This window comes from Brevundimonas sp. (genome assembly GCF_035627055.1).
Lineage (GTDB): Bacteria > Pseudomonadota > Alphaproteobacteria > Caulobacterales > Caulobacteraceae > Brevundimonas.
In genome coordinates this window covers 1-40,963 of the sequence record NZ_DASPMM010000016.1, presented here as the reverse complement: position 1 = coordinate 40,963, position 40,963 = coordinate 1, and the positions used below count along the sequence as shown (strand labels likewise).

The 40,963-nt window shown below is 69.9% G+C and carries 38 protein-coding genes and 1 pseudogene; 19 read left to right on the top strand and 20 right to left on the bottom strand.

The features are described from left to right. Window positions 1–292: 292 nt before the first annotated feature. From def to VEA98_RS07875, 3 genes are read right to left on the bottom strand one after another with little or no spacing between them, the layout of a single operon-like run. On the bottom strand, window positions 293–877 hold the full coding sequence (gene def, locus VEA98_RS07885) for a peptide deformylase (RefSeq protein WP_324812663.1): 585 nt from the start codon (window positions 875–877) through the stop codon (window positions 293–295). A gap of 57 nt (window positions 878–934) precedes the next feature. Beyond that, window positions 935–1,336 carry an acyl-CoA thioesterase gene (locus VEA98_RS07880; RefSeq protein ID WP_324812660.1) on the bottom strand — a complete coding sequence of 134 codons (402 nt, stop codon included), beginning with the start codon at window positions 1,334–1,336 and terminating at the stop codon, window positions 935–937. Continuing rightward, window positions 1,336–2,526 carry an acyl-CoA dehydrogenase gene (locus VEA98_RS07875; RefSeq protein ID WP_324812657.1) on the bottom strand — a complete coding sequence of 397 codons (1,191 nt, stop codon included), beginning with the start codon at window positions 2,524–2,526 and terminating at the stop codon, window positions 1,336–1,338. The genes VEA98_RS07880 and VEA98_RS07875 overlap by 1 nt, the downstream gene beginning before the upstream one ends. A gap of 95 nt (window positions 2,527–2,621) precedes the next feature. Between VEA98_RS07875 and VEA98_RS07870 the strand changes: the two genes are divergently transcribed. Both VEA98_RS07870 and VEA98_RS07865 read left to right on the top strand, forming a co-directional pair. After that, the gene (locus VEA98_RS07870) at window positions 2,622–2,888 is read left to right on the top strand and encodes a DUF6356 family protein (protein WP_324812655.1); all 267 of its coding nucleotides are present in this window, start codon (window positions 2,622–2,624) and stop codon (window positions 2,886–2,888) included. Window positions 2,889–3,064: 176 nt separating this feature from the next. Further along, the gene (locus tag VEA98_RS07865) at window positions 3,065–4,255 is read left to right on the top strand and encodes a CoA transferase (protein WP_324812653.1); all 1,191 of its coding nucleotides are present in this window, start codon (window positions 3,065–3,067) and stop codon (window positions 4,253–4,255) included. Window positions 4,256–4,263: 8 nt separating this feature from the next. Here the strand turns inward: VEA98_RS07865 and VEA98_RS07860 are convergent, their stop codons facing one another. The 10 genes and pseudogenes from VEA98_RS07860 to VEA98_RS07815 all read right to left on the bottom strand — a co-directional run bounded on the left by VEA98_RS07860 (window position 4,264) and on the right by VEA98_RS07815 (window position 16,525). Beyond that, a complete protein-coding gene (locus VEA98_RS07860; protein ID WP_324812650.1) occupies window positions 4,264–4,581 on the bottom strand; it encodes a putative signal transducing protein in 318 nt (105 codons plus the stop codon). Window positions 4,582–4,594: 13 nt separating this feature from the next. Then, complete coding sequence (gene odhB / locus VEA98_RS07855) at window positions 4,595–5,773, bottom strand: 2-oxoglutarate dehydrogenase complex dihydrolipoyllysine-residue succinyltransferase (protein WP_324812667.1); 1,179 nt, start codon at window positions 5,771–5,773, stop codon at window positions 4,595–4,597. 15 nt (window positions 5,774–5,788) lie between these two features. After that, window positions 5,789–6,145, bottom strand: a pseudogene (locus tag VEA98_RS07850) (biotin/lipoyl-containing protein); the annotation flags it as partial. A gap of 39 nt (window positions 6,146–6,184) precedes the next feature. Then, on the bottom strand, window positions 6,185–9,169 hold the full coding sequence (locus tag VEA98_RS07845; RefSeq protein WP_324812647.1) for a 2-oxoglutarate dehydrogenase E1 component: 2,985 nt from the start codon (window positions 9,167–9,169) through the stop codon (window positions 6,185–6,187). A gap of 168 nt (window positions 9,170–9,337) precedes the next feature. Next, window positions 9,338–10,240: a succinate--CoA ligase subunit alpha gene (gene sucD / locus VEA98_RS07840; protein ID WP_324812645.1), complete on the bottom strand. Its 903-nt coding sequence runs from the start codon at window positions 10,238–10,240 to the stop codon at window positions 9,338–9,340. Between the two features lies 1 nt (window position 10,241). Then, window positions 10,242–10,778, bottom strand: coding sequence for a hypothetical protein (locus tag VEA98_RS07835; RefSeq protein ID WP_324812643.1), 537 nt, complete (start codon window positions 10,776–10,778; stop codon window positions 10,242–10,244). After that, window positions 10,778–11,968 carry an ADP-forming succinate--CoA ligase subunit beta gene (sucC, locus tag VEA98_RS07830; RefSeq protein WP_324812641.1) on the bottom strand — a complete coding sequence of 397 codons (1,191 nt, stop codon included), beginning with the start codon at window positions 11,966–11,968 and terminating at the stop codon, window positions 10,778–10,780. Before sucC ends, VEA98_RS07835 begins: the two co-directional genes overlap by 1 nt. Window positions 11,969–12,106: 138 nt before the next feature. Continuing rightward, window positions 12,107–12,562 carry a hypothetical protein gene (locus VEA98_RS07825; RefSeq protein ID WP_324812638.1) on the bottom strand — a complete coding sequence of 152 codons (456 nt, stop codon included), beginning with the start codon at window positions 12,560–12,562 and terminating at the stop codon, window positions 12,107–12,109. Window positions 12,563–12,667: 105 nt separating this feature from the next. Beyond that, window positions 12,668–14,185, bottom strand: a complete 1,518-nt coding sequence (locus tag VEA98_RS07820) for an MFS transporter (protein ID WP_324812635.1) — start codon at window positions 14,183–14,185, stop codon at window positions 12,668–12,670. A gap of 129 nt (window positions 14,186–14,314) precedes the next feature. Next, window positions 14,315–16,525: a TonB-dependent receptor gene (locus VEA98_RS07815; RefSeq protein WP_324812632.1), complete on the bottom strand. Its 2,211-nt coding sequence runs from the start codon at window positions 16,523–16,525 to the stop codon at window positions 14,315–14,317. A gap of 177 nt (window positions 16,526–16,702) precedes the next feature. On the opposite strand from VEA98_RS07815, the gene VEA98_RS07810 reads away from it, so the two are divergent. Then, a complete protein-coding gene (locus VEA98_RS07810; RefSeq protein WP_324812629.1) occupies window positions 16,703–17,440 on the top strand; it encodes a TetR/AcrR family transcriptional regulator in 738 nt (245 codons plus the stop codon). Here the strand turns inward: VEA98_RS07810 and VEA98_RS07805 are convergent. Then, a complete protein-coding gene (locus VEA98_RS07805) occupies window positions 17,424–17,954 on the bottom strand; it encodes a DUF2306 domain-containing protein (protein ID WP_414642159.1) in 531 nt (176 codons plus the stop codon). The genes VEA98_RS07810 and VEA98_RS07805 overlap by 17 nt on opposite strands. A gap of 171 nt (window positions 17,955–18,125) precedes the next feature. On the opposite strand from VEA98_RS07805, the gene VEA98_RS07800 reads away from it, so the two are divergent. Continuing rightward, a complete protein-coding gene (locus tag VEA98_RS07800) occupies window positions 18,126–18,884 on the top strand; it encodes a LytTR family DNA-binding domain-containing protein (protein WP_324812626.1) in 759 nt (252 codons plus the stop codon). Here the strand turns inward: VEA98_RS07800 and VEA98_RS07795 are convergent. Both VEA98_RS07795 and VEA98_RS07790 read right to left on the bottom strand, forming a co-directional pair. Next, window positions 18,881–19,942 (bottom strand): DUF2167 domain-containing protein, encoded by a 1,062-nt coding sequence (locus VEA98_RS07795; protein WP_324812624.1) that lies wholly within the window; start codon window positions 19,940–19,942, stop codon window positions 18,881–18,883. The two genes, VEA98_RS07800 and VEA98_RS07795, sit on opposite strands and share 4 nt — an antisense overlap. A gap of 57 nt (window positions 19,943–19,999) precedes the next feature. After that, window positions 20,000–21,256: a YihY/virulence factor BrkB family protein gene (locus tag VEA98_RS07790; RefSeq protein ID WP_324812622.1), complete on the bottom strand. Its 1,257-nt coding sequence runs from the start codon at window positions 21,254–21,256 to the stop codon at window positions 20,000–20,002. Between the two features lie 60 nt (window positions 21,257–21,316). Between VEA98_RS07790 and VEA98_RS07785 the strand changes: the two genes are divergently transcribed. The 8 genes from VEA98_RS07785 to VEA98_RS07750 all read left to right on the top strand — a co-directional run bounded on the left by VEA98_RS07785 (window position 21,317) and on the right by VEA98_RS07750 (window position 28,529). Then, window positions 21,317–22,219, top strand: coding sequence for a hypothetical protein (locus VEA98_RS07785; protein ID WP_324812620.1), 903 nt, complete (start codon window positions 21,317–21,319; stop codon window positions 22,217–22,219). Window positions 22,220–22,312: 93 nt separating this feature from the next. Then, window positions 22,313–23,206, top strand: coding sequence for a peptide chain release factor N(5)-glutamine methyltransferase (gene prmC, locus VEA98_RS07780; protein WP_324812618.1), 894 nt, complete (start codon window positions 22,313–22,315; stop codon window positions 23,204–23,206). 319 nt (window positions 23,207–23,525) lie between these two features. Then, a complete protein-coding gene (locus VEA98_RS07775; protein ID WP_324812616.1) occupies window positions 23,526–24,467 on the top strand; it encodes a DUF4167 domain-containing protein in 942 nt (313 codons plus the stop codon). Between the two features lie 126 nt (window positions 24,468–24,593). After that, window positions 24,594–25,247 carry a DUF4893 domain-containing protein gene (locus tag VEA98_RS07770; protein ID WP_324812613.1) on the top strand — a complete coding sequence of 218 codons (654 nt, stop codon included), beginning with the start codon at window positions 24,594–24,596 and terminating at the stop codon, window positions 25,245–25,247. Next, window positions 25,196–26,437, top strand: a complete 1,242-nt coding sequence (locus VEA98_RS07765) for an NAD(P)/FAD-dependent oxidoreductase (RefSeq protein ID WP_324812610.1) — start codon at window positions 25,196–25,198, stop codon at window positions 26,435–26,437. Before VEA98_RS07770 ends, VEA98_RS07765 begins: the two co-directional genes overlap by 52 nt. Before the next feature lie 51 nt (window positions 26,438–26,488). Further along, window positions 26,489–27,196 carry a DUF4893 domain-containing protein gene (locus VEA98_RS07760; RefSeq protein ID WP_324812608.1) on the top strand — a complete coding sequence of 236 codons (708 nt, stop codon included), beginning with the start codon at window positions 26,489–26,491 and terminating at the stop codon, window positions 27,194–27,196. 79 nt (window positions 27,197–27,275) lie between these two features. Continuing rightward, complete coding sequence (locus tag VEA98_RS07755; protein WP_324812605.1) at window positions 27,276–27,677, top strand: hypothetical protein; 402 nt, start codon at window positions 27,276–27,278, stop codon at window positions 27,675–27,677. Window positions 27,678–27,839: 162 nt separating this feature from the next. Next, on the top strand, window positions 27,840–28,529 hold the full coding sequence (locus tag VEA98_RS07750; protein ID WP_324812602.1) for an alternative oxidase: 690 nt from the start codon (window positions 27,840–27,842) through the stop codon (window positions 28,527–28,529). Window positions 28,530–28,636: 107 nt separating this feature from the next. Here the strand turns inward: VEA98_RS07750 and VEA98_RS07745 are convergent, their stop codons facing one another. After that, window positions 28,637–29,485, bottom strand: a complete 849-nt coding sequence (locus VEA98_RS07745) for a hypothetical protein (protein ID WP_324812599.1) — start codon at window positions 29,483–29,485, stop codon at window positions 28,637–28,639. Window positions 29,486–29,489: 4 nt separating this feature from the next. Beyond that, the gene (locus VEA98_RS07740) at window positions 29,490–31,133 is read right to left on the bottom strand and encodes a serine hydrolase (RefSeq protein WP_324812597.1); all 1,644 of its coding nucleotides are present in this window, start codon (window positions 31,131–31,133) and stop codon (window positions 29,490–29,492) included. Between the two features lie 178 nt (window positions 31,134–31,311). Between VEA98_RS07740 and clpB the strand changes: the two genes are divergently transcribed. Together clpB and VEA98_RS07730 are read left to right on the top strand one after the other, a co-directional pair. Further along, window positions 31,312–33,900 carry an ATP-dependent chaperone ClpB gene (gene clpB / locus VEA98_RS07735; RefSeq protein WP_324812594.1) on the top strand — a complete coding sequence of 863 codons (2,589 nt, stop codon included), beginning with the start codon at window positions 31,312–31,314 and terminating at the stop codon, window positions 33,898–33,900. A 318-nt stretch (window positions 33,901–34,218) separates the two neighbouring features. Continuing rightward, complete coding sequence (locus tag VEA98_RS07730) at window positions 34,219–34,722, top strand: hypothetical protein (RefSeq protein ID WP_324812591.1); 504 nt, start codon at window positions 34,219–34,221, stop codon at window positions 34,720–34,722. 1,568 nt (window positions 34,723–36,290) lie between these two features. Here the strand turns inward: VEA98_RS07730 and VEA98_RS07725 are convergent. Further along, the gene (locus tag VEA98_RS07725) at window positions 36,291–36,671 is read right to left on the bottom strand and encodes a DUF2442 domain-containing protein (RefSeq protein WP_324812589.1); all 381 of its coding nucleotides are present in this window, start codon (window positions 36,669–36,671) and stop codon (window positions 36,291–36,293) included. Between the two features lie 50 nt (window positions 36,672–36,721). Then, entirely contained in the window at window positions 36,722–37,078 is a 357-nt protein-coding gene (locus VEA98_RS07720; RefSeq protein WP_324812586.1) for a hypothetical protein, read from the bottom strand. A gap of 127 nt (window positions 37,079–37,205) precedes the next feature. Here VEA98_RS07720 and VEA98_RS07715 point away from each other — a divergent pair, with 127 nt between their 5' ends. The 5 genes from VEA98_RS07715 to VEA98_RS07695 all read left to right on the top strand — a co-directional run. After that, entirely contained in the window at window positions 37,206–37,910 is a 705-nt protein-coding gene (locus VEA98_RS07715; RefSeq protein WP_324812583.1) for a rhomboid family intramembrane serine protease, read from the top strand. Between the two features lie 459 nt (window positions 37,911–38,369). Further along, window positions 38,370–38,996: a hypothetical protein gene (locus tag VEA98_RS07710; RefSeq protein ID WP_324812581.1), complete on the top strand. Its 627-nt coding sequence runs from the start codon at window positions 38,370–38,372 to the stop codon at window positions 38,994–38,996. Window positions 38,997–38,998: 2 nt separating this feature from the next. After that, complete coding sequence (locus VEA98_RS07705) at window positions 38,999–39,325, top strand: transcriptional regulator (protein WP_324812579.1); 327 nt, start codon at window positions 38,999–39,001, stop codon at window positions 39,323–39,325. 44 nt (window positions 39,326–39,369) lie between these two features. Next, on the top strand, window positions 39,370–40,665 hold the full coding sequence (pabB, locus tag VEA98_RS07700) for an aminodeoxychorismate synthase component I (protein ID WP_324812577.1): 1,296 nt from the start codon (window positions 39,370–39,372) through the stop codon (window positions 40,663–40,665). Then, window positions 40,662–40,963, top strand: a 302-nt coding sequence (locus tag VEA98_RS07695) for an aminotransferase class IV (protein ID WP_324812574.1), incomplete at its 3' end; no start/stop codon positions are given. The genes pabB and VEA98_RS07695, both read left to right, overlap by 4 nt.

Here is a 40,963-nt window from a genome sequence, read left to right as displayed (position 1 = left end):
GAGTGCGAAGGTCGGGAAATACACCGTCTCGGCCCGCTATGCCGATTACGATGCGGACCTGTTCGCGACGGATACGCGGAAGTTCTGGCTGACGGTCGATTGGGTGTTCTGAACCCCGCCACATCCGTCATGCTGAACTCGTTTCAGCATCCATCGTGCCGCACGCCCGGACGTGCTGGCCAACGCCACCGTGCGGTTGGGCTGGTGCCTGAACCGAGCGCTCGGCGAAGGCGGTGAAATGGACCCTGAAACAAGTTCAGGGTGACGAATGGAGGGTTGTGAGGGCGGCGGCCTAAGCCGCCTTCCTCAGCTTCTCGAGCTTCTTGAGCGCCATGGTCCGCTTGAGGCGGCTCAGGTGGTCGATGAACAGCACGCCCTCGAGGTGGTCCATCTCATGCTGGATGCAGACCGCGTAGAGACCGTCGCACTCTTCCTCGACGGTCTGGCCGGCGTAGTCCATGTAGCGGATGCGGACGCGGGCCGGGCGCTCGACGGCGTCATAGACGTCCGGCACCGACAGGCAGCCTTCCTCGTACTGGAACAGCTCGTCCGAGGCCCACAGGATCTCGGGATTGACGAAATAGCGGGGGTTGCGGCGGGCCTGCTCGTCGGCGGCGCGCGCCTCGTCCGTGGCGTCTTCCGGGAGATCGCCGCCGGCGACCTCGCGATCAGCCAGGTCCATGACGATGACCCGGCGCACATCACCGATCTGCACGGCGGCCAGGCCGATGCCGGGGGCGGCGTACATGGTCTCCAGCATGTCGTCCATCAGGGCGCGCAGCTCGTCCGTCACCGGGCCTTCGACCGGGCGGGAAACCTGTTTCAGCACCGCCAGGTCGGCGGGGTTGTCGATGGTGAGGATGCGACGGACGGTCATGGCCGGGAGGTAGGGGGAGACAGGCCGCAGGTCAAGATTTCCCAGTGCGGGAGTAGGTTATGCCGCGGCCCCGGGCAGCACGCCGGGCAGCACTCTGGGCTTCTTGTCGTCGCCGATGGCGACATAGGTGAAGACGCCCTCGGTGACGCGCACCGCTTCGGCGTGGGCGGCGTTGCGCGAACGCTTCCAGGCCTCGACGTGGACGCGGATCGAGGTGCGGCCCGACTTGACCACGGTGGCGTAGAGCGAGACCTCGTCGCCGACCGACACCGGCTGGTGGAAGACCATGGCGTCGACGGCGATGGTCACGCAGCGGCCCTGGGCCATCTCGAAGGCCGGGGTGGCGCCGGCGAGGTCCATATGGGCCAGCAGCCAGCCGCCGAAGATGTCGCCCTCGGGATTGGTGTCGGCCGGCATGGCGATGACCCGGCCGACGAGGCGGCCTTCCGGCTCGCTCATCAGAAGGCGCTTTCGCCCGTGATCGCCCGGCCGAGGATCAGGGCGTGGACGTCGTGGGCGCCCTCGTAGGTGTTGACCGTCTCAAGGTTCATGGCGTGGCGCATGACGTGCATTTCGCCGGTGATGCCGGCCCCGCCGTGCATGTCGCGGGCCTCGCGGGCGATGGCCAGCGCCTTGCCGCAGTTGTTGCGCTTCATCATCGAGATGGCCTCGGGGACCCAGGCCCCCTGATCGAGCAGCCGGCCGAGCGCCAGCGCGCCCTCGAAGCCGAGGAAGATCTCGGTCTGCATGTCGGCCAGCTTCTTCTGCACCAGCTGGCGCGACGACAGCGGGCGGCCGAACAGCATGCGCTCGCCGACGTAGTCGCGGGTCAGGTGGAAACAGGCCTCGGCCGCGCCCATGGCGCCCCAGGCGATGCCGTAGCGCGCCTTGTTGAGGCAGGAGAACGGACCGCGCAGGCCCTTCACGCCCGGCAGCAGGTTCTCTTCCGGCACGAAGACGTCGTTGAGGCCGATGTCGCCGGTGATGGAGGCGCGCAGGGAAAGCTTGTCGCCGATCTTGTCGGTCGTGAAGCCTTCGGAGCCGCGCTCGACGATGAAGCCGCGGATCGTGTCGTCCAGCTTGGCCCAGACCACGGCGAGGTCGCTGATCGGGCTGTTGGTGATCCAGTATTTGGCGCCGTTCAGGCGGTAGCCGCCCTCGACGGCGACAGCCTTGGTCTTCATCGAGGCCGGGTCGGAGCCGCCGTCGGCCTCGGTCAGGCCGAAGCAGCCGATCAGTTCGCCAGCGGCCATGCGCGGCAGGAAACGCATCTTCTGCTCTTCCGAGCCGAAGGCGTAGATGGGGTACATGGCCAGCGACGACTGCACCGACATGGCCGAGCGGTAGCCGCTGTCGACCGCCTCGATCTCGCGCGCGATCAGCCCGTAGGCGACATGGCTGACCGAGGAGCCGCCGTACTGCTCCGGCAGCATGGCGCCGAGGAAGCCCATTTCGCCCAACTCGGTCATGATCGACTTGTCGAACACCTCGTCGCGGAAGGCGGCGATGACACGCGGCAGCAGCTTTTCGCGAGCGTAGGACCGGGCCGCGTCCTGGATCATCCGCTCGTCGTCGGTCAGCCGCCCCGACAGGTCCAGCGGGTCGTCCCAGCGGAAGGTCTTGTGCGGAGCGGAGGCGCCGTCGGCCATGGAGGGTCTTTCGTGAGCGTGGCAGAGGCGCGCGGTTTAGGCCAAAATGCGCAGGTCGGGTAGAGGCACGGCCCGACGCAGGCTAGGCTGTCACCATGATCCGCACCTGGAATCGCCTGTTCGTCGAGCACCCGCGCGAGGTGGAGGAGAGCTATCTCCATCACATGGCGGCGTCGTCGCGCTTCGGCTTCCGCCTGCTGAAGCTGGCCGGATGCGCCTTCATGCACGCGCTGGTGCCGGGGGTGCACAAGGCGACGGTGTCGAAGGCGGTCTGCTGCATGGCCGAGGAGCTGGACGGCCGGGCGAAGGAAGCGCGCGAGTGCCGCATGCGCGACGCCGGCGTGTGGGACCCGGGGCTCTGATCATCCCTCTCCCCTTGCGGGAGAGGGTGGCAGCCGAAGGCTGACGGGTGAGGGGTCGCGCCAGCCCGTGAGATTCGTCGCCGCGCCCTGATGCTTCGGCGACCTGTGCGACCCCTCATCCGACCCGCTGCGCGGGCCACCTTCTCCCGCAAGGGGAGAAGGGCTAGTTACGCTTCATGACCCAGGGCCCCCTCTCCGACGTTCGCGTCCTCGACCTGTCCCGGGTCCTCGCCGGGCCGTGGGCGACGCAGACGCTGGCCGATCTCGGGGCCGAGGTGATCAAGATCGAGCGGCCGGGCGCCGGCGACGACACCCGCCACTGGGGGCCGCCCTTCACGACCAAGGCGGACGGCTCGAAGGGCGACGCGGCCTATTTCCTGTGCGCCAACCGCGGCAAGAAGTCGGTCGAGCTGGACATCGCCACGTCCGAGGGGGCGGCCGTCGTGCGAGAACTGGCGAAGACCTGCGACGTCGTGGTCGAAAATTTCAAGACGGGCGGGCTGAAGAAGTACGGCCTGGATTTCGCCTCCCTGGCGGCGGTCAATCCGAAGCTGGTCTACTGCTCGATCACCGGCTTCGGCCAGGACGGGCCGGACGCGCACCGGGCCGGCTACGACTACATGATCCAGGCCATGGGCGGGCTGATGTCGATCACCGGCCAGCCGGACGGCGCGCCCGGGGCCGAGCCGATGAAGGTCGGCGTGGCCGTGGTCGACCTGTTCACCGGCCTGTACGCCTCCAACGCCATCCTCGCCGCCCTGCTGCACGCGCGGGCGACAAGGCAGGGCCAGCATATCGACATCGCCCTGTTCGACGTGCAGGCGGCCATGCTGGCCAATCAGGCGACCAACTACTTCGTCAGCGGCAAGGCGCCGACGCGGATGGGCAACGCCCACCCCAACCTGGCGCCGTATCAGCCCTTCCCCTGCACCGACGGCATGGTGGTCATCGCGGTCGGAAACGACGGCCAGTTCGGGGCGCTGGCGCAGGCGCTGAGCGCCCCGGGCCTCGGCGCCGATCCCCGCTTCGCCAGCAACGCCCTGCGCATCGAGCACCGCGCCGTCCTGACCGCCGAGCTCTCGGCCCTGACCGCCGGCCAGAGCATGAAGGCGCTGATGAAGACGCTGGAGGCGGCGGGCGTGCCGTGTGGCCCGGTCAACACCATCGATCAGGTGTTCGAGGAGCCGCAGGCGAAGCACCGCGGGCTGGAGGTGTCCCAGGCCCGCCCCGACCTGTCCGCCCCGGTCCGCACCGTGGGCTCGCCGATCCGGATGTCGGCCACGCCCGTGGCCTATGACCTGCCGCCACCCGCGCTGGGCGAGCATACGGACGAGGTGCTGGGAGCGCTGGTCCGCGATCGCGGATAGGGAAGGCCTCAGCGGCCGACGAGAAAGCCCAGCCCGATGATCGTCAGGAGGGCCACAAATCCAGCCTTTCGGGCGGGTTTCGTAACCACAGGATCAGCGTCCTCGATCCGCTCGGCGCCGTCCCGAAGCGCCTCGAGCAGGGAGCGGGCGGCGTCCGCCTGATTGTCCGGCACTGACAGGTTGACGCCGCCGAGCGCCTGCAGGACGAGGAAATTGACCTTGGCGTGTTCGGCCCCGCCCAGCACGGCGACATAGCCCGCGGCTCTCAGCCTGGACGCTACGATCTCGGCCTCGTAGACGTCGGCGAAGCGGGCGATCTCGATCATCGCCCGCGCGCCCCTACAGGTCCAGCAGCGCCCGCGCCGGGTCCTCGAGCAGTTCCTTGACGCGAACGAGGAAGGTCACGGCTTCCTTGCCGTCGACGATGCGGTGGTCGTAGCTCAGCGCCAGGTACATCATCGGGCGGATCTTCACCTCGCCGTTCACCGCCATCGGGCGCTGGACGATGTTGTGCATGCCCAGGATGCCCGACTGCGGCGCGTTCAGGATCGGCGTCGACATCAGCGAGCCGTAGGTGCCGCCGTTGGTGATGGTGAAGGTGCCGCCCTGCAGGTTCTCCAGCGTCAGGTCACCGTCGCGGGCGGCCTTGCCCAGGGCGGCGATGCCCTTCTCGATGCCCGCCAGCGTCAGCTGGTCGGCGTCGCGCAGCACCGGCACGACAAGGCCTTTCTCGGTGCCGACGGCGATGCCGATGTCGTAGTGGTTCTTGTAGATGATGTCCGTACCGTCGATCTCGGCGTTGACCGCCGGGATCTCGTGCAGGGCCTGGACCACGGCGCGGGTGAAGAAGCTCATGAAGCCCAGCTTGACGCCGTGACGCTTCTCGAAGGCTTCCTTGTACTGGCTGCGCAGGGCCATGACGTTGGTCATGTCCACCTCGTTGAAGGTGGTCAGCTGGGCGGCGGTGTTCTGCGATTCCTTCAGCCGGCGGGCGATGGTCTGGCGCAGCCGGGTCATCTTGACCCGCTCCTCGCGCGGCTGGTCGGCGCGCGGCGCGGCGGGGGCGGCGGCGGCCGGCGCGGCGGCGGCCTTGGGCGCGGCGTTGATGGCGTTCAGGGCGTCGCCCTTGGTGATGTTGCCCTTGGGTCCGGTCGGTTCGATGGCCTTCGGGTCGAGGTTGTTTTCGCTGACCACGCGCTGCACGGCGGGCGACAGGTGCGGGGCGTCCGCCTTGACCTGGGCCGAGCCGGCGTTGGCGGGCGCGGCCGGCGTCGGAGCGGCCGGAGCCGCGGCGGCGCCCGAGGCGGCGATGCTGCCGATCTGCTGTCCGGGCGTGACGGTCGAGCCGGCCTCGGCGTCGATGGTCAGCACGCCGGCGGCGGGGGCCGACACCTCGACGGCCACCTTGTCGGTCTCGATCTCGACCAGCAGCTCGTCCTTGGCGACCGTGTCGCCGGACTTCTTCAGCCAGGTCCCCATCGAACCCTCGGCGACGCTCTCGCCCATGGTCGGGGTCATGATCGCGACCGATCCGGCGGAAGCGGCAGGGGCAGGGGCAGGGGCGGCGGCCGGAGCGGGCTCGGCGGCCGCGGTCGGAGCGGCGGGCGCGGCTTTCGCTTCGGCCTTGGGAGCCTCGGCGGCCGGCGCGGCGCTCGCCCCTTCGCTGACCACGCCCAGCACGGCGCCCGGGGCCACGGTCTCGCCGTCGGCGGCCTTGATCTCGGACAGCACCCCGTCGGCGGGCGACACCACCTCCAGCGACACCTTGTCGGTCTCCAGCTCGACCAGGACCTCGTCCTTCTTCACCGGGTCGCCGGCCTTCTTCGTCCACTTGCCGATAGTGGCTTCGGTGACGGATTCGCCGAGGGCGGGGGTCAGGATGTCGGCCATGGTCGGGTCCAGGTCTCGTTCAGGTCAGGATATCGCTTATCAGGCGAAGGCGTCGGTCAGGAAGGCGTCGAGTTCTTTCAGGTGCCGGCTCATCAGGCCCGCGGCGGTCGAGGCCGAGGCCGGGCGGCCGACGTAGCGGGCCCGCTTCGACTTCACCGAAAGCTTCTCCAGCGTCAGTTCGATCCATGGATCGACGAAGGTCCAGCCGCCCATGTTCTTCGGCTCCTCCTGACACCAGACCAGTTCGGCGTCGGGGAAGCGGGCCAGTTCGGTCATCAGCGACTTCATCGGCCACGGATAGAACTGCTCCAGCCGCATCAGATAGACGTCGTCGACTCCGTCCTTCTCGCGGCGGTCCAGCAGGTCGTAATAGACCTTGCCCGAGCACAGCACGACGCGGCGGATGTCCTTGTCGGCCCGGATCTTGATGCCCGCCACGTCCGGCCGCGTCTGGGCGTCGTCGTGCAGCACCCGGTGGAACGAGCTGCCCTCGGCCATGTCGGCGATCGTCGACACCGCCTTCTTGTGCCGCAGCAGCGACTTGGGCGTCATGATGATCAGCGGCTTGCGGAACGGCCGGTGCATCTGGCGGCGCAGGATGTGGAAATAGTTGGCCGGGGTGGTGCAGTTGGCGACCTGGATATTGTCCTCGGCGCACTGCTGCAGGAAGCGCTCCAGACGGGCCGAGGAGTGTTCCGGCCCCTGCCCCTCGTAGCCGTGCGGCAGCAGCATGGTCAGGCCGCACATGCGCAGCCATTTGCGCTCGCCCGAGGTGATGAACTGGTCGATGACCACCTGGGCCCCGTTCACGAAGTCGCCGAACTGGGCTTCCCACATGACCAGCGTATTGGGGTCGGTCAGGGCGTAGCCGTATTCGAAGCCGAGCACCGCCTCTTCCGACAGGGCCGAGTCGATCACCTCGAACTCGGCCTGGCCCTCGCGCAGGTTGTTGAGCGGGACGTAGCGGGCCTCGGTGGTCTGGTCGACGATGCCCGAGTGGCGCTGGCTGAAGGTGCCGCGCACCGAGTCCTGGCCGGACAGGCGGACCGGGAAGCCCTCGTCCAGCAGCGAGGCGAAGGCCAGGCTCTCGGCCGTGGCCCAGTCGATGTTCTCGCCGGTCGTGATCATCTCGCGCCGGCCGTCCATGACGCGCTTCAGCGTCTTGTGCATGTCGACGTCGTTCGGAATGGTCGTCAGCCGATGGCCGAGGTCGGTCAGCTTCGCCGCCGGCACGGAGGTCTCGCCGCGGCGCTCCTCGCCGTCGGGCTGGCCGATGCCCTGCCACTGGCCGTCCATCCAGTCGGCCTTCCTGGCGACGAAGCTCTTGCCGGCCTCGAACTCGGCGTCGAGGAAGGCCTCGAAGCGCGCCACCTCGGCGTCGACCGCGGCCTGGTCGATGACGCCCTCGGCGATCAGCCGCTCGGTGTAGATCTCGCGCGTCGAGGGCAGGGCGCGGATCTTCGAATACATCACCGGCTGGGTGAAGGTCGGATCGTCGCCCTCGTTGTGGCCGAAGCGGCGGTAGCAGAACATGTCCACCACCACGTCCTTGTGGAATTTCTGGCGGAACTCGGTGGCCACCTTGGCGGCGAAGACCACCGCCTCCGGATCGTCGCCGTTGACGTGGAAGATCGGCGCCTGGACCATCAGGGCGACGTCCGACGGATAGGGGCTGGACCGGCTGTTGCGCGGGCTGGTCGTGAAGCCGATCTGGTTGTTGACGACGAAATGGATGGTGCCGCCGGTGCGGTAGCCCTTCAGCCCCATCAGGGCGAAGCATTCGGCGACCACGCCCTGACCGGCGAAGGCGGCGTCGCCGTGGATCAGCAGCGGCACGACCTTGGAGCGGTCCAGGGCCCACTGCTCTTCCGGCTGGCCGGCATTGGCCTCGCGGATGTCGAAGGCCTGCTTCGCCCGCGCCTTGCCCAGCACCACCGGATTGACGATCTCGAGGTGCGACGGGTTGGCGGTCAGCGACAGGTGGACCCTGTTGCCGTCGAACTCGCGGTCCGAGCTGGCGCCCATGTGGTATTTGACGTCGCCCGATCCCTCGATGTCCGAGGGGACGGTCGAGCCCCCCTGGAACTCATGGAAGATGGCGCGGTAGGGCTTGCCCATCACCGCCGCCAGGGTGTTCAGCCGCCCGCGGTGGGCCATGCCCAGCACGATCTCGTCGACGCCCAGGGCGCCGCCGCGCTTGATGATCTGCTCCAGCGCCGGGACCATGGCCTCGCCGCCGTCCAGGCCGAACCGCTTGGTGCCGGGGAAGCGCTTGTGCAGGAAGCGCTCGAAGCCCTCGGCCTCGATCAGCTTGTTGAGGATGGCCAGCTTGCCTTCGCGGGTGAAGGCGTTGGTTTCGAACTTGTCCGGCCCCTCGAAGCGCGCCTGCAGCCAGTTCTTCTCGTCCGGTTCCGCGATGTGCATGAACTGGATGCCGATGTGGCCGCAGTAGGTGCGCTTGAGGATGGCCAGCACCTCGCGGATGGTGCCGGTCTGCAGGCCCAGCACGCCGTCGAGGAAGATCGGCCGGTCGAGGTCGGCCTCGCTGAAGCCGTAGAATTCGGGGGTCAGCTCGGGGTTCTCGGTCGGCTGCTCAATGCCCAGCGGGTCCAGCGTCGCCTGCAGGTGACCGCGCACGCGGTAGCTGCGGATCAGCATCAGGGCGCGGATCGAATCGTGCGCGGCGGCGCGGATGGCCTCGGCGGAGACGCCGGCCTCCTTCGCGGGCGCGGCCCAGGCCTTCTTCGGGTCGGGCTTCGGGGTCGGCCAGCGGCCGTCGAACACGGCGGCCTCCTCGGTCGGTTCCGATGCCGGCGAGCGGCCCCAGCCGGCCGCGGCGCCGGCGGCCTTCACCGTTTCGGCGTTGTCCCTCAGCTGGTCGAAGAAGGCGCGCCATTCGCCCGAGACGGACGCCGGATCGGCGGCCCATTTCTCGTGCAGGTCCTCGATGAACGAGGCGTTGGAGCCATACAGGAAGCTGGTCTCGGCAAAGACCTGATTCAGCCGACCGGCATCGTCCGCCATTGTTCTCGTCGCATCCCTTCGGCGGTGCGCGCACGCCTGCGCGAACCGGCGCCGTTGATATAGGCGCTGTTTCCTGATCGGTCATGACCGAATGGAGGCGCCGCGGGTGAATTTGTCCCTAATTTCGGGAATTTCGACCCTCGGCTGCCCCACTACCGGGACAAGGCGTCAGCCCTTGAGGACCTCGACCAGGGTCGAGCCCAGCCGCGCCGGCGACGGGGAAACCCGGATACCGGCGGCCTCCATGGCGGCGATCTTGGACTCCGCGTCGCCCTTGCCGCCCGAGACGACAGCGCCGGCGTGGCCCATGGTGCGGCCCTTGGGCGCGGTGCGGCCGGCGATGAAGCCGACCATCGGCTTCTTGCGGCCCTTCTTGGCCTCGTCGATCAGGAACTGGGCCGCGTCCTCCTCGGCCCCGCCGCCGATCTCGCCGATCATGACGATGGATTTCGTTTCCTCGTCGGCGAGGAACAGCTCCAGCACGTCGATGAATTCGGTGCCCTTGACCGGGTCGCCGCCGATGCCGACGGCCGTGGTCTGGCCGAGGCCCTCGTTGGTGGTCTGGAACACCGCCTCATAGGTCAGGGTGCCGGAACGCGAGACGATGCCGACATTGCCCTTCTTGAAGATGGAGCCCGGCATGATGCCGATCTTGCACTCTTCCGGGGTCAGGATGCCGGGGCAGTTCGGGCCCAGCAGGCGGGACTTCGACCGGTCCAGCCGCGCCTTGACCCGCACCATGTCCAGCACCGGGATGCCCTCGGTGATGCAGGTGATGAACGGCACCTCGGCCTCGATGGCCTCGATGATGGCGTCTGCGGCGCCCGCCGGCGGGACATAGATCACCGACGCGTCGGCGCCGGTGGCCTCTTTGGCCTCGGCCACGGTCGCATAGATCGGCAGGGTCTCGCCCTCCGACCCGTGCCACAGTTCGCCGCCCTTCTTCGGGTGTACGCCGCCGACCATCTTCGTGCCGTAGTAGCGAAGCGCCTGTTCGGTGTGGAAGGTGCCGGTCTTGCCGGTCAGGCCCTGGACGATGACCTTGGTGTTCTTGTCGACGAGGATGGACATTCTAGTTTCCCGGGGGAGAGGCAGGCAGGGTCGAGACGACCTGGCGCGAGAGTGAGACGACCGCGCGCCCGTCGGGGGCGGCGGCGTAGGTCAAGGTCTTGTCGCCGAAGCGGGACCAGATGCGCATGGGGGCCGCGCCGGGGGGCTGGTCGACGAAAGGCGACTCGTCGCCAAGCCCGAGGCTGGCGGCGAGAGACGCCATCTCGTCCGCCAGACCCGGCGCTGCGCGGTCGACCGAGACCGAACAGACTGACCCAACCGAAAGGTCGCTTGCACCGGATCTCGGATCGTAACTGAGCATCACGAGACCGCCATCAATCCGGAAGGCGAGAGTCCAGCTTTCCGGCGCGCTGCTATCTGACGTGAGACGAGCCTGCCGCCAGCGGCGCTCGCGCCCCAGCGTCTCAAAGGCGTTCCGGCGCATACCGGTCTCTACACACGCCTGCCGGACAAGCTCACCCACATCCGCGCTCTGCGGAGCGACGTGAGCCGGGCTCGCCGAGCCGAAGGAGATCGCGATGGCGAGCGTCGAGAGCATCAGCCGACCGCCGCGACGATCTTCTGGGCGGCGTCGTCGAGGTCGTCGGCGGCGGTGATGGCCAAACCCGACTCGTTCAGGATGCGCTTGCCCTCGGCGACATTGGTGCCTTCCAGACGAACGACCAGCGGCACCTTCAGCCCGACTTCCTTGACCGCCGCGACCACGCCCTCGGCGATGACGTCGCAGCGCATGATGCCGCCGAAGATGTTGACCAGGATGCCCTGCACGGCCGGGTCGGCGGTGATGATCTTGAAGGCCGCCGCGACCTTTTCCTTCGAGGCGCCGCCGCCGACGTCGCAGAAGTTGGCGGGTTCCTTGCCGTACAGCTTGATGATGTCCATCGTCGCCATCGCCAGGCCGGCGCCGTTGACCATGCAGCCGATGTTGCCGTCCAGGGCGACGTAGGCGAGGTCCCATTCCGAGGCCTCGATCTCCTTGGCGTCTTCCTCGGTCTCGTCGCGCAGCGCCTTCATGTCCTCGTGGCGGAACAGGGCGTTGCCGTCGAAGCTGACCTTGGCGTCCAGCACACGCAGGCGGCCGTTCTCCATGACGATGAGGGGATTGACCTCCAGCATCGACATGTCCTTCTCGACGAAGGCCCGGTACAGCGTCGGGAACAGGGTCTCGCCGTCCTGGGCGGCCGCGCCGGTCAGGCCGTAGGCGGTGTTGATCTCGGCCACATTGGCGGGGGTGACGCCGGCTTCCGGGTCGATGTCGATGGTGACGATCTTCTCGGGCGTGTCGTGGGCGACCGCCTCGATGTCCATGCCGCCCTCGGTCGAGACGACGAAGGAGACGCGGCCGGTCGAACGGTCGACCAGCAGTGAGCAGTACAGCTCGCGGGCGATGTCGGCGCCGTCCTCGATGTAGAGGCGGTTGACCTGTTTGCCGGCCGGGCCGGTCTGGGCGGTCACCAGGGTGTTGCCGAGCATCTCTTTGGCGTTCTTGACCACGTCCTCGATCGAGAAGGCGAGGCGCACGCCGCCCTTGGCGTCGGCCGGCAGTTCCTTGAACTTGCCCTTGCCGCGCCCGCCGGCATGGATCTGCGACTTCACGACGTACAGGGGTCCCGGCAGCTGCTTCGCCGCCGCTTCGGCCTGATCGGCCGAGGTGATGGCCACGCCGGCCGCGACCGGAGCGCCGAAGCCCTTCAGGACCTGTTTGGCCTGGTACTCGTGAATGTTCATGGATGCCGCCTTGGGGGAGAAGTCGGCGTGCTTATAGGACCCGCGCCTTCGCGGGTGCAACCGCCGGGGACGCCTCAAACAGCGAAACGCCCTCCGCCGCGGGGCGAAGGGCGCAAGGCGTGCCGGTGGGAGCCCGGCTTAGCGGATCGGCCGGATGGCGGTCAGGCTGGTGCTGTCCGCCTCGGAGGTGACCTGGACGAAGGTCACGTCGCCGGCGCGGTAGGTGTCCTGGTCCGGCGCATAGGCGTAGAGGCCGGCGTTGGCGTCGACGGGCATCGACACGCCGCCGAGCACGCCGGTGATCCCGGCGACCAGGTCCGGCTGGGCGGGCTGGCTGGTCAGCATGCAGGCCTGGCGCTTGCCGTCGGGGGCGGACTGCTCGCCGACCACCAGGTTGCGCGACACGCCTTCGCCGTTGTGGGTCCAGACGGTCATGCCGTCCTGCTGCGTCGGGGCGGACCAGGAGCCCTGGGCGGCGACGGCGGCGGTCACGGCGGCGACATCGCCCTTGGTGGCGACGCACAGAGCCTTGAAGTCGTCGGCCGGAGCCGGGGCGGCGGTCACGGCGGCGGCGAACAGAAGCGTGGCGATCATGTAGGCGAACTCTCGATGAAGGGGGAGGACCGGGCCTCGGGCCCGGCTTCCGCTCAGTGTGCGGTGAAAAACAGCGTCAATATGGCGTGCGGCGCAAGCCCCGCGTCAGTCGACCCAGTCCCGCTTCAGCGTGCGCGAGGCGGCGATCAGCAGGGCCGAGGCCAGCAGGTAGAACCCCATGCCGGTGTAGATGGCCCAGCGCAGGCTTTCGTCGCCGAACTGCGGCCTCAGCAGGTCGCTCATCCAGCCGAAATAATAGAAGCCCACGGCCAGGCCGAACAGATTGTTGATCAGCAGGAACAGGGCCGAGGCGGTGGAGCGCATGGCCGCCGGAACCAGATGCTGCACCGCCGCCGTGATCGGCCCCAGCCAGGCCAGGTTCAGGCCGGTCGGGATCAGGAAGATCAGGAAGGCGAGGATCAGCTGCTGGGCGTTGGTGCCGCCGCCCGGCAGCACCAGGCCGATCAGCCACGGCGAGTTCATGGCGAGGATGAAGCACGGCGCCGAGATCAGGAAGGCGATGGCCGGGGTCAGCGGATAGGCGCCCTTGCCGCGCTTCGACAGCCGGTCGGCGATGGCGCCGCCCATCCAGATGCCGAGGGTGCCGCCGACCAGGGCGATGCCCGCATAGTACCAGGCGGTCTGCTGCAGGGTCAGGCCGAAGCTGCGCATGAAGAACAGCGGCAGCCAGCCGGCCACGCCATAGCCGCAGATCGAGGACGAGGCGGCGCCGAGCGACAGCAGCCAGAAGCTCGGCTTGGGGATCACCACCGAGGCGGTGCTGCGGGCGATCCGCAGCGACACGCCGATGACCAGCGCCAGCAGGCCGCCGAAGCCCCAGGTCAGGCCCGTGTCCCGCTGGTCCATCGACAGATAGATCACCGCCCCGACGGCCAGGGCGATCGCTCCGACCCCCAGCATTATCACCGAGGCGAGGCTTCCGACCCGGCTCGGGAGCGCCGCGATCGGCGCGGGTTGCGGGGCCGGGGTCGGGGTCGGGGCCGTGCGCGCCGCCGCGTCCGAGTCGCCCCGCTTCAGGTCGCGCACCGTCAGGCGCAGCAGCGGGGCGAGCAGCAGGCCCAGCAGGCCGACCACGATGAACGCCGTCTGCCAGCCCCAGCGCGCCGCCAGCAGGCCGCCGACCAGGGTGCCGGCCGCCGTGCCGATCGGGATGCCGAAGGCGAACACCGCCAGCGCCCTGGCCCGCTGCGACGGCGGGAAATAGTCCGAGATCAGCGAATAGGCCGGGGCCACGCCGCCGGCCTCGCCGACGCCCACGCCCATCCGGCACAGAAACAGCTGGGTGAACGACCCCGCCATGCCGCACAGGGCGGTGAAGCCGCTCCACACCGCCAGCGCCCCGGTCATGATCCACACCCGGCTGAACCGGTCGGCCAGCCAGGCCAGCGGGATGGCCAGGGTCGAATAGACGCTGGCGAAGGCGATGCCGCCCAGCAGACCGAACTGGGAGTCGGTCAGCTCGAAATGCGCCTTCAGCGGCGCGGCGAGGATGCCGATGATCTGCCGGTCAAGGAAGTTCAGCGCATAGATCAGGACCAGCACCGCCAGCACATAGTGGCGGTAGCCCGTGCGGACGGGCGCGGCGGCGGCCGTGTCGGTCATGGCGTGTCCCCTCGACGTGGTCTTCGTGAACGGTAGCGGGGCCGCGGCGCCGCGTAAAAGAAAAAGGGCGGCGGCTCAGGTGAACCGCCGCCCGTGATCAGATGCGATCAGGCTTCAGGAGTCCGTGGATCAGAACTTGACCTGCAGCGACGCGGTGACCGTCTGCGGCGGGCCGTAGTAGCCGATCATCGAGTCGTTGAAGAGCGCGCCGGCGAAGGCGTAGGCGCCCACGCGGTACTCTTCGTCGGTCAGGTTCTTGCCGTACAGGCCGACGGTGTAGCGGTCGCTCGGGTCCGTCCAGACGATCGACAGGTCGACCAGGGCATAGGCCTCCTGGTCGAGGACCGGGTTCGGGAACTCGAACTGGCTGTAGTCGTCGCGGTACGACACCGACGGGGTGACGGCGATCTCGCCGCCCGCCAGCTCGCCGCGCCAGGTCAGGCCGAGGTAGCCCGTCCACGTCGGCGCGTTCTGCAGGACCACCAGGTCGGAGATGTCCTCGTAGACGCCCAGCGCCAGATTGTAGCGCAGGAACTCGTCGAACTCGGACTTGAGGTAACCGACGGCGAAGTTGGCCGTCAGGTTGTCGGTCATGAACAGGGCGCCTTCGAACTCGGCCCCGTAGAGGGTCGACTGCCCGACGTTGTCGACGAAGCTGGCCACGTTGGCGCCCGCCGGCACCTGGGTCGTGACCTGCTGGTCCTCGTAGGTGTTGTGGAACAGGGCCGAGCTGAACGACAGCCGGTTGTCGAACACCGAGCCCTTGAGGCCCAGTTCCCACGACTCCACCGTTTCCGGGTCATAGCCGTTGACCGTGTCGGGGGTCAGGCTGGCGTCGCCGCGCATGTCGAAGCCGCCCGACTTGAAGCCGTTCGACCACGACACATAGCCGGTCAGCTCGTCCGAGAGGTCATAGGACAGGGCCGCCCGCGGCGAGAAGTCGGTGAAGTCCTTCTCGTTGGTATAGAGGGTGTTCTGCACCAGCGGGACAGCGGCCGGGCCGCCGGTCAGCGGCGTGCGGCCCGCTCCGAGGAAGGTGGCGCGGTTGACGTGGCCGGTCTTGGTGTCCTGCGTGAAGCGCGCGCCCAGGCCCAGGTGCAGACGCTCCGTCAGGTCCAGGTTGACGTCGCCGAAGGCCGCGAAGCTGGTGGTGTCGACATAGCCGCCGGTGCCGATGGTGATGCCCGCCGCGCCCAGCACGGTGTCGAACGCGCCCTCGGCGTGGCCGTCCAGGAAGTAGGCCCCGATGACGCCCTGCATGCGGTCGTAGTCGAACAGGAATTGGAACTCCTGCGTCAGCTGGTCGTCGGCGTAGTAGGCCGGGATGTCCAGCGTCGCCGCCGGGGTGTTGTCGAAGTCGATGACCGTGTCGGTGTCGCCTTCGCGCCAGGCGGTGATCGACTTGAAGGTCCAGTGCTCGTTCAGGTCCAGCTGGACCGTGGCCGAGAAGCCCTGGTTCATCACCGAGTTCTCGTCGCCGACGCCCGCGTAGGTGTCATAGACGCTGTCCGGCACCCCGGCGCCCGGTCCGACGCCCGCGATCTCGCGGTGGCCGTGGCGGGGGTTCGAGTCGTCCTCGACCCGGTCGTAGGCCAGGCGGATCGACATGTCCTCGCGCGGTTCCCATTCGGCGCTGATGCGGCCGGCCAGGACGTCCTTGTTGTAGTGCTCGGCGCCGGTGTTCAGGTTGGAGCCGTAGCCGTCGCGCTGATAGCTGGCGATGGCGCCGCCGAGGCGGAAATTGTCGGCCAGCGGCATGCTGCCCGAGGCCAGCAGATCGACCTGGTTGTAGCTGCCGTAGGCCCCGCGCAGGGTCAGTTCGGGATCCTGCGACAGGCGCGAGGTGACGTATTTGATCGCGCCGCCGACCGTGTTGCGGCCGTACAGCGAGCCCTGCGGCCCGCGCAGCACCTCGATGCGCTCCACGTCATAGATGTCCAGCACCGCGCCTTGCGGACGGGCCACATAGACGTCGTCGACATACAGGCCCACGCCGGGCTCGAAGCCCCACAGCGGATCCTGCTGGCCGACGCCGCGGATGAAGGAGATCAGGGTCGAGTTCGAGCCGCGGGCCACCTGCACCGTGGCGTTCGGCGTCTGCTGCTGCAGGGCGGTGATGTCGCTCGCGCCGGTTTCCTCCAGCCGTTCCGCGCCAAGGGCGGAGACCGAGATCGGCACGTCCTTCAGCGCCTCGTCGCGGCGGCGGGCGGTGACGATGACGTCGCCGACGCTGGTCGCGGCCTCGCCCTGCTGCGGCGCGGCGTCCTGCGCCAGCACGGCGGTCGACAGCGCGCTCCAGGCGGCCCCCGCGAGCAAGGCGGTCTTTACGTAGCGGTTCATGTGAAGCCCCATTCCTGTGTGTTTCCGGCCGTGACGCTTTTTATTCAGCGTTCAATGATTTTCCGGGACCGTAACCGTTTTCCCCCCGCTGTCAAACGGCGGCGCTTGGAGGGGGCGGTCCGCGGCGGACCTGTGGCGCCGTTGCCATGACGCCCTGACGGAGCCTAGCTTGACCGGATGACCGAACCCGCCGCCCCCGCTCCCCGGCCCGCCGCCGCCCCTGCGCGTCGCGGCCGGCCGCCGAAGGCCAGGGCGGAGGGCGCCGCCGACACCCGTGAATCCATCCTCGACGCCGCCGAGGACCTGTTCTCGAAACACGGCTTCTACGGCGTCACCATCCGCGAGGTGGCGCGCGAGGCCGGCGTCGACACCGCCCTGGTGCACTATTATTTCGGGGCCAAGCGGGCCCTGTTCGACGCGGTGTTCCTGCGCCGGGCCGAGGTCTGGAACAGCGACCGGGTCAACGCCATCAACCGCTACGCCGAGGCGGCCGGGGCGGACATGACGCTGGAGGGGCTGCTCGCGGCCTTCCTGCATTCCCCGTTCGAATGGGCGCTGAAGGGCGGGCCGGGGTGGAAGCACTACGCCGCCCTCGTGGCCCAGACCAACGCCAACCCGATGTTCGGCGGCGAGATCATGACCCGCTATTTCGATCCCACCGCCCGGCGCCTCATCGAACTGATCAAGCGGGTCCTGCCCGAGGCGCGCGAGGAAGACCTGTACTGGGGCTACCACAACCTGTCGGGCGCCCTGACCCTGACGCTGGGCGAGACCGGCCGCCTCGACCGGCTTTCCGGCGGCCTGTGCCGCTCGGGCGACCTGGAGACGGCCGGCGAATACATGGTCCGCTTCGCCGCCGCCGGTTTTCGCGCGGTGTGCGGATCCGGCGGCGCCGATCCTAGCCGAACACCATAGCCCACATCATCCGCCCTGGCAGGAAGGTCAGGGCGCCGGCGACCAGCAGGCCGCCCACGAACATGCCGGTCATGGCCCGGCGATGGTTCGCCACCCTGTGGCGGCGCGCGGCGTACACCGCCATCGGCAGGGCCACGATCGTCCAGCCGCTGATCAGGTGGATGAAGGAAAAGCCGCCGGCGTTGATCTGACGGATGAACAGGGAGCTGACCGCCGTCGTCGCCATCGCGACCACCCACGCCCAGCCGAGCGAGCGGTGCAGGCGGTCGCCCTTCACCCCGGCCAGCAGCACGGTCCCGATGACCAGCGCCACAACGGCGGCGGCGACATGCAGCTGAATGGCGACGGGAGCGTGCATCAGCAGCGACAGATCCGGCGCGTGCGGCCGCGGCAGCGCCGCCGGCCCCGATCGCAGCAGGAGCCAGCCGGCGATCCCCGCCGCGGTTGATCCGCCGACAAGGCTGGCGGCGTGGCGGCGCAGGAAGGGCGCGTGGACGAGGGTGGGGTCGGACATGTTTCCTCCGGATCGAACGATGCCTGACCCTGGCCCGCCGCCGGGCCTTGGGCTCGACAATCTGCGCGAACGGCCACTGGAATTCCGCCGGCGGCCGGCGGCGGTCGTTCACGAAGCGCCGGCGCCCGCCGCCTTCAACAGCCCGGCGATTCATGGTCTCAAGGACGGGCCATGACCGCCGCGAGCCGCCCGACCCGAACTGACTTCCTGCGCGGCCTCGCCGTGGCCGCGGCCGCCGGCCTCTTCCTCGCGCTCAGCGGCGCCTTCGGCACGGGAGAGGCCGGGCTCGCCCGGCGGCTGCCCTACTGGGTCGCGGTGATGATCGCCGGCGGGCTGTGGGGCCAGCTGTGCGCCCTGGCCGTCGGACGGGTCATCGACCTGGAGCGGCGCCCATGGCTGGCGTCCGCCGCGATAAGCTTGGCTATAGCCCTCCCCGGCACGCTGCTGGTCTGGGCCGCGACCGGCCTGTTCTTCTTCGGCGCCCTGCCGCCGGCCGGCCGTATCGCCGGCTTCCTGCTGCCGGTGCTGCTGGTCACCGCGGCCATGACCACCCTCAACCTGTTCCTCGCCCGCGGCCGCCCGATGATCACCCACGCCGCGCCGCCGGGGCGGCCGCCGGCCCGCTTTCCGCAGCGCCTGCCGGCCCGCCTGCGCGGCGCGGCCATCCACGCGGTCCAGGCCGAGGACCATTATCTGCGCGTCCACACCGACCGCGGGTCCGACCTGATCCTGATGCGGCTGACCGACGCGCTGGAGGAGCTGGAGGGACTGGACGGAGCCCGCACCCACCGCAGCTGGTGGGTGGCGCGCGAGGCGGTGACCGGCGTCAGCCGCGGCGACGGCCGGGCCCTGCTGACGCTGACCGGCGGCCTGCAGGTCCCGGTCAGCCGCCGCCACGCCCGCGGGCTGCGCGCGGCCGGCTGGTATTAGGTCCTGGGCTCGCCGTCCGCCCCGGGTTCCGGCGCCTCGCCCGGCTCGGACTCAGCGGGAACGGCGGCCGCGGCCGGGTCGCCGCCGAGCCCGCCGGGCTCGTAGCTTGCGCGCGCCGCCGAGCTGAACTCGCCGCCCTTCTTGCCGCCGAACAGGGTGCTCAGCCAGCGCCAAGCCGCGGCCCCGCCAATCGCCAGGACGATCCAACCCTTCTTCAGCACCAGGAACAGGATGCCCAGCAACCCGACCTTCTTGGCAACGGCAAGCGCCGCGCCGCCGGCGATCAGGCCGCCGACCCCATAGGCCGCCTTCTTGTCGACGCCCTCGCGATAGTCGGCGTACTGCGCCCCCGGCTGGAACGAGGCCGTGTTCATCAGCTTCGACGCCTCGGGTCCGATGGCGGCCAGGTCGCTCATCTGCGCCACGATGTTCATGCTCAGCACGCCCTCCCGGCCGAGCACCCGGACGTCGTAGTTCAGCGTGTTGTCGGAGCTGTCGGCGAAGGCGATGTTCTTGGCCCAGATCAGATTGTGGCGCGCGGCGTCATAGCTCGGCTGCTGCGCCCACCCGACGATCGTGGAGGCCGGATAGCCCTCGGCGGCCAGCGCGCGGTTCTGCTCTTCTTCGCCGGCCTTCAGTTGCCGCAACAGGTCGGCGTAGTCGATGCTCGCGGCATCGGCGTCAGAGACATAGCCGTCGCCGAGGTAGGTGATCACCGCGCCCCAAGTATCATCGAGCGGGCTCTTGCCGGCCGGAAAGACCATGCCGAGCACGCCATCGACCACCGACGGCGGGTTGCCCCAGGCGTCGATCAGCACCCGCCGGGCGTCATCGGCGCCGAGAAAATAATAGTCTTCGCCCAGGGACAATGTCGCCTTCGCCGCGGGCAGTGTGATCTCGCCTCCCTGCGGATCGAGGCTCTCGAGCAGGGCTTCCAGCCGGCGGAGTTCCGCCTGCTGTTCGGCGGTCGGCGGCGCCGCCGCCGGAGAGGCCGCGGCGGGCATGGCGGTCAGAAAGCCGAGAGCCAGCAGCAGCGCGGCGAATGCTTTGCGGATCATTGTGAACTCCCCCGCGGCCAGATTGCACCAAGGGTTGCAATCTGGCCAGGGGCTCGCTCAGGGCTCGGGCGGCGCCTGCCGGATGCGCCGCTTCAGAAGCCGGTCGGACAGCGCCTCGGCGTGTTTCAGCGTGAAGGCCAGCGCCGCCAGGTTGCCCCGCCGCGGCCCGACCGTATCGGCGACCACCGCGCCCCGCTCGCCCAGCGCGACCGGCTCGCCAGTGGTGGTGTCGATCGCCGTCTGGTGCTCGACCTCGGCGTTCAGCTCGGCCCCCATCAGGATGATCTGGACGCTCAGCCAGGTCCACAGCAGGAAGCCCATCATCGCCGCCAGCGGGCCGTAGGAGTCGACCTTGACGAAGGTCTGCAGATACCAGCTGAAGCCCAGCGACAGGCCGACGCTCAGCAGCGAGGCGAACAGGGCGCCCGGCGTCAGCCAGCGCCACCGCGCCCGCTGCCGGCACGGCCCGAGCCGATAGACCACGGTCAGCGAGGCGATGTAGACGAACAGCAGCAGCGGCCAGCGCAGCGGCGCCAGATAGGCCCACTCGTCCGCCAGGCCCAGATACCCCAGGGCCAGCGGCACGCCGACGACGAGGCCGGCCGTGACCAGGATGGCCGCCAGCCCCGACACCGTGAAGGCCAGGCACAGCAGGTTGTAGGTGAAGAAATTGCGCCGCTCGACCTCGTGGTAGGCGATGTTCAGACCGTAGAAGAGCACCTTGATCGCCCCGTTGGCCGTCCACAGCGACAGGGCCAGGGTCCACACCAGGGTGAAGGTCAGCTGGGTGTTGGAGTTGTCGGCCAGCCGCTGCATCTCGCCGGAGACGAAGCCGGCCACCCCCGAGGGCATCACCGAATAGAGGAAATACAGCCGCGCCACGACGTCGCTGGGATCGGAGAACAGGCCGTAGATGGTCACGAAGGCGGCCAGGGTCGGGAACAGCGACAGCACCACGAAGAAGGTCACGCCGCCGGAAATGAAGCCGACCCGGTCCCCGAAATAGGACATGCCCACGCGCCAGAAGATGTCGATCCAGCCCTTGTGCGGGATGTGTTCGGGCCGCCGCGCCAGCCGTCCGCGGCCGGGCTCCTTCTCCTCGAAATCCTCGGGCAGGGGCGGGCGCGGCGCCACCGGCTCCGGTCTCGGGCGGCGCAACTCCAGGCCGTACCGGTGACCGTGGCGATACAGCAGATGCGCCGCCCCGGCGCCGACCGCCAGACCGCCGGCGACGGCCCCGACAATACCCCACAGCCCGAGGCCGCCCCCGTCCTTAGACTGCCGGTTGAACTGAGGCCCGCGATTCTTCAGCATGGAGCGGCAAACGGCCGGGCGATGGCCTGTGTTCCGGTCGGCTCTGCGGGGAGAAGCGCCATGCGTCGAGCATTGGTAGTCGCGGTCGCCTTGGCAACCGCTTTCGCCGAAACGGCGGGGGCGAGCCCGGCCGTGGCCGCTTCGCCGCAGACCGCGGCCGCCCCGGTGGCCGACGACCCGTTCGCCGGCGCCTGGGCCGAGGAAGAGCTGGAGCGGGCCGTGAAGGGGCCCCTTGAGGCCCTCGACAAGGGAGACATCACTGTCGCCGAACAGCGGGTTGAACAGCTTCTGACCGCCGCGGCGTCGGAGCCCGCGGAGCGGGTTCGGCTGATGACCGCATGGGCCATCGCGCTGATGATCCACGCGGACAAGGGCGATCCCCTGCCCTGGCTTCGGCGTGCGGCGGCGGAAGCCAGGACCGCCTGGCCAGCCGACAGCCGGCTGCGGGCGATGGCGCTGAGCGACTATGGGACGTTCGAGGTCGAACAGCTGGGCGCGGCCGCCTCGGCGGAAGCGGAAGCCGCCCTCGTCGAGGCGCTGGAGATCAACCGCGCCCGATTGGGGCCGGGCCACGTCGAGGCGCTCGCCACCTCAATCGCCCTCGGCGAACTCCGTGGTCAGCCCGGCCGAACCGGGGGGAACCCGGAGCGGATTGCCGAAGCGGCCCGGCTCTTCGAGGTCCTTCTGACGGCCGATCCGGTGACCGGCGAAGACGATCTGGCCCCCTTCTTCCTCGACTGGACTCGCATGCTGATCGCCAACGGTCAGCCTGACGCGGCCTGCGCCGTCCTCGACAAGCTCCCGGCGCTGGAGGGCCGGTTGAAGCTAAACCTGCGCTTCATCGCCCTCCGGACGGGTCTGGCGCTGCGTGACGCCGGATATGCGCGGCAGGCCGCCAGCCTGATCTCCGATGAGATTCCGGCGCCCGGAAAGCCGGACCCCCGGCAGCAGTGCAGCGGCTGACCCCGACGAGGCCGTCCGTGCGGCGGCGGGAGGAGACGCGCTGGTCGAACCGCCCGGCTTGAAATCGCCGGCGTCCCGCGCCAAGCCGTCGCCATGACCGACGCCGCTTCCGCCCCCACCCTGCTCACCGCCTGGAAGGCCGCCGCCGCGCGGCTCAAGGCCGGGCGCATCGACAGCCCTTCGATCGACGCCCGCCTGCTGCTCGAGGTCGCCGCCGGCTGTTCGCGCACCGACATCCTGACCGACCCCTATCGCGTGGTGACCGCCGACCAGCAGGGCGCGCTGGACGGCTTCGTCGAGCGCCGCCTGCGCCGCGAGCCGGTGTCGCGCATCCTCGGCAGGAAGGGTTTCTGGAAGATCATGCTGAACGTCACCCCCGACGTGCTCAGTCCCCGCCCCGACACCGAGGCCATCCTCGACGTGGTGCTGCTCGCCTATCCGCCCAACCGGGCGTTCGAGATGATCGACCTGGGCACCGGCTCCGGGGCCATCCTGCTGGCCACCCTGGCCGAGCGCTTCGGCGCGCGCGGCGTCGGCACCGACATCTCGTTCGAGGCCCTGGCCGTGGCGAAGGAAAACGCCACCAACCTCGAGCTCGACAACCGGGCGACCTTCCTGCGCACCGAATGGGCCGCCGGCTTCGGCGACCACAGCTTCGACGTCGTCGTCTCCAACCCGCCCTACATCCCCTCCGGCGACATCCCCGGCCTCGATCCCGAGGTGCGCGACCACGATCCGCACCTCGCCCTCGACGGCGGCCCCGACGGCCTGCAGGCCTATCGCGAACTCGCCCCCGAGATCCGGCGCATCCTGAAGCCGGACGGCCTGTTCGCGGTCGAGATCGGCTGGGACCAGGGCCCGCAGGTCAAGGCCCTGTTCGAGGCCGCGGGCTTCGCTGACGTCATCGTGGTCAAGGACCTGTCCGACCGCGACCGTGTCGTCACCAACGGTCCCGACCCGCGCACCAACCCGGTTCCGAAGATGTGAGACCCCCCGGCCCGGGGTCGGCGGGGTGCGTCGAACAAACCCCTTGGAAACAGCGCCATCCCGCGCTAAGTCTTGCCTGTCTCCCACCCAATCGCACGACTTGGACCGCTTCAGGCCCATCCGCGCGCGCTCAGGGCAGTGACGGTCGGGCCGGTCGCCCGGCGGACCACGGGGCGGCGACGGATTTCCGATCACATCGTCAGCGGGGATTGGCCTCGCGCGAAGCGGAACGACGAAACGGACGGCGACAGGCTGCATCTCGCAGGCCCGCCCGTCCCCTCACAAAGCACGGTAGCGTCCGATGAGAGATTTCAAGGGCATGAAGCGTCAGCGCGGACGCAACAGGAAGCCCGGCGGCGGCGGGGGCGGCAACGCCAACGCCACCAACCCGAACCGGTCCTGGGACTCGCAGGGGCCCGAGAACATCAAGGTCCGCGGCAACGCCCAGACCGTCTACGAACGCTACATGCAGCTGGCGCGCGACGCCTCGGCCGCCGGCGATCGCGTCCTGGCCGAGAACTACACCCAGCACGCCGAACACTATTTCCGCGTCCTGCGCGCCCTGCAGCCCTCGCGTCCCGTGTCCGAGATCGCCCAGCGCGAATTGGCCGGCCAGGGCTTCGACATCGATTTCGAGGACGAGACCGGGGCCCAGGCCGCCGCCATCATGGCCGCCGAGAAGGCCGAGGCCGACCGCGTCGCCGCCGCCGAAGCCCGCCAGCGCGAGCAGGACGAGCGCCAGAACGACCGCTCCTACGACCGCGACCGGCCCAACGACCGCCAGTCCGAACAGCCGCGCCGCGAATGGCGCGACCGCGACGACCAGCCGCGCGAACCCCGCGAGCCCCGCGCCGAGGGCGAAGGCCCCGCCGGCGAGGGCGGCCGCCGCGAAACCCGCCGCGAACGCTGGGAACGCCGCCAGCAGGAGCGCAACCAGCGCTTCCAGACCGAGCGTGGCGAAGGCGAACAAGCCGCCGCCGCGTCCGGCGACGAAGGCGAATCCGCCCCGGCCCCGGAAAGCCGCGACGCCGAGCCCGCGCCCGCCCGCGCCGAACGGCCGCAACGCGAGCGTCGTCCGCGCCGTGATGAGGCGGCCGCGGGCGATGACGCCCCGACCGCCCTGCCGGGTTTCCTGACCCGCTCGGCCGCGCCGGCCGCGTCCGCGCCGGAGGGTCCGCCTGAGGGCGGCGAGGCCGAGGCGCCCGCGCCCAAGCGCCGCGCCCCGCGCCGCAAGGCCGAGGCTCCGGCCGACGAAGGCTGACGAAACCACGCCCGGCGGGCGAGGGCGCTTGACGTCTCCGGCCCGCTCCGGTCAAGGAGCCTCGTACGGTCGCGGACCTCTCACGCCCCAGGCTGAGGCCGGTCCGCGAAACCACGGGAGCGCCGCATGCTTCGCCTGATCCGGCCTTCGGTCCTGGCCGTCCTCGCCGCCGCCTCGATCTCCGCCTGCGCCGGCACGCCGCCGCCGCCGCCAATTCCCGAGGGCCCCGGCGCCGGCCCCGTGCTGCGCGACTGGCGCGGCATCGTCACCGCCGGCGACCGCGACCGCTACAGCCGCCTCGACGCCGCCTGGTCGCTCGCCCTCCAGCAGGCCCGCCGCCAGCGCGGCTCCGGCGACCTCGCCTCGACCGGCGACCTGATCGACCCGGACGCCGCCCGCCCCTCGGTCGAGCCGCCGCCCGGCGCCTACCGCTGCCGCACCGTCAAGCTCGGCTCGCAGGGCGGCGAGGAGGGCCTCGGCTACGTCGTCTACGACTGGTTCGCCTGCCGCATCGAACAGACTCCCAACGGCCTGAAATTCTCCAAGCTGACCGGCAGTCAGCGCCCCTCCGGCCTGCTGTTCCCCGAGAACGACCGCCGCATGGTGATGCTCGGCTCCCTCGCCCTCGCCGACGAGCCGCCGGCCAACTCCTATGGCCAGCGCCCCGCCCGCGACCTCGTCGCCGTGCTCGAGCGCATCGGCGAACGCCGCTGGCGTCTGGCCATCCCGTGGCCCCAGGCCGAGTCCAACCTCGACCTCATCGAACTGGTCCCGGGCTGAGCCCTCACATCGGCCAGGTCGCCGTCGTCGGAGCCGGTCCCTCGGGTCTCGCGGCCGCCCTGATGCTCGCGCGCCAAGGTCGCGACGTCGTCGTCTTCGAGCGTTTCGAACAGGCGGCCCCGGTCGGCGCGGGCTTCATGCTCCAGCCCACCGGCCTCGCCGTCCTCGACGATCTCGGCCTCATCCCGCGGGTCGAGGCCATGGCCCAGCCGATCGACCACATCTTCGGCCGCGAGGCCCGCCGCGGCCGCGTGGTGCTGGACGTCCGCTACGCCGATCTGCATCGGCCGCGCCCGGCCCTCGGCGTCCATCGCGCCGCCCTGTTCGAGGTCCTGCACAACGCCTGCGTCGAGGCCGGCGTCCGGTTCGAGACGGGCCGCGAGATCGTCGCCGCCGACGCCGGCAGGCTGACCGACGCGCGCGGCGTCTCCACCCCCGCCTTCGACCTGGTCGTCGACGCCTCGGGGGCCCGATCGCCGATCGCCGCCGCCCTCGGGGCGCGACCGCGCCCGCTGGCCTACGGCGCCCTGTGGGCGACCACGCCCTGGCCCGGCCCGCCCTTCGACCCGCGGGCCCTGCAGCAGGTCTACAGCGGCGCGGCCAGGATGATCGGCGTCCTGCCCGTCGGGGCCCGGCCCGGATCTCCCGCCCGGCTGGCCACCTTCTTCTGGAGCCTGAAGACCGCCGACCACCCCGCCTGGCGCGCCGCCGGCCTCGAGCCGTGGAAGGCCGAGGTCCGCGCCCTGTGGCCGGAGACCGCCGGACTGCTCGAAACCCTGACCGATCCGGACCAGCTGACCCTGGCCCGCTACGGCCACCACACCCTGGCCCGGCCCGTCGCCGACCGGCTGGCGGTGATCGGCGACGCGGCCCATTCGACGAGTCCGCAACTGGGGCAGGGGGTCAACATGGGCCTGCTCGATGCGTGGAGCCTTGCGGACGCCCTCGCGACCCGCTCCGAGCTTCACGACGCCCTGTCCGCCTACGCCCGCGTCCGCCGCTGGCACGTGCGCCTCTATCAGGCGCTCAGCCTCGGCTTCACCCCCTTCTACCAGGCCGACGGCCGCCTGCTGCCCTGGGTCCGCGACCACGTCCTCGGCAAGGTTTCGCGCCTGCCGCTGTCGCCCCGGCTGCTGGCGGCGACCGTCTCCGGCCTGCTGCTCGACCCGCGTCCGCACGACCGCCGCTGAACCCCGCGCCGCCTCAGCCGTTCGGACGGCTCAGCCGAATGGAGTCTCCGCATGCGCCTCGCCGCCGCCCTGCTCGCCGCCGCCGTCGCGCTCCTGCCCGGCGCCTGCGGGCGCCAGTCCGCCGAGACGCCGCCGCCGGCCCCCGCTGAACCCGGCGCTCCCCCCCAGCCCGCCCCTCCCCAGGATGCGGTCCCGCCGGCCGCGGGCGAACAGGGCGGGACGGCCGACTGGCGCGAGGTCGCCTCGGCCGCCGACGCCTCCGCCCTGGGGCGGCTGGATCAGGCCTGGCGTCTCGCCCGCGCCGAGGCCGAGGATGCGGGCTTCGCGGAACAGGTCGAGGCGCTCGGTCCGCTTGTCGATCCCAACGCCGGCCTGACAGGCGGCCTCCGACCCGCCCCCGGCGCCTACCGTTGCCGGACGGTCAAGCTGGGCTCCAACAGGCCCGGCGGGCTGGGCTATCTCGAATATCCGTTCTTCCGCTGCACCATTGAGCTGACGCCCGGCGGCGACCTGATCCTGACCAAGACCACCGGCTCGCAGCGTACGCGCGGTCTGCTCTATCCCGACACCGACCGCCGCCTCGTCTTCATCGGGGCCCAGGCTTGGGGCGCGGACGAGACCACCTTCCCCCGCTACGGCGAGCAGCGCATCCGCGACCAGATCGGCGTCTTCGAGCGCATCGGCTCTGACCGCTGGCGCCTCGTGCTCCCGTGGCCGAAGGTCGATTCCAAGCTGGAGATCCTCGAACTGGTGCGCTGACCGCCCTTGACCCCGGGACCGGCCACCGCGAGTCTGGACCCGGCGGGGATCGGTCCCGCCAGTGTTTCAGGGGGCTCACATGCGCGGCTTCAGCATCACCATCGGCGCGGTCATCGCCATCGTCATCGTCGGCGTTCTCGTCCTCATCGGCCTGCCCACCTACAACGTCTATTCGAAGCAGATGCAGGGCAAGGCGGCCTACGAACAGGCCGTGCAGGATCGCCGCATCCGGGTGCTGGAGGCCCAGGCGGCCCTCGACTCGGCCACGCTCACCGCCCAGGCCGAGATCGCCCGCGCCCGCGGCGCCAACGAGGCCAACCGCATCATGGCCGAGGCCCTGGGCGGCCCCGACAACTATCTCCGCTGGTCCTATATCCACATGCTGGAAGAGACCGCCGGCAAGCCGGGCCGCGAGATCATCTACATCCCCACCGAGGCCGGCATGCCCATCCTCGAGGCTGGACGGCGCCCGGCGCAGTAGGGCGGCCGCCGGACCAGCCCGCGGCGGACGGGACGGGCCGAGGGGCCTCGCCTCCGGTGAATCCCGTAGGTGGAATCCCCGAATTTCGCCGGCCGGGGGCGACCGGTAGACAGCGGGACATCGGGCCCCGGCCCCTGTCTTCACCTGTCCACGGAAGCCGCCATGACCGCTCCCCTCGTCGATCTCTCCGTCCATCACAATCCCAAGGGCGTGTCCGACCGCGTCGCCTGGGGCTTCGTCAAGGCGCTGCGTTTCTTCGCCGACACCTTCTTCGCCAAGCGCTACGGCCACCGCGCCGTGGTGCTGGAGACCGTGGCCGCCGTGCCCGGCATGGTCGGCGCCACGCTCAACCACCTGAAGGCGCTGCGCCGCATGAAGGACGACAACGGCTGGATTCGCACCCTGATGGACGAGGCCGAGAACGAGCGGATGCACCTGATGACCTTCATCGAGGTGTGCAAGCCGACCCTGTTCGAACGCTTCGTCGTCATCGCCGTGCAGTGGGTCTTCTACCTGTTCTTCTTCGGCCTCTACCTGGTGTCCGCGAAGACCGCCCACCGCGTGGTCGGCTATTTCGAGGAGGAGGCGGTGATCAGCTACACCCACTACCTCGCCGAGATCGACGAGGGCCGCAGCGAGAACGTCCCCGCACCCGAGATCGCCCTGCGCTACTGGAACCTGCCCGCCGGGGCGACCCTGCGCGACGTGGTGCTGGTGGTCCGCGCCGACGAGGCCCACCACCGCGACGTCAACCACGGCTTCGCCAACGAGCTGTGCGGCGCCGAGCCGGTCGCGGTCGCTCCCTGCCCGACCCACGTCGAGCTGCAGCCCAACTGGAAGGCGGCGGCCTGACCGCAGGCCCTCGGGTCCGCAGGTCCCACCGATCTCTCGGCCTCGTCCGGTCGTCGTCCTCACGGGCGGCGGCCGGAGCCGTTTTGGACCGGCTTCCGACTGACCGGTCAGCCGGGCGTGCAGGCCAGCGGCTGCTGGTACAGCACCGTCGCCGGCTCCAGCCGGCGGGCTTCGGCGAGAGCCGCCCCGGACTCGGCGCAGCGTCCCGCCCCGGCCAGGGCCGCGGCCAGGCTGTGCTGCAGCGGCGCGAGCTCCGGCGCCCCCTGCACCGCCTTTTCGCAGAACGGCAGGCCCTCGGCGGCGCGACCGGCCCGGACGAGGATGTAGCAGTGGTTGTTCAGGTAGCCGAAATTGGCCGGCTCCGCCTTCACCGCCATCAGGCTGGCTGCCAGCGCCCCGTCGAAATCGCCCAGCTGCTCCAGCACCATGGCCAGGGTGGCGTAGCCGTCGACGTCCTTGACCGGCAGGGCGCGGAAGGCCGCGAAGGCCTCGTCGAAAGCGGGATCGCGGCCGGTCTTCAGGATCGGCAGGATCAGGCTCAACAGGAAGCGGCGCCGCTCCGTCTCGGCCGTCGCCTCGGCCTCCGGCCCCTCCACCTCCGGCGCTCCGGCCAGCAGCAGCCACGCGGCCCGTGCGTCGGCGGTCGCATCCTTGTCGCGGCCGACGTGCTGGCGGGTGTCGGCGCGGAAGGCGTAGAGGACGTCGGACGAGAACGGGTCCAGCGCTCCGGCCTGGTCGAACAGCTGCTCGGCCGCCTCATAGTCGCGGTTCAGATAGGCCTCGGCCGCCTGGTTGACGCGCGCGAACCGCTGCTGCGGCGATCCCTCAGGCAGGGCCTGCGCGCAGGCGGCCCAGTCCGGCGCGACCCCGATGGCCGGCTCGCAGACGGCGGGGACCTCCTGCGGCCCGGCCATCGGCGCGGCGGTCAGCAACAGGGCGAACGCGATCCCGATCATCGGCTCAGACCTTGCTCAGGCGCAGGTCGTGGAAGTCGTAGCTGAAGTCCGCGTCCGGCGAGACCGCCTTCATCGTCGCCGACACGGGCGCGCCGTTCTCGATCTTGAAGGTCACGAACGTGTCCTCCTCCCTCTTGTCGGGGAATCGGGTCCGGAAGGTGTCACCGTCGTAGGCCTCCAGCGGCCCCTTCAGCGCGGGCGTGTGGGTGAAGTCCAGCCACAGGGTGGTGTAGGTCGACCCCTCACGCCTGATGGTCCGGGTCTCGATGACGATGTCGCCATACCAAGGGTCCCGCCACGTGCCGGCATAGGCGTGCGGGGGCAAGGACGGCGGGGCCCCCGCGGCCTGTTTGGCGTCGATCTCGGCCGCCGCGGCGATCGATTTGGCGTCGCCCTCGTCGCGCAGCCGCACGCTGTCGGCGATCCAGTCGAAGCCGGTCTTGCCCATGACGATGTCGGAAATGCCCGAGCGCAGCGCCCGCAGCAGGAAGCTCTCCTCGGCGTTGGAGAAGATCGAGAAGCCGGCGTCTCGCCCGGGGATCAGCACCGTCGCGGAAATGCCGCCCGGCGAGCCGCCGCCATGGGTGATCATCCGCTCGCCGCGATAGTCCTGCACCTGGAAGCCCATGGCGTAGGTCGAGGCGATGGCCCGTCCCGGCAGCTCCGCCGTCGGCCCCTCGGAGGCGCTGATGATGACGTTCGGGCGCCACATCTCCTTCGCCGTCGCTTCCGAGAACAGCCGCGTGCCGTCCGGCAGCTCGCCCATGGCCAGCCGCACGCCGATCCACTTGGCCCAGTCGGTCGCGGTGGTGCAGAGGCCGCCCGCCGCCGCCGCCGAATCCCAGTTCCACACCTCGGCGATGGAGTCGGCGATCTGCACCATCTCGCCCTGGTAGCGCAGCGGCGGCCCGACCCGCGCATGGGGCAGGGCCGACCTGGCCGCATCGGCCAGGCTCGCCATCGGCACGGTCTCGGTCATGCCGACGCGGTCGAGGATGCGGGTCTGGACGAACCGCTCCCACGGCATCCCCGAGACCGCCTCCAGCACCGCCCCGGCGACCACGAACATCAGGTTGTTGTAGTGGTACTGCCCGCGGAACTGGTCCTCGATCGGCACGAACGGCACGGCCGCCAGCACCTCGGCGCGGCTGCGGTCGCTGTTGGGCCAGAACAGCAGGTCGCCGGCGCCGAGGCCGAAGCCGGCGCGGTGGCTGATCGTGTCCCGCACCGTGATCCGCTCGCCGATCACCGGGTCCGACAGGGTGAAGCCGGGCAGGTAGGTCTTCACCGGCTCGTCCCACTCCACCTTGCCCTCGTCGACCATGATGGCCAGGGCCGCGGCGGTGACGTTCTTGGTGTTCGAGGCGATGGCGAACAGGGTGTGCTCGTCCGCCGGCGCCGCCTCGCCCTGCACCCGCACGCCATAGCCCCGGGTCAGCACCGGCGCCCCGTCCTTGACTACCGCAACCGACAGCGCCGGCTGGTCCGGGAAGGCCGCCATGCACCGTCTGACATAGGCGTCGACCGCCTCCGCCAGCGCCTCGCCCGCCGGCGCCGGACCGGTCTGGGCGTGCGACAGCGAGGGCAGGGCGACCCCGGCGGCGACCGACGAAACCAGCGCCGCGCGGCGCGTGAGGCGGATGGACATGGAGACGCTCCCGACTGAACCGGCCGGGACGCTAGCCCGCCCCCGCCGATCCTGTCCACGCCCGACCCGCGGCCTCTTGTGTGCCCCGGCCGCCACACCCACCTGATCCGCAACCGGACGGCGCGTTGCTTGCTTGATGAGGGCGCGCGGCCCGGACTCCGCCTCACGAGGGGACTCTATGAATCTCGACCTCTATTCCGACCGCGCCAAACAGGCCGTCCAGTCGGCCCAGTCGCTGGCCCTCGCCCGCCGGCACCAGCAGTTCGCCCCCGAACACCTGCTCAAGGTGTTGCTCGAGGAGCGCGACGGCCTCGCCCGCACCCTGATCACCGCCGCCGGCGGCGATCCCGCAAAAGCCGAGTCCGCCACCGAAACCGCCCTGTCCAAGCGCGCGCAGGTCTCCGGCGGCTCGGGCCAGCTCTATCTCGACGGCGACACTGCGCGCGTCTTCGCCGCCGCCGAACAGGCCTCGAAAAAGGCCGGCGACGCCTTCGTCACCACCGAACGCCTGCTCAGCGCCATCGCCCGCGAGGGCGGGGTCGCCGCCACCGTGCTCGCCTCCGTCGGCGCCACGCCGGAAAAACTCGACGAGGCCATCGCCGAAATCCGCAAGGGCAAGACCGCCGACAGCGCCGGGGCCGAGGACGCCTATGACGCTCTGAAGCGCTACGCCCGCGACCTGACCCTGGCCGCCCGCGACGGCAAGATCGACCCGGTCATCGGCCGCGACGAGGAGATCCGCCGCACCATCCAGGTCCTCGCCCGCCGCACCAAGAACAACCCCGTCCTGATCGGCGAGCCCGGCGTCGGCAAGACCGCCATCGTCGAGGGCCTGGCCCTGCGCATCGTCAACGGCGACGTGCCCGAGAGCCTCAAGGACAAGAAGGTCATGGCCCTCGACATGGGCAGCCTCATCGCCGGCGCCAAATACCGCGGCGAGTTCGAGGAACGGCTCAAGGCCGTCCTCAACGAGGTCTCGGCCGCCGAGGGCCAGATCATCCTGTTCATCGACGAGATGCACACCCTCGTCGGGGCCGGCAAGGGCGACGGGGCCATGGACGCCTCCAATCTGCTCAAGCCGGCCCTGGCCCGCGGCGAGCTGCACTGCGTCGGCGCCACCACCCTCGACGAGTACCGCAAGCACGTCGAGAAGGACGCCGCCCTCGCCCGCCGCTTCCAGCCGGTGTTCGTGGAGGAGCCCTCGGTCGAGGACACCGTCTCGATCCTGCGCGGCCTCAAGGAGAAGTACGAGGTCCACCACGGCGTGCGCATCGCCGACGGCGCCATCGTCGCCGCCGCCACCCTGTCGAACCGCTACATCACCGACCGCTTCCTGCCCGACAAGGCCATCGACCTGATCGACGAGGCCGCCAGCCGGGTGCGCATGGCCGTCGACTCCAAGCCCGAGGCGCTCGACGAGATCGACCGCCGCGCCGTCCAGCTCAAGATCGAGCGCGAGGCCCTGAAGAAGGAGACCGACAAGGCCTCGGTCGCCCGCCTCGAAAAGCTCGAGGACGAGATCGCCGACCTCGACGCCCAGTCTGAAGACCTGACCGCCCGCTGGAAGGCCGAGAAGGAAAAGGTCGGCGCCGGCGCCCAGCTGCGCGAAACCCTCGACCGCCTGCGCGCCGAACTGGCCGCCGCCCAGCGCGCCGGCGACCTCGCCCGCGCCTCCGAGATCGCCTACGGCCAGATCCCCGGCATCGAGAAACAGCTCGCCGAAGCCGAGGCCAACGAGGCCGACAAGTCCGGCCCCCTGACCCCCGAGGTCGTCGACGCCGAACAGATCGCCCAGGTCGTCTCGCGCTGGACCGGCGTCCCGGTCGACAAGATGCTGGAGGGCGAGCGCGAGAAGCTGCTCTCCATGGAGGCCGCCCTGGCCCGCCGCGTGGTCGGCCAGGACGAGGCCCTCGCCGCCGTCGCCGACGCCGTGCGCCGCGCCCGCGCCGGCCTCAACGACCCCAACCGCCCGCTGGGCAGCTTCCTCTTCCTCGGCCCGACCGGCGTCGGCAAGACCGAGCTGACCAAGGCCCTGGCCGAATTCCTGTTCGACGACGAGGCCGCCATCACCCGCATGGACATGTCGGAGTACATGGAGAAGCACAGCGTCTCCCGCCTGATCGGCGCCCCCCCCGGCTACGTCGGCTACGACGAGGGCGGCGCCCTGACCGAGGCCGTGCGCCGCCGCCCCTATCAGGTCGTGCTGTTCGACGAGGTCGAAAAGGCCCACCCCGACGTCTTCAACGTCCTGCTGCAGGTGCTGGACGACGGCCGCCTGACCGACGGCCAGGGCCGGGTCGTCGACTTCCGCAACACCCTGATCATCATGACCAGCAACCTCGGCTCCGAGGCCCTCGCCGGCCAGGGCGAAGGCGACGACGTCGAGACGGTCCGTCCCTACGTCATGGAGCAGGTCCGCGCCCACTTCCGCCCCGAATTCCTCAACCGCATCGACGAGATCATCCTCTTCCGCCGCCTCGGCCGAGGCCAGATGGCCGGCATCGTCCGCATCCAGCTGGCGCGGTTCGAGAAGCTGCTGGCCGACCGGCGGCTGACCCTGGCGCTGGACGACACCGCCGCCGCCTGGCTCGCCGACAAGGGCTACGACCCGGTCTACGGCGCGCGGCCGCTCAAGCGCGTCATCCAGAAGGAGCTTGTCGACCCGATCGCGCGGAAGCTTCTGGCGGGGGAGATCGAGGACGGGTCGGTGATCGGGGTGTCAGCCGGCGAGGGCGGGCTGGAGATCGGGAAGGCGCGGGTGCATTGAGTGGGAGAGGCACAGACAAGGGGAAAGAGGCACAGACGGATATTTGAGGCACAGCCCCATTGCATTTACTGCGGAGGGGTTACCCGAGCTTCGACTGTCGATCACATCCCGCCAACGAGCTTTTTCCCTCTGGGGCAGCGCCCAAAAGGGCTTGAGTTTCCAAGCTGTGCCCCATGCAATCATGGTGCGCGCCTTTCCGACCTCGTCGTCGCTATTGTGGGCAGGTGCTGGCCTGACTCGACGACGTCGGAGGAGCTCGGCCACTTCAACTCACTGCTGGGGATAGCGAACCGAAAGCTGCCGGGAATTTTGGAGGAGATGCAGCCGGCGAAGGCTGCCGAACGACGGACAATCCGCGATCTGAACCTGCCGTCGGACATAGGGATCATGTGCCTCTCTGGCCCAATCGTGTCCAGCCATATGGAGGCATTCGCGGTTCGGCTTGCGCTAGCTCTGCATTATGATCACACGGGTCAAATCATTGGCCCCGACGGCGGAGTGGCAGTTCGCCTCTATTCAAATGTGGACGCCATAGCGGGCGACTTGCCCCAGTTCGCTTTCTTGGATTCGCCAAAGACGTTAAGCCAAGGCCGCAAGTCGGCTGCCAATGAGTTCTTGTATGAGATCAAGGCCGTTGCCGACAAATCAAAGTCTTTTGCCTACGCCACGTTTAGACAGTCATTCGCCGCAGCGATGATTTCCGCCCAAGAGCGAAGTTTCTTGGAGGATCGGGCAGACGGTCCCACCACTGTGTACAGCCCAGGGATGCTCGCCGGCAACATCCCAGTATCATTTCGGATGCGTGCAAATTTCTCGAATTAAACAGTGAACGCTGCTCAATCGAGATCTTCCAGCCAATCATCAGGCAACCCCAAGATTGCTCCGAACGACACGCCTTGAACCTTTCGAAGCTCTTCGCCCTCCACCTCCATTCGGTCGACGGCGAGCGGAAACGCACCTAGCGGCTGCCGGGCCCATGGATTTGGAACGTATAGGCCTCTTCGCTTGGGAGCAGACCAAATGCCGAGGTCGTTGAACGCCAACACACCTGCAAGTCCCTGTCGGCGTGTAGTACCATCCGGCCTCACCCAAACCCCGTCTCCGTCACGATCCCAGTACGCGTCGTCTTGTCGGAGCCCTCGCGGACCATATGGAATTCGGACCACCTCCTGCCCCAGAAGGGCGGCAAACACATCATGCTCCTCAGCATTGTGATCGGTCCCATTGACCGCCACGACAAATGGAAGGTCCAACTCACCGTATCGGTTCACCTTGCCTTCGATGGCTTGCCGAAGTGCTGAGCCGACCGTTCTGCTCCAAGCTTCCCCACCTTGGATAGCGATGGCCCTCCCCGGCGGCGCTTGACGGTTCGGACGTGGTATCGGGCGTAGCTCTACAGTAAAGTCAGACTCTTGGTGCCGAAAAGGTGCAGGGGTCCCGATCTGACTCTGCCAAGTCTCTGTAACGGTGTTGTAGTCGAGCGTTTGCAGCCACCGTTCGATCCTCTCGCGCAGTTGGCGGAGTCGGATGGGGTGAGCTGGGGTTCCATGAAAGGTAGCGTCAAGAACGTAGTCCTGCGATCGAACGCTATTCACCGCCTCGATTGCTGTATTCAAACGCTTTCTTGCACGCCGATCAGCGTCACTTAGACCCGTGGCCAATGTGGCCTCTAGATAGAATCGCTCTCCGTTGGGAGTGCGGACAAGGAAATCCGGCGATTTGTCGGTATGCCGGAGCGCCGGCTCCACTGCTTCGATGATTGAGCCCGAAGCTAGCAGCGCCTCATGGAGCAACAGCTCAAACAATCCACTTCGGTGAGCAACTTCGTCCCCGGACTTGATCTTCCCGACGAGCGAATTCAGCTCCGTTGTTGGATATCTCGACAGCGCACCATCGATCCATGCTCGTACTGCTGCGAGCGCTGGCCTGCCTGACCGGTTCAAGTACTCGAAATGCCCTTCGTCTTGTCGTGCACCCTCGTCGTGAGCGCGAACGACATCATCAAAAATGGACATTGTACCCCGAGCCAAAATTAGCGGTCTCCGAACGCTAGCCGCTAAGCCTCAGACACAGCAACGGCCGTCCCCTCTCCCATCGGGAGAGGGCTTGAGAGCACGGCGGCGCAGCCGTCGTCCTGGCGCTCAAGGGTGAGGGTCGATCGTCCGGAGGCGGCTTCGCCGCCTCCCCGCTATCCGTTCCTTCTCCCCTTGCGGGTCGAGGAAGGTCGCATGCGACCTGACGAGGGGTGGGCGGCGAAGCCGCTCGGATGAGGGGTGGGACACCCATGCGTCCGGTTCGCCGCTGATCGTCCGGCAGCCATCCCGCGTCGAACAGCCCCCTCATCCGGCCCTCCGGGCCACCTTCTCCCTCGAGGGGAGAAGGCGCGCCCCCTAAGCCGCCGCGACCTTCCGCGGCCGCCCGCCCTTCATCCCGTTTCTTCGCGACGCCGCCGCGCGCGCCTCTGCCCGGGTCCAGTCCATCGGCCCCAGAAAGCCTTCCAGCAGCCGCGCCACCGAGAAATCGGCGTCCAGCCGGGGCAGATGCAGCACCGTGCCGCCGCCCTCGATGACCGCGCCGGCGAAATCCTCCTCCCGCGCCGCTTCCAGCCCATGGGCGTCGCGCGGATCGAACATCACGTCCAGGCCGGTGTCGAGCCGCAGCTTGATGCGGCGCGTGCGCTTGTCGAACCGTGCCTCCAGCGCGCGTGGCGTGGTCTTTTTGCGCTTCGCCCAGGCGAAGGCCTTTTCGTCGGGGACAAGAAACTCAGCCATGAATCGCACCATAGGCCGAACCTAAACCGTGTCTAGGTTCCTGCGCCGCCCTACGCCCCCAGCAGCGGCATCACCTCCACCGCGTCGCACGGAAAGATCGTGCAGTGCGGATGCCCCACGAACAGCTGCGCCGCCGCCTCGTGCGACTCCGCCCGCACCACCATGAACACCGTCAGTTCGTTGACGACGTCGGTGACCCCGTCCTCCGTCGCCCGCTTGGTCGGCCCCAGCGGCCCGCCCTGGTAGACGATGACGTCCCGGTGCGCCTCGTCCCACGCCTTGACCGCCGGGACGCCGATCGCGTCGACGGCGTCCTGTTCCGCCTTCGTCATCGCGTACCAGGCCCGCCATTTCGGGCTGGTCTTGTTCGAGGTGAAGACCGCGAGATAGTGGCCGGTGGCGGGCATGGGCGGGGCTCCTGTTGGAGGGAAGCCTAACCCCCGACGCGCCCTCCGGGCCAGCGTCCTCCTTCGGCGATCCGGCCGGGTCCGGGGCCCCTTGCCCCTTCGGCCATGCGCCCGGCACACTCCCCTGATGGATGACCCGCTTGAGCCCTTCCGGCCCTCGGCCCTGAGCCGCGCCACCGACGGCGGGGCCGACCGGGCCTCGCTCTTCTCCCCCGCGAGCTGGCGCGACGAGTACGGCCCCGGCGCCGCGGCCGGGATCGGACCGGCCGTGCTGCTGGGCCTCGTCTTCGCCGGCCAGTGGTTCGTCGGCGGGCCCGGGGCCTGGGGGCTGTCGGCCCAGGCCCTGGCGGAGGGGCGGTGGCACACGCCCCTGAGCCACATGCTGGTCCACGCCAACCTCGCCCACGTCTGGATGAACATCGGCGGGGTGCTGGCGCTGACGCCGCCGGCGCTGAACCGGCTCGGCGGCCCCCGGCCCGCCGGCTGGGGCCGCTACGGTCTCCTGTTCCTCGCCTCCGGCCTGTGCGGCGCGGCCCTCTACCTGGCCCTGCATCCCTTCGGCGTCGTGCCCATGGTCGGCGCCTCGGGGGCGCTGTGCGGCCTGTGGGGCGTGGCCGCCCGCCTGCCCCCCGAAGGCGGCGTCGCGGCCCTGACCTCGCGGCCCGTGCGCCAACAGGTCGTGGCCTTCCTCAAGATGAACGTCGTCCTGTTCGTGATCCTGTTCGTCCTCGTCCGCCTCAGCGGCGGCGTCGGCGGCCTGGCGTGGGAGGCCCACCTCGGCGGCTTCCTGTTCGGCCTGCTCGCCGGCCCCCGTCTGGCCCCCCGCGCCTGATGTCGCGCCGACGTCGCCTCCCCTTCGCAAGCGGCGAAGGGGGAGGTGACCAGACCCCGTGACGCTGTGCTGACGATCCGGGGATTCATAGTCGGATTCAGCGGACGATCTTCCGCCTTTTCAGGCAGATGGCGGATTCCCGAGCCGATCTTCCCGCCCAGGGAACCGGCCGGCGCATAATGTCGCCCGTCACATCGCGTGAAGGTCCAGGTGTCGAGATTGAACCGCTTCCACTCCCCGCACTCTGCGACCTCTACGCACTCAGTGCACTCTGTGCACTCTACGCACTCTGTGCACTCTACGGACGCTACGGACGCGTTTTTCAGTGCAGGCGCAGCCCCTCCCGCGCCCGCTTTCCCACCTCTCGAGCAATGCACTTTACAACACAAAGTGCTTGGTGCATGATCGGGGCACGTTGAACGCGGCCGCCCCGGCCGCTCCTGACAGGGACCCCCGCCGATGATGACCGAGAAAGTCGAAGACCCCGCCGCCGACATCGCCTGGATGCGCCGCCTCGCCGAGGAGGGCCATCGCGCGCCGATGCAGGGCGCCTCCATCCTGTTCGGCGCCGGCCTGATCTACGGCGCCGCCAGCGTGGCGCACTGGGCCATCGTGCGCGGGCTGACAGGGCTGGACTATTCCGCCCTCAACTACGTCTGGCTGGGCGCGACGGTGCTGTTCTTCGCCCTGCTGATCCTGGCCATCCGCGCCATCAAGCGGGCCGGCGGGGTCGAGACGGCGGCCAATCGCGCCTCGGGCACGGCCTGGGCCTCGGTCGGCTGGGGCATCTTCGCCCTGTCGGCGTCCATGGCCGTGCTGGTGTGGAAGACGGGCGAGGAGGAGGCCACGGTGCTGTTCGCCCTGATGCCGTCGATGATCATGGTCTTCTACGGCAGCGGCTGGGCGGTCACGGCCGCCATGCAGCGCTCGAAGGCCCTGTGGGGGCTGGCCATCGCCTCCTTCGCCGCCGCCCCGCTGATCGCCGCCCTGACCGGCTCGCCCGACCAGTACCTGGCCTATGCGGGGGCCCTGTTCCTGCTGATGGGCCTGCCGGGCTTCCTGCTGATGCGGGCGGCGAGGGGCTGAGCGTGGCGGACGATTTCGACATCAACCGCCTCGACGAGGTCATCCACGGCCGCGTCCGGCTCGGCATCATGGCCGTGCTCTCCGGGGTCGAGAGCGCCGACTTCAACACCCTCAAGGCCCGGCTCCAGACCACCGACGGCAACCTCTCGGTCCATCTGAGGAAGCTCGAGGACGCCGGCTTCGTCGCCGTGACCAAGCGGTTCGAGGGCCGCAAGCCCCTGACCGAGGCTGCGATGACGCCCGAGGGCCGGCGCGCCTTCGTCGCCTATCTCGACGCCATGCAGGGCCTGGTCGGCCAAGCGGGCGACGGGGGCGGCGCGGGAGGCTGACGCGGGCGGTGGGAAGCGCCGCGCCCGTGGGCTAGAGAGGCGGCATGAGCGGCCGCCTCCAGCCCTTCCAGGCCACCGAGTCCCGGGTCAGGCCGTGGCGCGATCCCCTCGCCGCCGCGGCCGGCCTGCGTCACCGGGACGGCGCCCTGGCCCTGCTCTCCGACGGCGGGCCGCTGGGCCGCTGGTCCTTCGTCGCCGCCGAGCCGGACTGGACCGGCGGGGAGGGGGGGCTCGACCAGCTCCGCGACCCGGCCCTGTCGCGGGGCGTGGTGGGCCTCTACGCCTACGACGCCGGGGCCCGGCCCGCCACCGGGCCGCGCCCGCCGGTCTGGCCCGACCTGATGCTGGCCCGCTACCCCGCCATGCTGGCCTTCGACCACGCGGCGCGGACCGTCACCGTCGCCGGCCGCGGCCCGGACGCCGCCGCCGCGGCCACGGCCGCCGACCGCGCCGAGGCCTGGCTGGTCCAGGCCGCCGACCCTGGCGCGCCGCCGCCGCCCGCGCCGGAGATGCGCCCCGAAGCGGCGCCCGAAGCCTATCTCGCCGCCGTCGCCGACGTCGTCGCCCGCATCGCCGCCGGCGAGCTGTTCCAGGCCAATATCGCCCGCGCCTGGTCCGGCGTCCTCAACCCCGGCGCCGATCCCTTCGACATCATGCTGCGCCTGGCCGGCCGCGCCGCCGCCTACGGCGCCTTCTGGCGGCTCGGCGACCGCGCCCTGGTCTCCAACTCGCCCGAGCTGTTCCTCACCTTCGATCCCGCCGGCGGCCGCATCGAGACCCGTCCCATCAAGGGCACCCGGCCGCGCCATCCGGATCCCGCCCGCGACGCCGCCCTCGCCGCCGAACTCCAGGCCAGCGCCAAGGACCGGGCCGAGAACCTGATGATCGTCGACCTGATGCGCAACGACCTGGCGCGGGTGTCCGCCGTGGGCTCGGTGCGGGTGCCCGAGTTGGCCGGGCTGGAGAGCTTCGCCTCCGTCCACCACCTGGTGTCGGCGGTGACGGCGCGGCTGCGGCCGGGGGTGGGGCCGGTGGATCTGCTGCGCGCCGCCTTCCCCGGCGGTTCGGTCACCGGGGCGCCCAAGGTGCGCGCCATGGAGATCATCGACGAGATGGAGGAGTCGCGCCGCGGCGCCTATTGCGGCAGCGTGGTGTGGATCGGCTTCGACGGCGCCATGGACAGCAGCATCGTCATCCGCACGCTGTCGCTGACGCCGGACGCGGTGGTCGCCCAGGCCGGCGGCGGCATCGTCGCCGATTCCGACCCGGCGGCGGAGTGGGAAGAGATGCTGGTCAAGATCCGGCCGCTGCTGGCCGTGCTGGGAGGGTATGGCGAATGAGCGTGGTCTGGCTGAACGGCGCCCTGGTGGACGAGGGCGCCGCGCGCATCGCCCCCACCGACCGCGGCCTGCTGCTGGGCGACGGCGTGTTCGAGACGCTGCGCGTGGAGGCGGGGGCGCCGTGCCGCCTGGAGCGCCATCTGGCGCGGCTGCGGGCCGGTGCGGCGCTGCTGGACTTGGCCGTGCCGCTGGACGACGGCGCCATCGCCGCGGCCATGGCGGCGCTGCTGGAGGCGCACGGGCTGGCGGCCGCGTCGCTGCGGCTGACGCTGACCCGCGGCTCCGGGCCGCGCGGCCT

Bases quoted from the DNA above. Each gene is read 5' to 3' on its own strand.
- VEA98_RS07825 (WP_324812638.1), bottom strand. From the start codon at position 12,562: ATGATCGCCACGCTTCTGTTCGCCGCCGCCGTGACCGCCGCCCCGGCT.
- sucC (WP_324812641.1), bottom strand. From the start codon at position 11,968: ATGAACATTCACGAGTACCAGGCCAAACAGGTCCTGAAGGGCTTCGGC.
- VEA98_RS07725 (WP_324812589.1), bottom strand. From the start codon at position 36,671: ATGGCTGAGTTTCTTGTCCCCGACGAAAAGGCCTTCGCCTGGGCGAAG.
- def (WP_324812663.1), bottom strand. From the start codon at position 877: ATGACCGTCCGTCGCATCCTCACCATCGACAACCCCGCCGACCTGGCG.
- clpB (WP_324812594.1), top strand. From the start codon at position 31,312: ATGAATCTCGACCTCTATTCCGACCGCGCCAAACAGGCCGTCCAGTCG.
- VEA98_RS07815 (WP_324812632.1), bottom strand. From the start codon at position 16,525: ATGAACCGCTACGTAAAGACCGCCTTGCTCGCGGGGGCCGCCTGGAGC.
- VEA98_RS07860 (WP_324812650.1), bottom strand. From the start codon at position 4,581: ATGATCGAGATCGCCCGCTTCGCCGACGTCTACGAGGCCGAGATCGTA.
- sucD (WP_324812645.1), bottom strand. From the start codon at position 10,240: ATGTCCATCCTCGTCGACAAGAACACCAAGGTCATCGTCCAGGGCCTG.
- VEA98_RS07710 (WP_324812581.1), top strand. From the start codon at position 38,370: ATGATGACCGAGAAAGTCGAAGACCCCGCCGCCGACATCGCCTGGATG.
- VEA98_RS07750 (WP_324812602.1), top strand. From the start codon at position 27,840: ATGACCGCTCCCCTCGTCGATCTCTCCGTCCATCACAATCCCAAGGGC.
- VEA98_RS07795 (WP_324812624.1), bottom strand. From the start codon at position 19,942: ATGATCCGCAAAGCATTCGCCGCGCTGCTGCTGGCTCTCGGCTTTCTG.
- VEA98_RS07805 (WP_414642159.1), bottom strand. From the start codon at position 17,954: ATGTCCGACCCCACCCTCGTCCACGCGCCCTTCCTGCGCCGCCACGCC.
- VEA98_RS07715 (WP_324812583.1), top strand. From the start codon at position 37,206: ATGGATGACCCGCTTGAGCCCTTCCGGCCCTCGGCCCTGAGCCGCGCC.
- VEA98_RS07790 (WP_324812622.1), bottom strand. From the start codon at position 21,256: ATGCTGAAGAATCGCGGGCCTCAGTTCAACCGGCAGTCTAAGGACGGG.
- VEA98_RS07720 (WP_324812586.1), bottom strand. From the start codon at position 37,078: ATGCCCGCCACCGGCCACTATCTCGCGGTCTTCACCTCGAACAAGACC.
- VEA98_RS07745 (WP_324812599.1), bottom strand. From the start codon at position 29,485: ATGATCGGGATCGCGTTCGCCCTGTTGCTGACCGCCGCGCCGATGGCC.
- prmC (WP_324812618.1), top strand. From the start codon at position 22,313: ATGACCGACGCCGCTTCCGCCCCCACCCTGCTCACCGCCTGGAAGGCC.
- VEA98_RS07835 (WP_324812643.1), bottom strand. From the start codon at position 10,778: ATGCTCTCGACGCTCGCCATCGCGATCTCCTTCGGCTCGGCGAGCCCG.
- VEA98_RS07870 (WP_324812655.1), top strand. From the start codon at position 2,622: ATGATCCGCACCTGGAATCGCCTGTTCGTCGAGCACCCGCGCGAGGTG.
- VEA98_RS07785 (WP_324812620.1), top strand. From the start codon at position 21,317: ATGCGTCGAGCATTGGTAGTCGCGGTCGCCTTGGCAACCGCTTTCGCC.
- VEA98_RS07880 (WP_324812660.1), bottom strand. From the start codon at position 1,336: ATGAGCGAGCCGGAAGGCCGCCTCGTCGGCCGGGTCATCGCCATGCCG.
- VEA98_RS07740 (WP_324812597.1), bottom strand. From the start codon at position 31,133: ATGTCCATCCGCCTCACGCGCCGCGCGGCGCTGGTTTCGTCGGTCGCC.
- VEA98_RS07820 (WP_324812635.1), bottom strand. From the start codon at position 14,185: ATGACCGACACGGCCGCCGCCGCGCCCGTCCGCACGGGCTACCGCCAC.
- VEA98_RS07770 (WP_324812613.1), top strand. From the start codon at position 24,594: ATGCTTCGCCTGATCCGGCCTTCGGTCCTGGCCGTCCTCGCCGCCGCC.
- VEA98_RS07730 (WP_324812591.1), top strand. From the start codon at position 34,219: ATGCAGCCGGCGAAGGCTGCCGAACGACGGACAATCCGCGATCTGAAC.
- VEA98_RS07810 (WP_324812629.1), top strand. From the start codon at position 16,703: ATGACCGAACCCGCCGCCCCCGCTCCCCGGCCCGCCGCCGCCCCTGCG.
- VEA98_RS07865 (WP_324812653.1), top strand. From the start codon at position 3,065: ATGACCCAGGGCCCCCTCTCCGACGTTCGCGTCCTCGACCTGTCCCGG.
- pabB (WP_324812577.1), top strand. From the start codon at position 39,370: ATGAGCGGCCGCCTCCAGCCCTTCCAGGCCACCGAGTCCCGGGTCAGG.
- VEA98_RS07875 (WP_324812657.1), bottom strand. From the start codon at position 2,526: ATGGCCGACGGCGCCTCCGCTCCGCACAAGACCTTCCGCTGGGACGAC.
- VEA98_RS07800 (WP_324812626.1), top strand. From the start codon at position 18,126: ATGACCGCCGCGAGCCGCCCGACCCGAACTGACTTCCTGCGCGGCCTC.
- VEA98_RS07760 (WP_324812608.1), top strand. From the start codon at position 26,489: ATGCGCCTCGCCGCCGCCCTGCTCGCCGCCGCCGTCGCGCTCCTGCCC.
- odhB (WP_324812667.1), bottom strand. From the start codon at position 5,773: ATGACCCCGACCATGGGCGAGAGCGTCGCCGAGGGTTCGATGGGGACC.
- VEA98_RS07845 (WP_324812647.1), bottom strand. From the start codon at position 9,169: ATGGCGGACGATGCCGGTCGGCTGAATCAGGTCTTTGCCGAGACCAGC.
- VEA98_RS07775 (WP_324812616.1), top strand. From the start codon at position 23,526: ATGAAGCGTCAGCGCGGACGCAACAGGAAGCCCGGCGGCGGCGGGGGC.
- VEA98_RS07755 (WP_324812605.1), top strand. From the start codon at position 27,276: ATGCGCGGCTTCAGCATCACCATCGGCGCGGTCATCGCCATCGTCATC.